The 57,671-nt window shown below is 60.9% G+C and carries 44 protein-coding genes (2 of these 44 cut by a window edge); 17 read left to right on the plus strand and 27 right to left on the minus strand.

All coding sequences use genetic code 11. The features are described 5' to 3' along the window. A protein-coding gene (locus tag ACNYC6_RS01470) for a nitrite/sulfite reductase (protein WP_419710750.1) crosses the window boundary here: on the minus strand, nucleotides 1–784 show its beginning. 890 nt of this gene lie to the left of the window's left edge; only the first 784 of its 1,674 coding nucleotides appear in the window; it begins with the start codon at nucleotides 782–784; its stop codon lies off the left edge, out of view. A 258-nt stretch (nucleotides 785–1,042) separates the two neighbouring features. Here ACNYC6_RS01470 and ccoN point away from each other — a divergent pair, with 258 nt between their 5' ends. Beyond that, nucleotides 1,043–2,470, plus strand: coding sequence for a cytochrome-c oxidase, cbb3-type subunit I (gene ccoN, locus ACNYC6_RS01475; protein WP_419710751.1), 1,428 nt, complete (start codon nucleotides 1,043–1,045; stop codon nucleotides 2,468–2,470). Further along, complete coding sequence (locus ACNYC6_RS01480; RefSeq protein ID WP_419710752.1) at nucleotides 2,470–2,691, plus strand: cbb3-type cytochrome c oxidase subunit 3; 222 nt, start codon at nucleotides 2,470–2,472, stop codon at nucleotides 2,689–2,691. The genes ccoN and ACNYC6_RS01480 overlap by 1 nt, the downstream gene beginning before the upstream one ends. A 20-nt stretch (nucleotides 2,692–2,711) precedes the next feature. Here ACNYC6_RS01480 and ACNYC6_RS01485 read toward each other — a convergent pair whose 3' ends face one another. From ACNYC6_RS01485 to ACNYC6_RS01555, 15 genes are all read right to left on the minus strand, one after another. After that, nucleotides 2,712–3,206 (minus strand): hypothetical protein, encoded by a 495-nt coding sequence (locus ACNYC6_RS01485; RefSeq protein WP_419710753.1) that lies wholly within the window; start codon nucleotides 3,204–3,206, stop codon nucleotides 2,712–2,714. 105 nt (nucleotides 3,207–3,311) lie between these two features. Beyond that, on the minus strand, nucleotides 3,312–3,830 hold the full coding sequence (locus tag ACNYC6_RS01490; protein WP_419710754.1) for a GNAT family N-acetyltransferase: 519 nt from the start codon (nucleotides 3,828–3,830) through the stop codon (nucleotides 3,312–3,314). A 106-nt stretch (nucleotides 3,831–3,936) separates the two neighbouring features. After that, nucleotides 3,937–4,917, minus strand: a complete 981-nt coding sequence (locus tag ACNYC6_RS01495; protein WP_419710755.1) for a LysR family transcriptional regulator — start codon at nucleotides 4,915–4,917, stop codon at nucleotides 3,937–3,939. Nucleotides 4,918–4,979: 62 nt separating this feature from the next. Then, complete coding sequence (locus ACNYC6_RS01500; protein ID WP_419710756.1) at nucleotides 4,980–5,930, minus strand: peptidylprolyl isomerase; 951 nt, start codon at nucleotides 5,928–5,930, stop codon at nucleotides 4,980–4,982. Further along, nucleotides 5,927–6,397, minus strand: coding sequence for a YbjN domain-containing protein (locus tag ACNYC6_RS01505; RefSeq protein ID WP_419710757.1), 471 nt, complete (start codon nucleotides 6,395–6,397; stop codon nucleotides 5,927–5,929). The genes ACNYC6_RS01500 and ACNYC6_RS01505 overlap by 4 nt, the downstream gene beginning before the upstream one ends. A gap of 19 nt (nucleotides 6,398–6,416) precedes the next feature. Next, nucleotides 6,417–7,046: a DNA repair protein gene (locus ACNYC6_RS01510; protein WP_419710758.1), complete on the minus strand. Its 630-nt coding sequence runs from the start codon at nucleotides 7,044–7,046 to the stop codon at nucleotides 6,417–6,419. Nucleotides 7,047–7,063: 17 nt separating this feature from the next. Beyond that, the gene (locus ACNYC6_RS01515; protein ID WP_419710759.1) at nucleotides 7,064–8,767 is read right to left on the minus strand and encodes a putative porin; all 1,704 of its coding nucleotides are present in this window, start codon (nucleotides 8,765–8,767) and stop codon (nucleotides 7,064–7,066) included. A 39-nt stretch (nucleotides 8,768–8,806) separates the two neighbouring features. Next, nucleotides 8,807–9,505: an energy transducer TonB family protein gene (locus ACNYC6_RS01520; protein ID WP_419710760.1), complete on the minus strand. Its 699-nt coding sequence runs from the start codon at nucleotides 9,503–9,505 to the stop codon at nucleotides 8,807–8,809. A gap of 2 nt (nucleotides 9,506–9,507) precedes the next feature. Beyond that, nucleotides 9,508–9,933, minus strand: coding sequence for an ExbD/TolR family protein (locus ACNYC6_RS01525; protein WP_419710761.1), 426 nt, complete (start codon nucleotides 9,931–9,933; stop codon nucleotides 9,508–9,510). Between the two features lie 11 nt (nucleotides 9,934–9,944). After that, nucleotides 9,945–11,744, minus strand: coding sequence for a DUF2341 domain-containing protein (locus ACNYC6_RS01530; protein ID WP_419710762.1), 1,800 nt, complete (start codon nucleotides 11,742–11,744; stop codon nucleotides 9,945–9,947). Nucleotides 11,745–11,762: 18 nt separating this feature from the next. Next, nucleotides 11,763–13,358, minus strand: coding sequence for a ShlB/FhaC/HecB family hemolysin secretion/activation protein (locus ACNYC6_RS01535; protein WP_419710763.1), 1,596 nt, complete (start codon nucleotides 13,356–13,358; stop codon nucleotides 11,763–11,765). 283 nt (nucleotides 13,359–13,641) lie between these two features. Continuing rightward, the gene (locus ACNYC6_RS01540; RefSeq protein WP_419710764.1) at nucleotides 13,642–26,118 is read right to left on the minus strand and encodes a filamentous haemagglutinin family protein; all 12,477 of its coding nucleotides are present in this window, start codon (nucleotides 26,116–26,118) and stop codon (nucleotides 13,642–13,644) included. Between the two features lie 189 nt (nucleotides 26,119–26,307). After that, nucleotides 26,308–27,249 carry a FecR family protein gene (locus ACNYC6_RS01545; protein WP_419710765.1) on the minus strand — a complete coding sequence of 314 codons (942 nt, stop codon included), beginning with the start codon at nucleotides 27,247–27,249 and terminating at the stop codon, nucleotides 26,308–26,310. Between the two features lie 38 nt (nucleotides 27,250–27,287). Continuing rightward, complete coding sequence (locus ACNYC6_RS01550; RefSeq protein ID WP_419710766.1) at nucleotides 27,288–27,833, minus strand: RNA polymerase sigma factor; 546 nt, start codon at nucleotides 27,831–27,833, stop codon at nucleotides 27,288–27,290. After that, the gene (locus ACNYC6_RS01555; RefSeq protein WP_419713055.1) at nucleotides 27,830–28,459 is read right to left on the minus strand and encodes an STN domain-containing protein; all 630 of its coding nucleotides are present in this window, start codon (nucleotides 28,457–28,459) and stop codon (nucleotides 27,830–27,832) included. The genes ACNYC6_RS01550 and ACNYC6_RS01555 overlap by 4 nt, the downstream gene beginning before the upstream one ends. Before the next feature lie 244 nt (nucleotides 28,460–28,703). Here ACNYC6_RS01555 and ACNYC6_RS01560 point away from each other — a divergent pair, with 244 nt between their 5' ends. Further along, a complete protein-coding gene (locus ACNYC6_RS01560) occupies nucleotides 28,704–29,024 on the plus strand; it encodes a hypothetical protein (protein WP_419710767.1) in 321 nt (106 codons plus the stop codon). A gap of 89 nt (nucleotides 29,025–29,113) precedes the next feature. Here ACNYC6_RS01560 and ACNYC6_RS01565 read toward each other — a convergent pair whose 3' ends face one another. Beyond that, complete coding sequence (locus tag ACNYC6_RS01565) at nucleotides 29,114–29,554, minus strand: carboxymuconolactone decarboxylase family protein (RefSeq protein ID WP_419710768.1); 441 nt, start codon at nucleotides 29,552–29,554, stop codon at nucleotides 29,114–29,116. Between the two features lie 204 nt (nucleotides 29,555–29,758). Between ACNYC6_RS01565 and ACNYC6_RS01570 the strand changes: the two genes are divergently transcribed. The 4 genes from ACNYC6_RS01570 to ACNYC6_RS01585 all read left to right on the plus strand — a co-directional run bounded on the left by ACNYC6_RS01570 (nucleotide 29,759) and on the right by ACNYC6_RS01585 (nucleotide 33,166). Next, complete coding sequence (locus ACNYC6_RS01570) at nucleotides 29,759–31,192, plus strand: PLP-dependent aminotransferase family protein (RefSeq protein ID WP_419710769.1); 1,434 nt, start codon at nucleotides 29,759–29,761, stop codon at nucleotides 31,190–31,192. Nucleotides 31,193–31,311: 119 nt separating this feature from the next. Continuing rightward, entirely contained in the window at nucleotides 31,312–31,605 is a 294-nt protein-coding gene (locus tag ACNYC6_RS01575; protein WP_419710770.1) for an antibiotic biosynthesis monooxygenase family protein, read from the plus strand. Between the two features lie 200 nt (nucleotides 31,606–31,805). Beyond that, nucleotides 31,806–32,225, plus strand: a complete 420-nt coding sequence (locus ACNYC6_RS01580) for a cupin domain-containing protein (protein WP_419710771.1) — start codon at nucleotides 31,806–31,808, stop codon at nucleotides 32,223–32,225. 230 nt (nucleotides 32,226–32,455) lie between these two features. Next, nucleotides 32,456–33,166 carry an ATPase gene (locus ACNYC6_RS01585; protein WP_419710772.1) on the plus strand — a complete coding sequence of 237 codons (711 nt, stop codon included), beginning with the start codon at nucleotides 32,456–32,458 and terminating at the stop codon, nucleotides 33,164–33,166. 162 nt (nucleotides 33,167–33,328) lie between these two features. Here the strand turns inward: ACNYC6_RS01585 and ACNYC6_RS01590 are convergent, their stop codons facing one another. Beyond that, nucleotides 33,329–38,215 carry an NAD-glutamate dehydrogenase gene (locus ACNYC6_RS01590; RefSeq protein WP_419710773.1) on the minus strand — a complete coding sequence of 1,629 codons (4,887 nt, stop codon included), beginning with the start codon at nucleotides 38,213–38,215 and terminating at the stop codon, nucleotides 33,329–33,331. A 516-nt stretch (nucleotides 38,216–38,731) separates the two neighbouring features. Here ACNYC6_RS01590 and ACNYC6_RS01595 point away from each other — a divergent pair. From ACNYC6_RS01595 to ACNYC6_RS01640, 10 genes are all read left to right on the plus strand, one after another. After that, entirely contained in the window at nucleotides 38,732–39,085 is a 354-nt protein-coding gene (locus ACNYC6_RS01595; protein ID WP_419710774.1) for a hypothetical protein, read from the plus strand. Nucleotides 39,086–39,377: 292 nt separating this feature from the next. Then, on the plus strand, nucleotides 39,378–40,337 hold the full coding sequence (locus tag ACNYC6_RS01600; RefSeq protein WP_419710775.1) for an AAA family ATPase: 960 nt from the start codon (nucleotides 39,378–39,380) through the stop codon (nucleotides 40,335–40,337). A gap of 5 nt (nucleotides 40,338–40,342) precedes the next feature. Further along, nucleotides 40,343–41,287: a DUF58 domain-containing protein gene (locus tag ACNYC6_RS01605; protein WP_419710776.1), complete on the plus strand. Its 945-nt coding sequence runs from the start codon at nucleotides 40,343–40,345 to the stop codon at nucleotides 41,285–41,287. Further along, nucleotides 41,284–41,778, plus strand: coding sequence for a DUF4381 domain-containing protein (locus ACNYC6_RS01610; protein WP_419710777.1), 495 nt, complete (start codon nucleotides 41,284–41,286; stop codon nucleotides 41,776–41,778). Before ACNYC6_RS01605 ends, ACNYC6_RS01610 begins: the two co-directional genes overlap by 4 nt. Further along, nucleotides 41,771–42,850 carry a vWA domain-containing protein gene (locus ACNYC6_RS01615; protein WP_419710778.1) on the plus strand — a complete coding sequence of 360 codons (1,080 nt, stop codon included), beginning with the start codon at nucleotides 41,771–41,773 and terminating at the stop codon, nucleotides 42,848–42,850. Before ACNYC6_RS01610 ends, ACNYC6_RS01615 begins: the two co-directional genes overlap by 8 nt. Then, nucleotides 42,847–44,586: a tetratricopeptide repeat protein gene (locus tag ACNYC6_RS01620; RefSeq protein WP_419710779.1), complete on the plus strand. Its 1,740-nt coding sequence runs from the start codon at nucleotides 42,847–42,849 to the stop codon at nucleotides 44,584–44,586. Before ACNYC6_RS01615 ends, ACNYC6_RS01620 begins: the two co-directional genes overlap by 4 nt. Continuing rightward, a complete protein-coding gene (locus ACNYC6_RS01625) occupies nucleotides 44,583–46,223 on the plus strand; it encodes a BatD family protein (RefSeq protein WP_419710780.1) in 1,641 nt (546 codons plus the stop codon). The genes ACNYC6_RS01620 and ACNYC6_RS01625 overlap by 4 nt, the downstream gene beginning before the upstream one ends. 151 nt (nucleotides 46,224–46,374) lie before the next feature. Next, nucleotides 46,375–47,619 carry an exonuclease SbcCD subunit D C-terminal domain-containing protein gene (locus ACNYC6_RS01630; protein WP_419710781.1) on the plus strand — a complete coding sequence of 415 codons (1,245 nt, stop codon included), beginning with the start codon at nucleotides 46,375–46,377 and terminating at the stop codon, nucleotides 47,617–47,619. Then, on the plus strand, nucleotides 47,616–51,257 hold the full coding sequence (locus ACNYC6_RS01635; RefSeq protein WP_419710782.1) for an AAA family ATPase: 3,642 nt from the start codon (nucleotides 47,616–47,618) through the stop codon (nucleotides 51,255–51,257). The genes ACNYC6_RS01630 and ACNYC6_RS01635 overlap by 4 nt, the downstream gene beginning before the upstream one ends. Then, nucleotides 51,254–51,850, plus strand: a complete 597-nt coding sequence (locus tag ACNYC6_RS01640; RefSeq protein WP_419710783.1) for a glutathione S-transferase — start codon at nucleotides 51,254–51,256, stop codon at nucleotides 51,848–51,850. The genes ACNYC6_RS01635 and ACNYC6_RS01640 overlap by 4 nt, the downstream gene beginning before the upstream one ends. A gap of 119 nt (nucleotides 51,851–51,969) precedes the next feature. Here the strand turns inward: ACNYC6_RS01640 and ACNYC6_RS01645 are convergent, their stop codons facing one another. From ACNYC6_RS01645 to araD1, 9 genes are all read right to left on the minus strand, one after another. Continuing rightward, on the minus strand, nucleotides 51,970–52,227 hold the full coding sequence (locus ACNYC6_RS01645; RefSeq protein ID WP_419710784.1) for a hypothetical protein: 258 nt from the start codon (nucleotides 52,225–52,227) through the stop codon (nucleotides 51,970–51,972). Beyond that, on the minus strand, nucleotides 52,224–52,436 hold the full coding sequence (locus ACNYC6_RS01650) for a hypothetical protein (RefSeq protein ID WP_419710785.1): 213 nt from the start codon (nucleotides 52,434–52,436) through the stop codon (nucleotides 52,224–52,226). Before ACNYC6_RS01650 ends, ACNYC6_RS01645 begins: the two co-directional genes overlap by 4 nt. Nucleotides 52,437–52,551: 115 nt before the next feature. Beyond that, the gene (locus ACNYC6_RS01655) at nucleotides 52,552–52,677 is read right to left on the minus strand and encodes a hypothetical protein (protein WP_419710786.1); all 126 of its coding nucleotides are present in this window, start codon (nucleotides 52,675–52,677) and stop codon (nucleotides 52,552–52,554) included. 208 nt (nucleotides 52,678–52,885) lie between these two features. Then, nucleotides 52,886–53,065 (minus strand): hypothetical protein, encoded by a 180-nt coding sequence (locus tag ACNYC6_RS01660; RefSeq protein ID WP_007941320.1) that lies wholly within the window; start codon nucleotides 53,063–53,065, stop codon nucleotides 52,886–52,888. A gap of 156 nt (nucleotides 53,066–53,221) precedes the next feature. After that, nucleotides 53,222–54,391, minus strand: coding sequence for a lactonase family protein (locus ACNYC6_RS01665; protein ID WP_419710787.1), 1,170 nt, complete (start codon nucleotides 54,389–54,391; stop codon nucleotides 53,222–53,224). After that, a complete protein-coding gene (locus ACNYC6_RS01670) occupies nucleotides 54,384–54,677 on the minus strand; it encodes a DUF5629 family protein (protein ID WP_419710788.1) in 294 nt (97 codons plus the stop codon). The genes ACNYC6_RS01665 and ACNYC6_RS01670 overlap by 8 nt, the downstream gene beginning before the upstream one ends. Before the next feature lie 90 nt (nucleotides 54,678–54,767). Next, complete coding sequence (locus tag ACNYC6_RS01675; protein ID WP_419708264.1) at nucleotides 54,768–55,715, minus strand: IS110 family transposase; 948 nt, start codon at nucleotides 55,713–55,715, stop codon at nucleotides 54,768–54,770. Between the two features lie 305 nt (nucleotides 55,716–56,020). Continuing rightward, complete coding sequence (locus ACNYC6_RS01680; protein ID WP_419710789.1) at nucleotides 56,021–57,601, minus strand: aldehyde dehydrogenase (NADP(+)); 1,581 nt, start codon at nucleotides 57,599–57,601, stop codon at nucleotides 56,021–56,023. A 10-nt stretch (nucleotides 57,602–57,611) separates the two neighbouring features. Beyond that, nucleotides 57,612–57,671 carry the 3' end of an AraD1 family protein gene (gene araD1, locus ACNYC6_RS01685; protein WP_419710790.1) on the minus strand. Its footprint extends 933 nt past the window's final position, so 60 of the gene's 993 nt are visible here — the last part of the coding sequence; its start codon lies beyond the right edge, outside the window; it ends in the stop codon at nucleotides 57,612–57,614.

Genomic DNA, 57,671 nt, shown 5'->3' on the forward strand with positions numbered 1-57,671 from the left:
CCTCGATGCCCAACGCCTTGACCAGGATTTTGATCCGCGCCTTGTACTTGTTGTCCCGCCGGCCATGACGGTTGTACACCCTCAGCACCGCCTCGACATAAGACAACAGATGCTGCCACGGCAAATCTTCACGGATTTGCAAACCCAGGATCGGCGTGCGCCCCAGACCACCGCCAACGATCACCCGCATCAGCATTTGCCCATCGTCGCCGGGATAAAGATAGAGGCCGATGTCATGCATCATGATCGCCGCGCGATCCTGCTCGGCCGAGCAGATGGCGATCTTGAACTTGCGCGGCAGGTACAGGAATTCCGGGTTGATGGTCGACCACTGCCGCAGAATTTCCGCCAGCGGTCGCGGGTCGATCATTTCATCCGCCGCGACCCCGGCAAAGGCTTCGGTGGTGATGTTGCGCACGCAGTTGCCAGAGGTCTGGATCGCGTGCATTTCCACCTGGGCCAGGCGTTCGAGGATGTCCGGCACCTGAGCCAGTTCGATCCAGTTGAACTGCATGTTCTGCCGGGTGGTGAAGTGGCCGTAGCCGCGATCGTAGTCCCGGGCGATGCTCGCCAGCGTCCGCATCTGCCGGGCACTCAAGGTGCCGTAGGGAATCGCCACCCGCAGCATGTAGGCGTGCTTTTGCATGTACAGGCCATTTTGCAGGCGCAGCGGCAGGAACTCTTCTTCGCTCAGCTCGCCAGCCATGAAGCGCTCGACCTGATCGCGAAACTGCGCAACCCGTTCGAACACCAGCGCCCGGTCGTAATCATCGTATTGATACATGTCGCTACCTCATCAGGGTTGATCGCATTCCCTTCGCGTTGCTCGGCAGCTGCTACGGGTGTGTGGTGCTGACTTTGAACCTGCGGCGCAGCACGTTACAGATTCACCTGAACGTTATAAAACCGTATCAGTACGCAGCCGACAGCAGCGGGCATGAGAAAAATCTGATCTGCATAAATGAAATTTCCCTGAGCCTGTTTTGTTTCCGGTCAGATTTTTACAGTGCAACACGACTTTGCAACCGTGGAAGCATTGACCATGAGCACAACAACGATCGGACAGGCCTACAACTACAAGGTCGTCCGCCAATTCATCGTGGCGACCGTGTTCTGGGGCGTCGTGGGGATGGCGATGGGCGTGTGGATCGCCTCGCAACTGGTGTGGCCGGAGATGAACCTGGACCTGCCGTGGACCACCTTCGGCCGCTTGCGACCGCTGCACACCAGCCTGGTGATTTTCGGGTTCGCCGGCAGTGCGCAGTTCGCCGCCAGTTACTACGCGGTGCAACGTACTTGCCAGGTACGGCTGTTCTCGGACACGCTGGCTGCGTTCACCTTCTGGGGCTGGCAGTCAGTCATCGTGATCATGCTGATCAGCCTGCCGTTGGGTTACACCACCACCAAGGAATACGCCGAGATCGAGTTCACCGGCGCGGTGTGGATGACCGTGGTCTGGGTGGCCTACGCCATCGTGTTCTTCACCACCGTGGTGCAACGCAAGACCAGGCACATCTACGTCGGCAACTGGTTCTTCGGCGCGTTCATCGTGGTGATCGCCATGCTGCATGTGGTCAATCATCTGTCGATCCCGGTGGACTGGTTCAAGTCCTATCCGGTGTATTCCGGGGCCACCGATGCCATGCTGCAGTGGTGGTACGGGCACAACGCCGTGGGCTTTTTTCTCACCACCGGGTTCCTCGGGATGATGTATTACTTCGTGCCGAAACAGGTCGGACGGCCGGTGTATTCCTATCGCCTGTCGATCGTGCATTTCTGGGCGTTGATCACCCTGTACATCTGGGCCGGTCCGCACCATTTGCACTACACCGCGCTGCCGGACTGGGCGCAGTCGCTGGGCATGGCCATGTCGCTGATCCTGCTGGCGCCGAGCTGGGGCGGGATGATTAACGGCATGATGACCCTCTCGGGTGCCTGGCATAAATTGCGCAGCGACCCGATCCTGCGTTTTCTGGTGCTGTCGCTGGCCTTCTACGGCATGTCGACCTTCGAAGGACCGATGATGGCGATCAAGACCGTCAACGCCCTCTCCCACTACACCGACTGGACCATCGGCCACGTGCACGCCGGTGCTTTGGGTTGGGTGGCGATGATCACCTTCGGCGCGACGTACCACATGGTGCCGAAGGTCTTTGGCCGCGAGCAGATGCACAGCACGCCGCTGATCAACGCGCACTTCTGGCTGGCGACCATCGGCACGGTGCTGTACATCGCCTCGATGTGGGTCAACGGCATTACCCAGGGCCTGATGTGGCGCGCAATCAACGACGACGGCACGCTGACTTACTCCTTCGTCGAAGCCTTGCAGGCCAGCCATCCAGGGTTTGTGGTGCGGTTTACCGGTGGCGTGTTTTTCCTCAGCGGCATGTTGCTGATGGCGTACAACGTATGGCGAACGGTGCGGGTTGCGGATGTGTCGATGGCCGAACGTGAGGCACAGATAGCCTGATGACTGAAGTCATATTGAACATTCTGGGCGTGGCATTTTTGTGGTTCGCCATCGAGTACTGCCTGCGCCACCAGAGCGTCGAAAGCCTGGACGACGCCAGTCTGATCCCGTTTGCCGATGACCCGGAAGTAGCAAAGCGGGTGGAGTTGGCGACGGGCAAGACGGTGAAGGTAGTTGCGCCTGAAGAGCCAAACCCGGGGTGGGGCAACCTCGAAATCTGAGGCTCGCTCCTACCGGGGGTTTAGCTGCGATCGCGGGGAATCAGGCTTTGCAGTTGCTGCGCCAGAAAGTTCGCGTCGAACGCAAAAGTATCCGGGTCCTTCAGGCCATTGGTCTTGCGCCACTGCCAGCTCGTGGCCGGCGGCAGGCACACGAGCGACACACTGCCAACGCGTGCGCCGGTAAACCCCGTCACTGCCACGGAAATCAGCCCGCCGACACCCATCACATCCGGCACGAAATCCACCGGTTTGCCGGCGATCAGGATGCTCAGCTTTTCGGTCTTGAAAGTCGATGTCTCGACCGGAGCACTCGGCCCCGACGCGACATACGCTTCACGGCTGACCTCCAGCAGATGCGGTGCCAGTACGGGCGCCAGCCACTGCTGGATCTGATCGAACAATTCGCCAATGCGCGTCGCCCATTCGGCCGACTGCGACTCGAACAGCTGTTTCTTGTGCACTTCGCTTTCTGCGTAGTGACGAAGCATCTCGCCCAGTTGCTGTACGTCGTCCATTGCGCTGTTCCTTTGATTGAAGCCGTGCTGCGAACCTTGAGCATGGCAGAAGCGCGTTGCCGACGTACGACTAAAAGCACGAACGGCGCTGGCATTCGTCCCGTATCAGGCAGCCTTGGGTCGACGCAGTCGCGCCATGCTCAAGCTATCCACCCAGACACCGTCTCGCACGGCGTAGTCGCGCAGCAATCCTTCGGTTTCAAAACCGAACTTGCGATACAACCCGATTGCGGCCTCATTATCGGCGTACACCGACAGCTCGACCCGGTGCAGGTTCATCCAGTTGTCAGCGATGTCCAGGGCTGCCGCCAGCAGTTTGGAACCGACGCCCTTGCCCTGCCACGCTTGCGCGACGCCCATTCCGAAACTGCCGGCATGGCTACGACGAACACGTGAAAACTGTTCCAGCGTGAGGCTGCCGATCACGGTGCCTTGATGCAGCGCCACCAGTTGCATCACCCGCTCGTTGTCCGAGACCAGGCGCTTGCGCCAGATATCGCTGGTGGGAAATGGCAACTGCAGCGTTTGACGGGCAACCACCGGCTCGTTGTAAAGCGCGGTGATGCCTTCGATATGGGACTCGTTGAGGCGTTCGAGGGTAATGACAGCATCAGTGGCAGGCATGGGTGTTTCATCCTTGAGGCAGACATGGCCGTTCACTGTATCTCGCAAACCTCAAAGCTGGCGAGCGCCCTGTGGGAGCGAGCAGGTTCGCACATTTTTATCGGGGTCAGCCCTCAAACCACTCCCGTCGCTCCTCGAACGTGCTGAGGATCAACTCAACAATCATCTGCACCTGCGCCTCATCCCGGGACTCGGCATTCACCGCCAACCACACCTGACGCTGCATCGGCTGACTGAACAACCCCGGCAGTTCGATCAGGCCGCGATCGAAGCGGCCCATGTATTGCGGCAACAGGCCGATGCAAGCGCTGCAACGGATCATCTCCAGCATCAGTTCATAGGAGTGCAACTGCACCACGCCGGCCAGGCGCTGATCCACCAGCGCGTTCCACGGCCGGAAACTCTCGATCTGCCGGTCATGCTGCCATTGCACCAACAGGAAATCGACGAGGTCATCGAGCGTTTCCGGGCGTGATGTCACACGCGAATAGCGCTTGGCGATGTGCGGTTGGTAGTCCAGAAGCGCCAGCGGTTGGGGCTTGCTGGTGGAAAAACTCGGGCCGGGCACTGGCGATTCGGTCCCGGCCAGCCAGAGCACCACATCGGCGCTGATGGCTTGCAGGGACAAATCGCTGTCGATCGAGATGATGTCCAGGCGCACGCTGGCGTTGCGGCGCAACAACGAAACCAGATCGCGCCCGAGGATGTCGTGCAGAATGGTTTCCGCCACGGCCAGTCGAATCAGCGGTTGTTCGACTACCGGCAACGTGCGCTCATGAGTCAAGGCAATCAAGCGGGCATGTAACTGCTGGCCATCACGACTGAGGGTCAGTGAGCTGTCTTTGAACATGAACAGCGTCCTTTGCAGTTGTTCCTCCAGTTGGGCGAGGAGTTTGCGCAGGATGGTCGGCCGGACATTGAGGCTGCGGGCAGCCTGCATGAAACAGCCACAGCGTGCGCTGACCAGAAAATACTGCACCACCTCGACATCGATCCCCGCAGCCTGCGCCAGCCACGACTCGGATTTGGCATCCGGGGATCGGTAGTCGGCGACACTCCGAGGTCCTGCTGATTCGGTCAATGACATCGATGACTCCCTGTCGATCTTTGTTGGTATACGGCGATGCCTCAACGTGCCCGGCCCTACAGTTACTGGTCTTTTGCATCAAGGATTTTGTTGAGTTCGGCACCGTCGATGCTCAGCGTAGCCGTGTTGAGCATGCCTTCCAGGTAGGCCTTGGCGATCTGTTCCTGACGTTGGGCACGCAAGGCCTGGGTCAGACGCTCGCGCAGTTCGTCCAGCGTGGCTACCCGCGCCGGCTGCAACTCGGTGAGCTTGATCACATGGAAGCCTGCCGAACTCTGCACCGGCTCGGACACGGCACCAACCTTGAGTCGCGAAACCGCACCGCGTACTTCCGGCACCAGTTGCGCCAGCGGTTGCAACCCGGTGTCACCACCGCGCTCGGCGCTGGCGCGATCCTGCGAGTACTGCCCCGCCAACGCCGCAAAATCTGCCGGGGTGGCCTGGGCTTTGCGGCTCAGTTCCTGGGCTTGATTGCGCACGTTTTCGAGGTTCTGCGTATCGCTCACCCCGAGGAAGATCTGACTGACCCGGTACAACGCTGGCGTCACCCACTCTGACTTGCCTGCATCATAGGCTTGCTGCAATTCAGCGGCGCTCGGGTAATCCGCCGGCACCTGGCTGACTGACTGCAAGTAGTTGCGGAAGACGATCTGCTCGGTGGCAGCACGGGTTTGCTGCTCGACATCAGGGCGCTGGCGCCAGCCTTGGGCATCAGCCTGTTCGAGTACCGCTTTCTCGGCCAGGCGCGAGCGAATCCAGCTTTCCAGTGTCGCGCGATTGCCACGCAGTTGATCCCGGCTCTCCGCTGGCAAGGACGCCAGCAATGCCTTGAGTTCTTCGCTGGCGACCTGCTGATTGCCGAGTCGCGCCACTGCTGGTTCATTCGTTACCGCCAGCGATTTTACCGGTTGCGGTGCCGCCACCGGATCGTTCCCCGGTCGCAAACCCGCAACCACCGCAACTACCACTACGGCCAGCGCCCCTGCGCTGGCCACTACCGTGCGCTTCTTCACAGGGCTGCAACCTCTTGCTCTGTAGTTTCAGCCTGGGCCTGCAACTGCGCCGCGTTCTGGCTGTAGTCGCGCAGGTAAACGATGAACTCCTGCAACAGGCGATCCCACAGTTCCAGATTGCCGCGCAGGTAATCGGCGCTGACACCGGCGGCCACCACCACGTCCATTTCCATCACCAGGAATTCACCTTGCACCGATAACCGGGCAAACCGACGCGAGGCATTCCACAGTTCCGCCAGCCCGGCCGGCAAGTCACCTTGCACGCGCAAGGCGCAGCTGAAGGTGAAGTCGACATAAGTGCCCTGCTCCGTCGCCAGATTGCCGAAACGCACGGCATAGCCGATGCCCTGACTCGCGCTGAGCAATTGCACGATGCCATTCTGATCGGTTTGATTAACGCGATAGCCGGCGGCTTGCAGCACTTCGGTCAGCGATTGTGGCGATACGTGAGCGATCAATTGAGTCATGTGAAGTTCTTCCCTGTTTTCAGTGAGTGACCGCCGCCTGAGGCGCGTCGAATTGAGTCTTGTAGAGCTCGTCGCCAAAGCCCTGGGCCAGTTCTTCGAACTTGACCCGGGCAGTGCCGGCGAACGGTTGGCGAATCTTCATCACCTCGGCGACGTCGATTTTTTCATACGCCGCGAGGATCTCTTTGGCCACGCCATACATCTGTTGATTCTTGACCGAACATTGCTGCATTTGTGTGTCACGTTCAGTCAATTGCGCTTCGAGTCGGGCGCGTTCGGTTTCTTTACCGCGAGCCATCACCAACAGTTCGTCGTAAGCCTTTTTGAACTTGCCGATCTGCTCGTTGCTGGCCGCCACTTGTGCCTGGGCCTGGCTGTGCAAACTGTCTTGCTGGCTCGCCAGTTGCTCAGCCGCGCCCTTGTATTTGGCCAGCTCAGCGGTCAATTGCTTGATCTGCGCCTGAGCGGCCTTGGCTTCGGCTTGCGCCGCGACCTGTGCGGCACTGGCCTGGGCCTGCTGGCTTTGCAAGGCTTGCAACTGTTGGGTGGTGCTGCGCAATTGCGTGCGCAAGCGTTCCTCCATGCCTTCGGCGCTCGCCCCTTGAGCCACCAGCGCTCCCAGGGCAAACAACAGGATTTTTCTGTTCATCAAGCTCTCCCTGCGCCTTAGAAGCGCGTGTTGATCTCAAGCTGCAAGACGTCGATATCAAACGGCGCGCCGTACACCGCTTCTGAGCTCAGCCAGCGACCGGAGGCATAGACGTTCTTGGCCAGACCGTAGTTGCCGCCCAGGAAGTAACCCTTGGCATTGGTGCCGCCCAGGTGGAACGAGGAATCGTTGAAACCGTCCGGCAAGGCATCCGGCTGGATGTACTTGTAGCCGGCGAACAGGTTCCAGTCGCCCTGCTTCCTCATGTCCAGGGCGCTGCCGAGGGTGAATTGCACCATCCACGCATTCGCGCCGCTTTCGATGTCGCCATCGCTGTCGAGGTTGTTGACGATCTGTCCCGCCGCGCGCTTGCGCATGTCGCCTTCGTCGTAGCCCAGGTTGTGCACGTAATTGGCCTGGCTGCGCAGTTTGAAGTCTTCCGGCAAGTCGCTGTCCCAGACAAAGTTCAGGTCCAGCAGGTTGAACTCCGAGGCCAGGCCGACGTATTGCGGTTGTGGCGTGGTCGCCGGGCTGAGCGGGTTCGGCGTGATGTCGCGCAGCAAGAACACGGTGTTGCCCTTCTGCATAAAGGCCGAACGACTGCCGTCGGAGTCGCAGCCCGGCGCGCCGGCCCACGGTTCGCAAGGGCTGGAGCGCTGGCCTTCGATGTCGTCGAAGCGGTAGTAGGCCAACGCTCCTTTGAGGCGGTTGCTGGAGTTGATGGCCCAGTTGGTGCCGATCTGCGCACCGAACAGCCATTTGTTGTCGCTCTCTTCCTTGTCGAAGCCGTTGCTGGAGCTGGTGTCGTTGGTGTACTCGATCGGGAATGCACCGACGGTGCCGAACATGCCCCAATCGCGGTTGAGCTTGTGGTCGAACATCGCCGCGATACCGTCGAAGTTCAGCTCGTTGGAATACAGCACGTCCGTGGAGAAGAACGGGTTGGTGAAGCGGCCACCGGTCAGGGTCAACTCGTTGGTGGCTTTCCAGGTCAGGTAGCCCTGATCGAGCCAGATGTCTTTCTTGCCAAAGCCACCACCGAGGGTCTGGGTGGTCGACACCGGACTGTTGTCGGAACCGGTGCCAATGCGAATACCGGCGGTCCAGTCCGGCGCGATCACCGCTTTCATACCGAGGCGCGCACGCAAGCGCAGCAGGTTTTCGCGGTCTTCGCGGGTGTTGAGCAACGGCGGCAGGCTGGTGCTGCTGTTGGGGTTCACGTCGTACGGGCCGTTGTTGTTGAGCTTGGCGAAGTCGACGATTTCGTTACTGTTGGTGCCCGAGTAGTAGCGCGATTCGTCCCGCAGGCGAATATCGCCGTCGAAGCTGACCCGCGACACCCAGTCCGGGAACGTGTTGGGCTGTGCCCAGTTTTCCTGCTTGGCGGTGGCCATGACCTCAGCCTTGACCTGATCGCGGATCTGGTCGCGCACGACGGCCGGCACGTACTGCACACGCACATCGCCCGGTGCGGCGGCCGGGCCGCTGGCGGCAACGGCGGTCGGTGCGGAAGCGGTTCTACGGGCCTGATCCGCCTCGCTCTGGGCCTGGGCGATCAACTTGTCGGCCTTGTCCTGTTTCAACACGCCTTGCTCCACCAGCAAGCGGATCAGATTGATCGTGGCGTTTTCCGAGGGCGCAGGCGCTGCCACGGCCTGACCGACCAGGGTCGCAATGACCATGCCGACCGCCAGGGACAATCGATTCACATTGGAAATCATCTGCACACAACTCCTTATGGCAAAGCTTTGATAATGGGGTTAACCCGGACGCCGCCCTTGCAGGGACACACGCAGAGGTACAGTGAAAGAAGCTGGAGGCCGCTGGTTCATGCGCGGCGCACTACGAAGGGCTGCGAGTATTTGCGCGTCGACTTCGGCGTTGCCGCTGGACTGGGCCAGCTCGACCCGCGAGATGTCGCCTGAACTGCTCATCCATACGTCGACCTGCGCCTTGTAGGCCTGATTGCGCAGGTACGGGTTTTCCCGCAGCAAGCGCTGAAAGCTGACGGCCATGAACTGGTTATACGTGCCGTTGCCCAGTCGCCCGCCACCGGAACCGGCCATGCCGCCTCCCTTGCCGACGGGAATGCCGCCTTGCGCGGTCTGCGCATTGGCGTCCATCTCCATCGGCTTGGCCAGGTCGTCTGCCGGCGATGGCGGGGCCTCTTCCTCCGGCTGAATTTCTTCGGGTTCGGGCGTCGGTTCCGGCTCGACGACTTTCTCTTCCACGGGAGGCTCCGGCTCCGGCGGTTTTTCCGGTGGCGGAGGCGGTGGTGGCGGCAGCGCAATGATGGTCGGCACCTTCGGCGCTTCGCGGCGAATGCCGCTCATGTCGTTGGCCCACTGCCAGAGAAACCAGGCGGCCAGACCGGCCACAATCAACCCGGCGCCCCATTTCACGACGCGCACGGGTGACTTCTTGACGGGTGACGGGCTGATGGGAAGTTGAGCAGTCATGGTCAGCCCTGTGTCGGTTTGCCGGTCACCAGACCGACTTGGGACAGTTCCAGACGGCGCAGCAGGTCCAGTACCTCGATGACTTTCTGGTACTGCACCGTGGCGTCGCCGCGCACGATCACCGGGAAGTCCGGGCTCTGGGCTTTCTCGATACGCAGTCGGTCTTCAAGTTCGGCCAACGTCACCGGATAGGCATCGAGGAACACCTGGCCACCGTCGTTGACCGAAATCGCCTTGGTCTTGGCTTCGGACAGCGACGCCGAGGCGCTGGCCTTGGGCAGGTTGATCTGGATACCGGAAACCTGCGCGGTGGCGGTGAGGATGAACATCACCAGCACCACCATCAGCACGTCCACCAGGGGCGTAATGTTGATGCTGTCCACTGCAGCGTCATCGTCATCGTCGTGGGAGGCATTTACGGAAGCCATGTCTGTGCTCCTCAGGCCGGTGCTTGGGCGTTGGTGTAGTTGCCGCGGCGATGGGCCGACTCACTGAACTGGCTTTCGCCGTGCATCTCCGCCAGGCGCGTGATGAACTCGTCGACGAACACACGCATGTCAGCGCTGACTTCTTTGTTGCGGGTGATCAGGCGGTTGTAGCCAAACAGTGCCGGGATCGCGACGAACAGGCCCATGGCGGTGGCCAGCAATGCGGCGGCCATGCCCGGTGCGATGGCGTTGATGTTGACGTCGCCGGCCATGGCCGTGCCGAGGAACACCACCATGATCCCCAGCACCGTACCGAGCAGGCCGATGTAAGGGCCGCCAGCGATGGCGTTGGACAGGGTCGAGAGTTTCGAGCTGAGCGCCTGGTTTTCCCGGGTGCGCACACCGTCCATGGAGCAGCGGATCGCTTCGATGGTGGCCGCCGAGACGGAAGACGTATCAGCGCCCTGCTCACGCCGGGTGCGGATTTCTTTCACCGCCACCTGGTACAGGCGCCACAGCGAAGAGTCGCGCAAACGCAGGGCGAGGTCCTGGTCATCGGCGAACATTTCCAGGCGCGTGCCGACGTTGGCGAACTGCTCGCGGAAGGCTTCGTTGGCCGCCGTCACACGGCTGACCATACGATTCTTGCGAATCATGATGAACCACGACTGGAACATCATCAGCACCAGCACCGCGATGATCACCCAGGCGTCCATCGGCACGGCGTTGAGCAAGAAGCCGAGACTGCCGAAGCCATAACCCGACTGCTCTTCATCGACGCCGTAAACCACCAGCTTCGACTCGGCGCCCTGGGACGTCGCATCGGCCAGCAACTGCGCAGCGGGACGAACGACCTTGGACAGGCGCAGCTCATCAATCGCACCGGCAAACGGCAAGTAATCGCTGGCAGACAGATCGGCGCCAATCGCCATGACCGAATTGAACGCCGGCATCGCCAACGCCAGGCTCGCCGTTTCGCGGCCGTTGACGTACAGCGAGACCTTGCTGCCTTCAGCGGTCAGCGCCAGGTGCTGCCATTGACCGGGGTTCAATGGCAGGGTCGACATCGCGCGCTGACCGTCGATTTCCACGAACGGCATGCCTTGGCTCAAACCGACCAACAGGCTTTGTTCGCCCTCACGACGGGCCAGAATCAATTGCTCGCCATTGGCCTGATCCAGTTTCAACCAGGCGCTGAAGGAGAACGCACTGCCTGCGTTGTGCTGCAACGATGGACTGGCAGGTAGCAATAATGGCTGGCCACTGAACTGCAAGGCACGACCGATGACCCCGTCGATGCTCGCACCGGTGGCGCTTTGCGCCGTGTTGCCGTAAGCAGTAGTGTCCTTGGCCGGCGTGCCGGTGGCGCCCTCAAAATGGTAGAGCGCGGTGTAGTTCGGATCGAACGTCAGTTGACCGTTGCCGGTGGCCGCCGACTTCTGATTGCCGTAGTACATCCAGATGTCCTGGCGCTGGGCGCCCTCCACTTTCGGCACATCGACCCAAACCAGCGCCATGCCCATCAGCGCATCGAAGCTTTCGATCTGATGGTTGAGCACGGTCTTGTCATCGGCGGCGACGAAACGCAGGTCCGAGCCGTCTTCCTTGACGCCGTCGAAGGTGAAGTTGCCGGTGTGCAGGCGCACCAGCAACGCGGTGCGGCCCAGTGCCTCGTTGATCGCCGCGCCTTGCGGTGTGGTGTCGACCGAGACCTGTTTGCGGTAATGCCAATCGTCCTGCCACCACGCCTGGGCGGTGGCCGGGAGCACGAAGCTCAGGCACATCAGGAAAGCCAGAAATATGCGCTGCATGAAAATGTCTCCGTAGGTTCAGAATGTCGCTTGCAGGTTGAAATGCAGGCGCGATTCCTGTTTCGAGGTATTCGGCCCTTCGAGCAGCGGGTAGCCCCAGTCGAGGCTGCCGGACAGCCATTTGCTCAAGCTCGCGCGGGTGCCCAGGCCAACACTGGCCAGGGCGTAATCGGCGTCTTGATCGGGAAGTTCGTCGCGCAGGTACAACTGGGCGCCTTCGGCGAAGGCATAGAAGCGCCATTCCTGCACGTAAGTGCCCAGGTACTTGGCGAGCGATGGCGTGCGCAGCTCCTGGCTCAACAGGTAGCCGTCGTCACCGGTGCGCTCGGCGGCGAGATAACCGCGTACCGACGTGGCGCCACCGGCAGAAAACTGCTCGTTGGAGACCAGCGGCCCCGAGGCGAGCTGGAACGACGCCTTGCTTGCGGTCTGCCAGTCGCTACCGAAGGTGTAGGTGTAATTGGTATCGCCCTTTAGCACCGCGAAACTGGGGCTGGCGCGATAGCGTTTGTAGTCGAAGTCTTCGTCGGAACTGCCGTAGCCCAGGAAGCTGCGGGTGCCCGCCACCAGGCTCAGGCCAAGGCCCAACTGTGAGCTTTCGGTGTAGCGAAAGCCGTTGTAGGCGAAGGTGAACGGCGCGTACTTGAGCGGCACCTTGTCGCTGTCACCGGCGAAATCAAGTTGCTCGTCGAAGTCCTTGAAGTCGATACCGGCCGACAGCGAGTTGGACCAGTTGCCGCTGTACGGCAACGTGTAGATCGCCGACACGCCGTAGGAATGGCCCTTGCCCAACACGTTGCTGCCGCCGATGGTCGCGACGTTGCTGTCAGACTGGTAACCGGCAAACTGCACACTCCAGCGCTCGCTGAGTGGCGCGGTGTAGGCGCCCGACCAGACCTTGGCGTTGGACGTCTCTTCAGGGGCGGTAAAGAACGTCAGCGACAGGCTGTGCCCTAACTGCCACAGGTTGTTGTAGCCAAGGCTGGCAACGCTGCGCAGCTTTTCGGTGTCGGCGCTGTAGTCGTTGTTCAGGCCGAGACTGGCCTGCCATGGGTCCTGATCCTCAACCTCCAGGTCGACGTCCATGGTGCCGGGGCGCTGGCCCTCGCGGACCAGCGGCATCACCTGGCGGCCAGGGTTCTTGTTGAGTTGTGCCAGTTCGGTTTGTACTTGGGCGAAGTCCGGCACCTGGCCTTCTTTCAGCGCCGGTACGTCGTCGCGAATTTCCACCGGCGAATAGTGCTTGGCGCCAACGACGCGAACCCGGCCGATTTTGGTCTCACTGACTTGCAGATAGACGATACCGTCCTCGACTTTCTGCTCAGGCAACTCAACGAACACCGATTGATAACCCTGGGCCTGATAAGCCTTCTGCAACGCATCGCGGGCGCCTTCGATATCGGCCAGCTGTTTCTGCGGACCGAGGAATGGATACACCGCTTCTTCGATCGTCCGGGCATCGAGCACGGTGTTGCCACGCACGAAGTATTCGTTGACGTCCACCGGCTTGGGCTCCAACAGCTCAGCGCTTTGTTCCGCCCACGCCGGCTGCGCGCCCGCCGTCACCAGCAGCCAGCCGCACAGCGCCAGCCGTGACTTGAAAAAATGATCCACATCACCCCCTGAATTCGAAAAACCGGTCGCCGTCTGCACTGCGGCAGACTGGCTTGATTGCCCCGCTCCCGGCGTCCCGCCATCGCCTGGAAAAGTGGCCTCTCGGCCGCCTCAAGCGCGTCACATAGGCATGACCGGACCGGCGAAGTGATACCGAACTTTTGTCATGAAAGCTTCATTCAAAGATTTGGCGGCACACCAAAAAAACCCTATAGGAGCGAGTGATATTCGCGGCATGAAAAAGGCGACCCGAAGGTCGCCTCTGGTCTTGCAGGATGGAGCCTTACAACATCAGATTGCCCCGCTCCTCTTCGGTCAATTGACCCTGCGCCCGCTCGTCCAGCACGCCGGCACCCAGCACCTGCACCGGACTGTTGGGGTTGTACCCCGGCGTCGGCGCACGGCTGGCGCCGTCACTGCTTGGTGTCATCGGTTCGGTGCCCTGGCTCAGCACCTGCACGGTCACAATCGACGGCAGGTTTTTGCGTGCCGCTGCCTGTTGCTGACGCGACATGTCCTCGGCCGCTTGCGTGGCGGAGGTTGCCGCGGAGCTGGCCGACGTGATCGCGCCGGTGTTCACCGATGCCGTCACCGGAATGCCCGACGACTTGCCCTGCACCTGGATGTTCGCCGCGTTGACCACCCGCAAGGCGATGATGTTGATGTTGCCCGACACCCGGATCCCCGCCTCGCCCGCATCGATGGTGCCCAGCGGTGCGATCAGGTCGATGTCGCCCGGTGGCACTTCGGCAATCGGGTTGAGCGTGGCGATACCAGCACCAGTGCTCGGCACGGTTGGCGACAGCGTCACGTTGCCCCAGGTGTCATAGACCCGCTTGGGCGGAGTGAACACCACCGTGGTTTTCGAACCCCGACCGGCGTTGATGTCGCCTTCGGCCGACCAGCCGAGAATGCTGCCGCCGAAGGTGGTCATGACCCGGCTCTGTCCGAGCAGAATGCTGCCTTGGGAGTACAGCTGGATATTGCCCTCGCCCTGGGTGACGATCCCCGCCGTGGATGGAGGTGCCGCACCTTCGACGCCGAACACCTGGCCACCGCCGGGGGTGAGCATCTGGATGTCACCGCCGAACAGCGTCTTCACGCCCGCGCCGCCATACAAAGTGATGTCGCCGTCGTAGCGGATCGGATTGCCCGCCACATCGATGGTTGGGAACAACGCAGCAATCGCGTTGCGACCACGCAGGTAACTGCCCTGGCGCGGACCGTTTGCATCGGCGTATTCCAGGCCACCGGCACGCAACTCGGCGAAGTACACCTGACGTGCGAATATCGCCTGCTCGGTGCTCGGCAACGCGGCGTAGAACGCCCGTGCCTGTTCGGCGTCGCCGTTGAAGCCGTAACCCAGGGTCAGCCAGGACAGCAGTTCTTCATCGTAGGTCTTGACCACTTTGCCCGGTTGCGCAGCCAGTGACGTGCCATTGACGGCGAGGTTTTTCGGGTCCAGGTAACGGGCGATGAAGCGTGTGTAATCCAGGCCTTCGGCCCCTACGCCCGCCTGCAATACCAGGCTTGCACCCGGACGGTTATCCCCCGCTCGAATCGGTCCGATACTGGTGATGCTGCCACGGTCTTCCATCAGGATATTGCGCCCGGCATTGATCTCCAGCGTACCAGGGCCGGCGATATCAAAGCTGCTGTAGATAATGTCGCGACCGGCGGACACACGCGAGACGTCGTTTGCGTTGTTGTGGATGAACAGGTTGCCGGTGGCGGTGATGGTGTCATTGTTGTTGCCCATACCCTCGCGGGTCACGACCAGTGGCTGCCCGACGGTCGTACCCGAGGCGACGATATCGCGACCGGCCAACATCCAGACCGGCCCGGCCGCTTCGTACCAGGTGCGTTTGGAGTTGCTGAAACTCAAGGTTTCGCCACTGCGCACGCCTACCAGATCGCCCGTCAACGCATAGATTCGCGCCGGAGACTGAATACCGCTCAAACCTGAATAGGTATCGGCGCCAAAGGCAAACAATGGATACCTGTTGTTGGGGTCGGTCGAGACACCATCGACACCGCTGTTGGACATCAGCGTGATTACCCTGTCAAAGTCACCTTTGGCATAGCCATTGAACGACGGAGCAAACGGCGTAGCGACGGACAGCGGGCTTGCACCCGATTGATTGATGGCGTAGCCACCGGCGTAGATGGAGTCCCCTGCCAACAATTCGAGCTGCCCTGATTGTGATGGTGCCAACAATAAGGAGTACGAAATGCCCGGGAAATTACTCCCCCCGCCATAGTAGCCAGCAGACGAACCGGCATAGATTGAACCTTGCCCGGCGACTGCACGCAGGATCGAGGGGATAACGAAGCGATTGTCGGTAGGTGAAGTATTGCTACCGCGAGCGATCGTTGAATTGTTGATCGCTTCTGCCATCAACGTACTCGGCGTGAGATTGCCTCCCGCCGAGAAAAGATCGATGGCGGTGTGATCGGTCCACAACGAGAAGCCTGTCAAACCACCGCCTGCATGCACCACCCCATCAGGCGTAGTGAACGGTGTGGAGTTCTGCAGTATCACCCGACCTGGGTCGGCCGCACCTCCCAACACCAGATCACCACGGGTATTTAGGCGCATGCCCGAGTCTCCCGGAATCAACACCAGGCCGCCGGTAGCACTGCTGGTGGTGGCCGTAAACGGATCGAAGCCGCGTGCTTCGCGCTGGTCCTGGCTCCCGGAGAATGAGCCGTACTGCAATCGGATTCCACCCGCCGCCGAAGCGCTCAATTGTGCGGCACCCCGCAGGTTTATCAGCGCACCCTGTAAATCATGAGTGGGTGTACCCACCCCGGTCGCTCCCGCCCTGGCTTGCAATGACGGGTTGAGCGTGCCGCCGATACGGATGTCCATGTCACCGCCACCGGTGAGCTGCAGGTTGCCGTCGCTGCCCACCCGTCCGGTGCTGCCTACAGCCACAATCAGTCCTTGGCTGCGTGCGGCCTGATTCGAACCCAAAGACGCCCCCAATGGGCGAAGCATCCCGCTATCAGCACCCGCCCGCAGACTGATGTTGCCACCGCCGAGCGTGCCGAAACCAGTGAACCCCACCAGATAGGGTGCAGGCTCTGCATCCGATGCAAGCAGCGGCTGGGTCGCATAGCTACCGAAATTGATCCACCAGGCAGTAGGCACATCGTTGCTGCCGGAACCTTGACGCCACAGCCAATTACCCACGGCAACGCTTGGGTTTTGAACCCGCGTAGGCGCAGCTAGCCTGCGTCCAACAACATCACCGGACACAGAACCGCCCGCATTGATGGTCAGGTTTCCGCCCATCTGTGGAAACCAGGCCTGGTACAGGCTATCGCTGCCGCCATTGACCCATTTTTCATAGTCACTGCCAGCGCTGCCCAGCACCGAGCCATCGTCAGACAACCGACCGCGAGGCAGGTTGTAACGTGGGTCGACATTGTCGGATTGGGTGCCGGCGGTGTACACGCCGAACGGTGAATCCATGCTCAGATTGCCGCCGGCGATCAAGTCAAGATCACCGGTGCCTGTGCGCAACACGCTGAACATTTGTGTATGGGCCTTGACTGATTGCCCCACGGCGGTCTCGACACAAACTTCCGGATACGCCTCACAAAGTACCAGTTCATCGTCTGTTACGGGTGCGTAATCGGGCATACCCACCCAGTTGCCGGGAGCCCAGGTCCATCGCGCCATCGGTGCACACGCGCCAGGGTCCCACTCGGCACAAATCAACAGGTACTCATCAGAGACTGGTTCAAACGCAGGCATGCCCCACGCATTACCTTCAACCCACACCAGTCTTGCTGCGCCACTTGTCACTTTCAAACCATAGTGAGTATCTGCCAGCCTTAAGTTGCCTTCGACAGTCAGGGGGTTCACCGCTCGACTGTCCGTCGCGTCCAGATCCGCTCCCGCCACCGTGCGTATCGACCAGGACGCGCTACCTGACGGCAGCATGCTCGCCACCGCCCAATTACGCCCTTGTTGAGTTCCACTCAACGGGCGCAAGTCGATAAATGCCGTGCCATCAGCCAGTTTCACATCCGTCATCGACGGAATCAGCGAGCCACGCAACAGCGCCAGCGAACCACTCAATGTCACGCCAACGGTCTGGTTATCGAAAAAAGTACCCGGCAGCGGCACGCCTTGAGGCCAGAGCATGCCTTGCATCGCGGTGGCTTTGTTCAGCCGTGTACCCGCGCCGAGACGACTGCCCGCCGGCAGGGTGACGTCGGCCCCAAGCAATGTGCCGGCGGCGTACAACAGATTGCCCGCCGCGTCATGCACTGCACCCGCCAACACCGTGCCGGCGCTGAACGTGTACGTCTCGGCCAGTACGCCTTGAGTTGGCAACAGCGTTCCACTGACCATCGTCGCGGCCTGGATAGGCAAGTCATAGTTCAAGGTTGCACCGACCGTGTATTGGGTGCCGTCCGCGAGTGTCACGCCCGCACCCGGCACGATCAGATCGCCACCGAATGGCTGCACACCCGCCAGCAGTTTCCAGCCAGCGTCGTCCACGGTTTCCGGCGGCGGCGCAAAACCGTCGTTGATACTGCCGTAGATATCCAGGTTGCCACCGGCACGAATCACCAGGCTGCCGGACTCGCCGGAATCGTAGACCGAAGTCTTCTGCGTATGCGGGTTGAGGCTGGCGTAGCGGTAGCCGGACAAGTCCAGATCACCTTGCACCACAAGATCGCCGTCAGCGGTTTTGCTGGCGATTTCCACACCGGGGCGCAGGTGGAACGCATCGGCGTAGGTGGCGTTGTTCAGACCCGCCAGTTTGCGTTGCAGCAAATCGGTATTGGCCAGGGCTGCGGTGATGAACGCCGTGCTGTCAACGTGAATTCGATCCAGATAAGCCTGATCGATCACTTGATACGGACGACCGCTGGCCGCCGGGTCGGTGCCGTCGGCGGCATCGATGTAGCGGCGCGTGGCGTTGAGCCCGATGGAACGTGCGCCCTGAATGTTCAGCGCACCACTGGCATCGATGGCGATATCGCCGGCACCCAGGCGCGGAGCATTGAGTTCCAGTGTGCCGCGCAAGCGACCGTCATGTTGGCCCGGCAAATTGCCGATGGCGATGTCGGTGCCGTGACGCAAATCGATCCGCGCACCAGAGGCCAGCGTCAACCGGCCATCGCCGGAGTTCAGCTCGACCATGGCCCGGTTCGGTGCGTCGATGATCTTGCCGTAGCTATCGACCCGCAACATCTGGCCATGGGCATCGAGCACTGCGCTGCCAGCCACGGTCAGGCCATTTTTGCCCGACAGGCGAATGCTGCCGACGCGTTCGCCACTAGCGTCGATCAAGCCCACGACGGTAAGGCTGCCGCTGTCCACCGAGACATTGACTTCGCCGGCTTTGAGCCCGTCACCAATCACCAGATTGCCCTGCTTGAGCTGGAAGCTGCGACTGCCGAACACTTGCCCGGCATTCAGCCGCTGGTTGAGCGCGGTGAATTCGCCGTTGAGGTCACCGCTGCTGCCCAACTGCTGCGCGCGAATATCCACATCGCCCGCCTTGTACGGCACCCAGGTGCCGCCCGCATCGTAATAGCCGCTGCTGCTACCGAGGATTTCTCCCTGCAGATCGACCATGCCCGCACCGGTGGCCAATGCCACGGCACTCAGGTTACCGGCTTGGTTGTTGACTGCCGACAGATCAATGCGCGACCCGGCAGTCTGGCGAATATTGCCGTTGCTGCTGTACAGCGCCACGTCGCCGCCCCAGCTGTATTTCTTCACGTCGTTGAACGGCAGCGTGCGTCCTGCCACGTCCAGTTCAGCGTTACGGGTCAGCGTCACATCGCCCTCGGACTTGACCACCAGTTTGCCGCTGGCCAACACGATGCGGCTGTCCAGCAACACGTTGCGTGCTTCAAGATTCAGCTCCGCGCCCAAGGCATCGGCGACGGCAGTGCGATCGCCAGTTGGCGACGTCAGGGTGAGACTGTTGCCCGCCTTTAGCAGGTTGACCGAGCCGGCTTCACCGGTGAGCAGCGGCGTGCGCAGGTTGAGGTTGCCGCCGCTGTAGGCATAGCCCTTCACCGGGTCGTAAGCGCCCTGCTGTTCGTAAACCGCCAGGCTGCCCTTGTGATTGGCGGTGATGCGTTCGCTGGCATTGAGGTTGACGTTGGCAAAACCCAGCGCCAGGCGATCGTTCTGGTCCAGGCCATTGGGCTGCGGATTCGGGCCATAGCCGAACTCGATGCGTTGTGCCTGGATGTCCAGCGTGCCATGGCCGGTGCCGGCGCCGCCGTTGACCACGGTACCGGGGGGCTGGGTCGCACCGTTCCAGATCAGGTTTGCGGTACGAATGGTCGCTACATCACTGGCTTCGCCCAGGCCGTAAATGGCCGGTGTTACCAGTATCAGGTTTTCCAGGCGGCTCTTGCCCGTCTGTGGGTCCAGGGTGTCGAGGGTGACGCTGCCAATAAAGTTGAATGAATCGCGGGTGGTCAGGCTCAGGGTTTCCAGGGCTGGCGCACCGAATTGCGTGTCGCCGCGCAACAGTCGATCGAGGACGTTCTGGTTCAGGGTCAGGCCGGCCGGCAAACGACCGCTCGCCGCCGCAAGTGCCTCGGCGCTGCCCGTGTTCACGCCCCCAACGGCCAAAGCCAGGTGACGAGTACCGAAACGCACCGCTTCACCCAGCTCAAACTGATTGTCGGTGGCCGCGGTGATACTGCCGTTGGAATAGAGCAACGAAGGATTGGTGCATCCCTGTGCCGGACAGGTGCCGATCCGGATACTGCCGGCGCCCCCTCCATTGGTGCCAGCCTCCGGCACCAGCACATTGGTCCAACCGTTGGACACCATCAACAGGCTGGCTTGCCCAGGTTGATAGATGAAACCCGCCGTGGAGTCATAAGGTACATTGCCGCGACCCAGCGTATTGATGCCCGCCCCCGCTTCAAGGGTAATGCCGCCAGTGAGGCCCGTCGTCCACAGGACGACTTCGGGTGCCGAGAGCATCGCGCCTTCGCGCAGGGCAATGCTCCTGGTATCACCTCTGAATTGAATGAAATTGCCCGCAGTGTCGTATTGCACAAACGGCGTTGCACCGATGGCCAAACGCCCGGCCCCAAGATTGTTCAGAGCGTCGGCATACAACGAAACACCGTCGAAGTCCTGAGTGCTGACGGCACCAGTGCCAAGAATTTCAAAAGCCCATGATCCCCTTACCGCTGCGGTGCCGAGCACACCGCCCTCGGCGGCATCGAACAATGCCTTGCCGTTGAAATCCAGGGCTGTGTCACGATCACTTGGCTTGAACAAAAACGTCAGTGATTTGCCGTCCAGGGTCGTCTGCCCGCGCGGCACGCCACGACGTGCAGCGTCGCTGTTAACGAATTGGTTGTAGCTGGTTTCGTTGTATTGGGAATAGCGGCGCAGTACATCCGCCGATGTCAGGATGACCTGGCTGGAAAGGCTGTCACGTTGCCCGGTGTTGGCAATCGACATCTGCCCGGAGCTGGTCCACGAACCATTGCGCATTTTCAGCGCGCCGTTGGTTGTGCCCGGCGCAGCCTGACCGTTGACTTCGACCCGGAAGGCGCCGGGGAGTAAGGCAAAGGTCGATGGCAGCAGGGTGTAAGTACCCGCCGCCAGGCCTGGAACACCGGCACCGATGCTGATCTGCTGACCAATGCGTGGATCACTGGCGCCCGCCTCACCGAGCATCGGTGCATAGGCGTTCTGATTGCCCGGCACAATGGCATACACCGGGTTGCTGCTCAGGCCCGGCAGGCTGAATGTGCCATCAGCCGCGTTGCGAACCAAGGGGCTGAAACGCGCATCGATAGAACCGCCACGCCCGGAGACAAACCCGGCACCGCGCAAATCCCCGCCCCCGGACAGGTCGATCAGCGAGCCGGTTTGCGCGTCGACATACTGGGCACTCAGCACCACCCCGGTATTTTCGTTGGCAATCCCTTGCAGCACCACGGACTGGCCGTTGTAGCGGTAGTCGGTGCCATCCGTTGTGCCGCCATACGGCATGACCAACCCGGCACCGCTGACCGAGGTCACGCTGCCCGGTAACAGGTAAATAGCGCGAGTGTCGCCAAAGGCATCATTACCTAAAGTGATCAAACCCAGAGGGGCGCGAATGACCCCGCCTTGCTCGATAGTCCCCCCGTACAGTTTCAGCCTGCCGAACACCGAATAAGGTGGCACGGCCGGTGCCGCACCATTGCCGCTGATGCTCAGCGTACGGTCGGGATCTATCCTGCTCTCGCTCTGATACCCGGCGCGTATATCGGACCAGACCCGGGTGCCCGGATAGATCTGTGCCGCGCGCAAGTGCATATCGCCGGCCGTCCACACCCTGGAGCCCGTCTGGAAATCCGGTTTTGCGAGCAAACGTATGTCGCCACTGCTGTCGAGGGTGACCAGGTCAAAGCTGCGGCGACTGACCGCCATGGTCGCCCCGTTGAGCAACTTGATCAGCCCGTCGCTACCGAACGAGAAGGCATTGCCCAGATCAAGAAGATTCGCGCTGGCGTTGAACTGCGCGGCCGATACCCGGTTGGTTGGCGTGTTCAGTATTCGGGGGCGGGTCAACGCGCTGGGAGGCGTGTAATACTCACCCAGCCCTGACAGACGCACATAAGGTGCTGCCAGATTAATGCGCGCCGTATCTTTGGAGCTTTCGGCCAGGGACAGTGATCCGGCGTACAGGCTCAGACTCTGGTTCATGCGCAGATCAACATCACCGTCGAACGTGAGCAGGCCGTTGCTCAACAGGCTCAGGCTATCGAAGCCGCCGGTCATCAATTGATCGGCGCTCAGTCGAGCAAAGCCATAACGCAACGGTGCAGCGACCTCTCCCGGCCGCAAATCGGCAGGTAGCCGGACGTCGTCCGGCCCTTGGCCAATGATCAGCTCCCTGGCGACCCGAACAGCGTTGTTTCCCTGGGTATCACGATACAACGGCGAATCGAGGGCGATCTCCAGACGCCCCCCGGCTGCACTGGCCCCGCCAGCAGCGGCACGCAGGGTGCCGTCGATGAACAGACCGTTGTAGGAACTCAGGGCAATGCGTCCGCCGTCCGTGGCGACGCGAGTCGGGCCAGTGCCGGCCATATCCAGCACGGCCTCGGCACCGGTCGCCTCCAGACGAGCGCCCGGACGCACGATCACATAGGCATCCGCCGACGTCGCAGTGGCTTTTTTAGCGTCGATCTCGCCACCAATGATGATGCTGCCGCCCTTGCCCACCTGACCGTAGACCCGGCCGAGCGCATCGACCGCCGTGGTTGCGCGCCCCGCCACGTCCAGCACCGCATGGTCACCGATCCAGATCGAACGAGTATGGGCTGTCGGATCCGCCTCCTGCTGCGAACTCTCAACATCGATCGAACCGAACTGCTGCTGACGAATGTCGAGAGTGCCGCCCCAGGCGTTGAGTTCACCGTCAACGGTGAGCTGCCCGGCACTGCGCAAGTTGATGCGCTGACCTGGGTCGACGCTGATGCGCGCGCCTTGGCCGATGGTCAAAATACTGCTCACCGGGTCCATCTGACTGATGTCGCTGCTACCCGCTTGCAATGACAGACTCGCGCCACCGCGTTGGGTCAGCACGCCTTTGGCCGGGTTCTCCTGGAACAGGGTCGGTGTCCACAGCTCCAACGCCATCAGCGGCTCGATGCCGCCAGGTTGGTTCGGTGCCGAATCGGAAAAACGGTAGGCCGGCATGGACACGTCGACCACCGCGTCGTCCGCCACTTGCAGGGTCGTCAGGCCAATGATGTTGTAGGCTGAGAAGCCCCTGTTGAACGTATCCGCTGCCAGTCGCAAGGTGTGATCGGCCAGTGGACCGTCAGGCTCACCGATCAACACCTTGTTGGCCTGGATCTTCAGCGTGCCGCCGCCCGTGACGCCGTAACCGCGCACGTCACCGTCCATGACCAATTGCGATTGGCCCGGCAGGGTCTCCGCACTGGACTCAAAAGTAACGTCGCCGCCATTGCCGCCACGAGTTTTGCCATTGCTTGACACCGCGCCGCCGGACGAAACGTCGATGACGCTGCCGCTGGCCACGGTGATATCGCCGGTGCTGCGGATCGACACCAGGCCACCATTCAAATAGGCCAGGTTGTTGGCATCGGTCGGGTTGATACGCGAGTTCACCCACAGACCCCGGGTGTCCAGGTTCACACCTTCGGCCACCGTCACCGTCGTGCGTTTGCTGGTTTGCGTTAGGCCGGTCCCCAGACGCAGGCTACCGGCGCGGGCGGTCAGATCCGCGCTGACCCCCACATCTTGCCCGTAAAGAGTGATGTCACCGCCAGTGTCCACAGTTACGGATTCATTGACTTCAACCTTGTCCTTTGCCGCAACTTTCAACGCACCCAGACGAAAACCATTGAGCATGTCGGTATCAAGAAACAACTTGCCTTCGCGGTCAGCAGACACCGCACCGGTCAACCCAAGGTCGCTGCCATCGGCGGGACGCTCGCCACCGATCTGTACCTGATCAAGCATGGCGAGATGCTGATACACCAGGCCGTTGGTGGTGGCCGACCAGCTTGGATCATAAGTACCGACGATCAACTGCGCCCGCCGCGCCCTGGCAGTCTGCGCCTGGTCATAGCCGTCGAGCCCGGCACGCGGCGCCTGGTTCTGACGTTCGCCCGGGAACACGTCGCTCACCAACTGGCCATCGAGCACCGCGTTGTTGGTGGCGATCACCAATTGCCCGGCGTCGCGACCTACCGAGTAACCGGACTCGAAACGTTGTCTCGGGGCGATCAGCGGGTTGAAGAAGTAACTGGTCTGGCCCCAGCGCTCGCTGTGGTCTTCATAACCTTTGTAGAGCCCGGTGTAGAGGATGTCGCCCGGTGCCCGCGAGACTTCGTACAAACGGCCATCAGCGTCGCGCAACCAGCTCTGACGAATGAAACCGCTCTGCACGTCGAGGGTGCCGCCCGACAGATTGATCACCGAGCCCTTCTCGGTCACCACATCATTGCCGGTGAAACTCACCGTACCGCCCTGGGCCATCCACTCGCCGATACTGTGCCCCTGCGTGCCGAGGTAACCGCCCACTTCCAGCAGGCCACCGGCGGTGTACCAGCGGTCAGTGGCATAGCCGTTGGTGCCGGCCGGCACGAAGATCAGCTCGCGCACATCGACCCACATGTCATTGCTGTTGAGTGCGCCACTTTCCCGATTGATCGATGAATCGCGCTGCTCGTTGCCTTGCACGTTGATCTTGATGTTGTTGGCTTCCATCGCCACTTTGACGCCCAATGCCCCGGACACATCGATCAGCGCGCCATTGCGCACAACGCTACGCTGCCCCGCCGCCACCGCGACCTGGCCACCCGTGGCCAGGGTCACCGAACCGCTCTGAAACTCGACGGTGCCGCCGCTGCCGATATCGATGCGCGACTGGTCGCTTCGGATACGGTTGTTGAGTGTCACCCCGGTCAATGCGGCATCGTGCTGACTGTCGAGGGCGGTGAGGTCACTGCTGTCGAGCATGATCGCGCTGACACTGCCTTGGCCAAGGGTCACGCTGCCGCTGGTGTCGGTCGCCGGGTTGAGCAAATGAATCGTGCCACGGGTATTCACCGAGGTACTCGCCAGCAACACGCCGTTTTGCAAGACCTCATGACCGGTCATCGTGATGTCGCCGGTCGAGGCCTGGATCAGGCCGGTGTTGCTGACCTTGCCCGAACCACCGGCCTTGAAGCCCGGAATGACTTCGTTGCCGAACGTGGTGGAGAAACCATTGCCTTCGGTGCCCGAGCCTTTGCGAATGTAGAAGCGGTCACCGGCACCGAGTACGGTCTGGCCCTTGGTGGTGCTGATGGTGCCGGCGTTCTCGACTTCGTTGCCCAGCAACAGGACGTAACCACCGGAATCGGTGGAAAGCGTCGGCTTGTGGGTTTCAATCTGTGCGCCACGCTCCACCAACACTTTGCCGGCAGCATCGGTAAAGGTCGGCTGGCTGCCGGTGCTGTCGTAGTACAGTCCACGGTCGCGGAACTGGGTGTCGGTGATGTTTGCAGCCGCCGCCACCAGGTTGCGCACGTTGACCTGGCTGGTGCCGCTGAACACGATGCCGTTACGGTTGATCAGCATCACCGTGCCGTCGCCCTTGATCTGGCCCTGGATCTGGCTCGCCCGTGCGCTTGGGTCGTTGACGCGATTGAGCACCGCCCAATTCGATTGCTGGGCGAATTCCACCGTCGTGTCGCGGCCAACGTTGAAGGTTTCCCAATTCAGGATGGCCTTGTCGGCGGTCTGCTCGATCTTCACCGTGGTCTTGCCATCGGCCTGGGTCTGCTGTGGTCCCTTGGCGTTCTGCCAACCCTGGGTCAGGCCGGTGTCGACTTTCAAGCCGTCCTCGCCCAGGCCGTCCGGCACGATTTTCACCGTGGCGAACGCTGCTGCCCGCCCGGCGGCCTGCGCGGCTTGTTGCGCGGCGATGGCCGCCACGGTGTTGTTGAGCGTCTGCACCGAACGCTCCAGTTGTTGCCTGGCGCGCTGCTGTTGCGCCAACGGCGGCGTCATGCCCGGCAAACCACCGCCCGGCCGCGATGCCGCAGCCTGTTGCGCCGCGCCCTTGGCGGCAAACCAACTGGAACCGAATGCGGTCGCCGCCTCGGCACTGCCGGCCACCAGGCACAGTGCAATCGCGTGCGCCAGCGGCTTGAGCAACCACAGCACCGGGTCCACCGAACGCGCAGCGCCACGGCGTACAGACAAGGAATGGGTATTGCGACGGGCTTGGCGAACGAGCATCACTACTAGGTCCTTTTCAATTGGCGCAAGAGGCCGCAGGCCGAGTAGAACCTGCTGTTACGACATAGGCGGTTGGCGAAGCGCAGGACCGAACGGATGTCACACAAACTTCATGATCGGGGAGTAGCCGCAAAAAAAATGGCAGCCTCAAAGGGCTGCCATTCAATGTCACCGCGTCATCGTTCAACGCTAGCTAAGTACCACCACCCCACCCGGCAGCTCCGTGCACTTGACCCCATACGCATCACGGATCAACAACGCTACACCCGCCAGTTGATCGAGGCTGAACCGCGCCTGCACCTTGCGCTTGCCCAGTTCACTGTTGAGCAACAGCAGCACGCCCGGACGGTAGCGATTGATCTCATCGATCACCGACGCCAGCGTGGCGTCGTTGAACACCAGCACTTGCTGACGCCACGCAATCACCGCCGTCGTGTCGACCGATTGCAGCGTACCGACCTGCCGTGTGTCGTAGGTCACCTGCTGACCGGACACCAGGCGAATGCTGCGGCCCAGCGCGTCCACTTGCAGCGCTCCTTCCAGGCAGGTAACACATACACTCTGGTTGAGATTGCGCAAATTGAACCGGGCTTGACTGGCGCTCAGCCAACCGCCCCCAGCCTGTACTTTGAGCGGCGTATTGGCGTGTGTCAGGACTTCGACTTCACCGCTGAGCAATTCGAGGGCCTGGCTGCCATCGGCGCTTTGCTGGCGATTGATACGTGTCTGGGTGTTGAGCTCAAGACTCACGCCATCGGCCAGATCAAACCGGCGTTGCTCGCCGACTTCAGTGATGTAGTCCGCACCCAATCCGGAGACCCCACCCGGCACGGTGGCGCGAATCAGCAAGAACGCCGCCGACGCCGCTATGGCGCCGCCGAGAAACGCCCGCCGCCCCAGATGTCGCGGCGCCTGCAATTGTTCGGCCGCAGGGCGCAACTGCTGCCACAGCAGCTTGGCCTGTTCAAATGCCTGGGCATGATCGGGGCTTTGCGCACACCACTCACGCAAGGCTTGGGCATCGGCAGCAGTCGCCCGGCCGGAGGTCAACAGGATCAACCAACCCTGGGCTTCGCGGGTGAGCCGGCCCTGAGGTTCGGCCTCAGGCGGCGAAATTCGAAAGATATTCAAAGCGCGGGGGTACTCACGGATTATTCGGGACTCTACTCTCAAGACGGTTTTCCCGCGCCGGGACCGAACCTCTGAATGGCATTTCTTTCCAGCCGTCCTGCGCAATGGCCCAAGGCGGCTTTGATTTCCTTCTCGACCATCCGTGTCGAAATGCCGAAACGTCGGGAAATTTCCAGGTGTGGCGCCTCTTCCAGGCGTGCGGCAATAAAGATTTTGCGGCGACGCGCGGGTAATTCGTACAGCGCACTGAGCAACAACTGGATTTCTTTCTGCCCGCCCACTACCCGGGCTGGGTCGAGTGCCTCGTCGGACACCTGCAACAGCTCCTCCACTTCACTCCCTGTCAACAAGCGGGCGTCCGAAAGGCGACGGTCCGCGGCGATGTTCAGTGCCATGCGATACAAATAGGCATTGGGCTGCGCGATGTCCGGCACATTCTCCATGCGGTCGACCCGCAGGTAGGTTTCATGCAACACATCATTGGCCAGATCCTCGGATCCCAGACGACGACGCAAGCGCACCTTGAAGTCGTCATAGGACGTCAGGAACAGCCTTACCATCGATTTTTTCCCGGTGTCTTTCATCCCCCGGAAACTCCTTTCCACTGTGGGCATTCCATGCGTTTCCCTGATGACTCCGGTAGCAAAAGCAGCGTGACCGGCTGGCTCAGAGAGCTGGGTGCCGGCCGTTCGATATCCAGGTTACGTAAACTTTCCACCAGCGCGGCGTCGCGCTGAACATCTCCCGTGGAACTGATCAGTCGGCTGTGCTGAACCACACCGTCACGGCCGATCCACAACTGGAGCAAGGCGCGAAAACTGCCCGGGCGGACCAATGGCGAGCGGCACAAGCTGTGTTCGATCGCTGTTTGAATCGATGTCGCATAACTACTGCCGGCAAGCGTTGAAACTTGTGCTGTCGACCCCGAAACGGCTGGCACCGGAGCAACCGTTGCTTTCTGCAAGGTAAAGGCATCCGCCGTGGCATATCGGGCCATCAGCCCACTGCCGTTGAGCATCAGGCTCAGGGCATCGCTCGCGCTCATGTTGCCCTTGATGGCGAGTGAACGTCTGCCACGGGTCAGCTGACGATCCACCAATACGGCCATGCCGGTCGAACGACTGAACTGCTCAAGTGCGCCGGCCAGTTCCTGAGCGGGAATATCCAGCGTTTGAGGCGCTGCCGCCTCAAGCGGCCCGGCAGTGACCATCAACGTAATCAGCCAAAGCAGCAACGCCAGGCCACCCTGACGAACAGGAGTCGACGAAATCTGGCGCGCGTCCCTGACTCTGCCTCGCTGCACGGCTGACCTATCCTTGAAAACCGTCATCGTGATGGCTGTATATGAATCTGGTGTGACGGCTGATGCAAAAAAACCATCACGAGATATCAAATCGCTATGGATTAGACTCAAGCCCATCCATGGCCCGTTCGGGCTGGACAGGAGGTCTTGAATGAACACGTTATCGACGATCGCATCGGGCGTATTAGTGGCGAGTGCGCTGTCACTGGCGCAGGCAGCGGAGCCGTTGGGATGCGTAGAGGTTTCGGTCGCAGGCTACAAGGCGCCCGACTACGATTGCCTGAGCCAGCAAATGGGCAACAACCCCGAAGGTGCTGTTGCTGCGCAGAAAAATCTGGAAGCGATGAACGTTCCGATCAACAAACGTCCGCCAAACCAGATGGGTTTGGCGACTCCGGCGGCCACCAGCACGCGCATGGGCAATGCCTTCGGCAACTCGATGAAACCGCAGCGCCCCGCTCCCGCGCCTTGAGGGTTGCTGTAGGAGCTGTCGCGTGCAACGAGGCTGCGATCTTTTGATGGTATACAAAGCAGGATCAAAAGATCGCAGCCTGCGGGACTTCAGGTACTGGGTGCTTGCCGAAAACTCACCGCCAGCCGGTTCCAGCTGTTGATGGTGGTGACCGCAATGGTCAGGTCCACCAGTTCGGCTTCTTTGAATTGCGCCCGGGCCTGCTCATAAACGTCGTCCGGCACATCGTTCTGCGAAAGCAGTGTCACCGCCTCGGTCCAGGCCAGGGCCGCGCGCTCGCGGGGGTTGAAGAAGTTGCTGTCGCGCCAGACCACGATGGAATACAGGCGGCGGTCGGTCTCGCCGAGTCGCCGGGCATCCACGGAATGCATATCGGTGCAGAACGCACAGCCGTTGAGCTGCGATGCGCGGATCTTGATCAGATGCAGCAACGCCGGCTCGATGCTCAGGCTGCTGGTCAGGGCCTCCATGGCGATCATCGCTTTCATCGCTTTGGGTGAGGCGCTGTAGTAATCCAGCCGGGGGTTCATGGCGCGACCTCATGCAGCGGTATGTGTGGTTCAAGGTAACCATTGATACCCCCGTGATACAGATCCAATTCTGCGAAAAAACCCTGTACCACCCGACAGCAGACCAATTGGCGGTTTTTATGCCACTCAACTTCTGACAACCACTGCTTGAGGGTAATCTGGCGCGACGCACACGCGCCCCCATTGCATCGGAGCTACGCCGGTATGGAACTACATGTTGTCATTAACGGCCGCAAGGATCTGGCGGGCCAGTTGTACAACCAACTGCGCAGCGCCATCGAATCGGGTCGTCTGGCAGCAGGGACGCAGCTTCCACCGAGCCGCTTGCTCGCCGAGCAGTTGGGCATCTCACGCAAGACCATCTCCGATACCTACGCGCAGCTGACCTACGAAAATTACCTTACCGGGGTGATCGGCAAGGGCACTTACGTCAATGCCCGCGCCTCGAAAATAGAGCGCAAGCAAAGCCATTCGGAGTTGGCAGGTTTCGAGGTGATCGAATCCTGGCGCAACCTGCCGGTGTTTTTGCGCCATCCGACGCTGGAAGGTTCGCTGCGTTATGACTTCATCGGCGGCGCCACCAGCAAGGGCCAGTTTCCCCAGGACGACTGGCGGCGCTGTACGTCCCATGCCTTGCGCCAGATCGCTGCATCCAAAGGCTTCTACAGCTTGCCCGAAGGCCTGCCGGCGCTGCGCAACGCCATCGCGCGGCATATCGCGTTTTCCCGTGGGGTCAATTGCCAGGACGAAGACGTGGTGGTGTGCAACGGCGCCCAGCAGGCACTGGACCTGATCTCCCGCGTGCTCACGCGACCCGGCAGTATAGTCGCCATGGAAGACCCCGGATATCCGCCCGCGCGCCTGTTGTTCGGCACTCATGGCGCCACGGTGATTGGCGTTCCGGTGGATGCCGAAGGCATCCAGGTGGACAAGATTCCCATTGGCACACGGCTGATCTACGTCACCCCTTCGCACCAGTTCCCTTTGGGCATGCCGATGAGCCAGGCACGACGAGTGGCGCTGCTGGCAAAGGCCCATGAACTGGGCGCGATCATCATCGAGGACGACTACGACAGCGAATTCCGCTACGAAGGGCGCCCGACGGACTCACTACAAAGCATGGATGAGCGTGGCATCGTCGCCTACGTCGGGACTTTCTCGAAAACCCTGCTGCCGGAGTTGCGCCTGGGTTACGCGATCCTGCCACCGGCAATCCTCGAAGCGGTGGTGCGCGCCAAGCAGCTCACCGACCTGCACACCTCTACCCTGCCCCAGTGGGCGCTGGCCAAATTCATCGCTGAAGGTTGCCTGCTCAAGCACATTCGCCGCTGCCATACGATCTATGCGGGCCGGCGCGACCGCATCCTCGCGCGCATGGCTGGCGATCTCTCGCCATGGCTCGAGGCGGTGCCGACCACTGCCGGCTTCCACATGGTGGCGCTGTGCAAGGTACCGATCGACGTTGCGCTGGTGATCGAACTGGCGAAAAAGGTGGAAGTCGGGCTCTACGCGATCAACAGCTTTTTCTATCAGCAACCGCCGAAAGCCGGGTTTTTCCTGGGGTTTGGCGCCATCGAAACCCTGGACATCGATACTGCACTGGACCGTTTGAGAGATATTTTGCAACAGCTTGCGTGATTGGACTGCGTCTTTATCCGGCGATTGGCTATTGGTGGTCCGGGGGGGCAGGCCTATCCTGCAAAGGCGTTATCCCTCAATGAGCAGGATTCGTCCGGCCTGATTCAGGAGTGTTAGCAATGTCCTATGAAGTGATCAATACCGTAAAGGTGCAGGCCGTCGCCGGCCGCTCGGAAGAACTGGGTAAGCAACTGCAAAAGATTGTCGACACCCTGCGCGAACTACCGGGCTGTGACTCCTATATGGTCGACCGCTGCCCTGAGGACAGTAATCGCTGGACCGTCAGCGCCCACTGGCAATCGGAATCGGCGATGCAGTCGCACTTCAACAGTCCCCAGGTGCAAGGCTTCATCGACCTGATCGACTGCCAACTGGCGAATGCCGTCGACTTCAACAGCTTTCCGATCCGATAGAAACCCGTTAAAGATCGCAGCCTTTTGGCCATTTCCGCAGGGTATGGGTACCTCTGTGGAAATGACCGGAGGCTGCGATCTTTTTCGTTTCCGCGCCTGTCACATTGGTCACCCGATCTTCCCGAATATTGGCTGTTTGATTGCCATTCGCGGCGCACTAGATTGGTTCTACACCACTAACCCAACGCAGGTGATGAACCATGAACGTTTTGCGCTTCTGTGCCGCTCCCCTTGTTGCCCTGGCATTGATCCTTTCCGCCTCGGCATTCGCCCATGAAGCCGGTGAACCTTCGGAGAAAATCACGGTATTGCAGGACCAAATGCTGAAAAACGTACCGGGGAAAAAGGCCCTGATGATCGAGGTCGACTACAAGCCTGGCCAATCATCCATTGCCCATAAACACGACGGCACGGCCATGGCATACGTCCTCTCGGGATCTATTACTTCCCAGGTCAAAGGCGAAAAAGAAGTGACCTACAAGGCGGGCGAATACTGGTACGAAGCGGCGGGCTCCGAGCATCTGGTGTCGAAAAACGCCAGCGCCACCGAGCCTGCCAAGTTGCTGGTGTTCATGGTGTTGTCACCGGACGAGAAAGTGTTGCTCCCTCTGAAAAACTGATCGCTGAACCAGTAGCCATAAATAAAAACGCCCGAATCGTTGTTTCGGGCGTTTTTATTTCTCCGGGCAATTACCCGGACGTCTTTAAACCAAACAAAACTATGGGTCACCCGATAACAACGGATATTGGCTATTTCATTTCGTTCTTCACGGTTTAGTCTGAAACTCACTGCCGGCCACTGCCGGCAACTTCAACTTCCCTACTGATGTTGTTTCACTGGAGAAACACAATGAAACTTGCACTTGTCAGTACGTTATCGTTGGCTGCTCTGATGGCTGGCTGCTCGGTACCCACGGCGCCTTCGGCGGTTTCCTCGCTGGACGGAATCTTCACCGAACCGGTAGGCCGCAGCAACGCGACCCGCATCTCCAACGGCAGCCATGTTTCCCTGGGCGTGGTGTACAGCCAGAACACCCAGGCCAACCGCGCTTATCTGCAGGACTACCAGGCCAATGCCGGCACCGGCTTCGGCCAGAGCCTGCTGGTGCAGGACATTCATGACGCCTACGTCGCCACCTCCAAACCCGACCTTGCGGTGGACTGGGTCAAGGCCTCGCTGCAACGGCAATTCGGTTCGGTCACGGTGTACCCGGACATGCAAAGCCTGAAAGCCGCGAAACCGGATGTCGTCGCCATTATCGACAGCCGCAGCCAGTTGATCACCTCACGCAGTTCAGACGTCGAGTCCAAAGTCAGCGCGGATTTTTATGACAGCAACTTGAACTACATCGCCACGGCACAAGGTTATGACGCCAAAGCACTCAGCCCGGTATGGGCGGACTTCAAACGTAGCGAAGAGATCGTTGCCGACATTAACGAACAACAGAATGTGCAAGTAAGGGCACTGCAGAAGTTTGACCAGTCGCTCAGTAATTTACTGACGAGTCCGACAAGTAATGTGTCGATGATTGAGAATACAACTGGCCAGAAGTTGTATTGAGATCAATGACCCCATCGCGAGCAGGCTCGCTCCTACAGTTGAAATGCGGTCCACTGTAGGAGCGAGCCTGCTCGCGATGCGGCCAGACCAGCCACCACAAAACCTACAGACCAAAAAAAACCCCGCATCTCTCAATGCGGGGCTTTTTCATTCAACGCCTGATCAGGCCGCCGGTTCCAGCTCGGCGGCGACAGCGGCAGGCACTACCGCTTGACCGCTCAACGCCAGGTCCAGCAACTCACGGTTGGCCACTGCATACATGGCGTAGTCAGTGCCGCTGGCGGCACGGATTTCCACCAGCATGGCACGCCAGCGCTCGATCATGCTGCCGTGCTGCCCCATCCACAGCGCCAAACGTGCTTCCACGTCCTGGGTGCCGTCGCCCTGTTGCAGGACCGAGATGGTGATCGCTCGTTGCTGCCAGTCCACATCATCACGGAACGCTTCACGGGCCAGGGCCTGCCAGTTGTTTTCAACCGGCAGAGCGCTGATCTGCTGCATGTACCAGGTGATGTCCAGCGCGCTGCCCACGGCGAAGTAGGCCTTGGCCACTTCGGCCGGATCCTGGCCAGTCACGTCGGAAGCCTCGATGATCGGCAGCAGGGTGTACAGGTGCGAAGTACCCGCCACCATGCGCGCCAGCAACTCCGGCACACCGGCTTCGACATACGCCTGATAACGAGTCTGCCAGGTGTCGCGGATCTCGCCACTGAGCAACTCGTCGAGCTTGAGACCCAACTCTTTCAGGTGCGGACCGAAGTGCGCGACGTCACGGGCAGCGTTCTGCTCGTTGCGACGGGCACGCAGGAACCAGCGTGTGGCGCGACGGCCCAGACGCATCAGCTCGTCCATCAGCTCTAGCTGCACGTCGGCGGAAACCTGGTAGTCCAGGTTCTCGATCTGACGGAACCAATGCGGGAGGTGGAAAATGTCGCGCACGATCACGTAAGCACCGGCCACGTTCGCCGGGCTCATGCCGGTCGACTCTTTGAGTCGTTGAACGAAGGTGATGCCCATGTGGTTGACCAGGTCGTTGGCGATCTGGGTGCTGACGATTTCGCGCTTCAGGCGGTGACGGCGCATGGCGGCGGAGAACTTGCTCACCAGGGTCGGCGGGAAAGCGGTTTCCATGTCGCGGGTCAGGTAGTCGTCATCCGGCACCAGGGAGCCCAGCAGCTGCTCCTTGAGGTCGATCTTGCTGTAGGAGATCAGCACCGACAGCTCGGCACGGGTCAGGCCATGACCTTCGGCGACGCGCTCGTTGAGTGCGTCTTCGGCAGGCAGGAACTCGATGGCGCGATCCAGCTTGCCGCGACCTTCCAGATCGTTCATCAGGCGCTTGTATTCGGCAATCCGCGGCAAAGCGCGACGGGCTGCCAGGGACAGGGCCTGAGTCTGCTTGTAGTTGTTGCCCAGCACCAGGTTGCCGACTTCGTCGGTCATGCTCGCCAGCAACTGGTTACGTTGCTTGTCGGTCATGTCACCGGCCTGAACCACTTCGTTCAGCAGGATCTTGATGTTCACTTCGTGGTCGGAGCAGTCCACACCACCGGCGTTGTCGATGAAGTCGGTGTTGGAACCGCCGCCATTGAGGCCGAATTCCACACGACCCAGTTGGGTCATGCCGAGGTTACCGCCCTCGCCCACGACTTTGCAGCGCAGTTCGTTGCCGTTCACACGCAGTGCATCGTTGGCCTTGTCGCCGACATCGGCGTGGCTTTCGCTGCTGGCTTTCACGTAAGTACCGATACCGCCGTTCCACAACAGGTCCACCGGCGCCTTGAGCAAGGCGTTGAGCAGTTCGGTCGGGGTCAGTTTGTCGGCCTTGATGTCGAAGCGTTCCTGCATCTGCGGGGAAATCGCGATGCTCTTCGCGCTGCGCGAGAAGATGCCGCCGCCTTCGGACATGATGCTGGTGTCGTAATCCGACCATGCCGAACGTGGCAGGTCGAACATGCGTTGACGCTCGACGAAGCTGGTCGCCGGGTTCGGGTTCGGGTCGATGAAGATGTGCAGGTGGTTGAACGCAGCGACCAGTTGCAGCTTGTCGGACATCAGCAAGCCGTTACCGAACACGTCACCGGCCATGTCGCCGACGCCTACTACGGTGATGCTGTCTTCCTGGACATTGATGCCGCGCTCGCGGAAGTGGCGCTGTACGCCGACCCACGCGCCCTTGGCGGTGATGCCCATTTTCTTGTGGTCGTAACCGGCCGAACCACCGGACGCGAACGCGTCACCCAGCCAGAAACCGTAGTCGATGGCAATGCCGTTGGCGATGTCGGAGAAGGTTGCAGTGCCCTTGTCCGCCGCCACCACCAGGTACGGGTCATCGTCGTCATGACGCACGACGTTGGCCGGCGGCACCAGGGCGCCGTCTTTCAGGTTGTCGGTGATGTCCAGCAGGCCCGAAATGAAGATGCGGTAGCAGGCGATGCCCTCGGCCGCGATCTCGTCACGGCTGCCGCCCAGTGGCAGGCGACGCGGCAGGAAGCCGCCCTTCGCACCCACCGGCACGATGACCGAGTTCTTCACTTGCTGGGCTTTTACCAGGCCCAACACTTCAGTACGGAAGTCTTCTTCACGGTCGGACCAGCGCAGACCACCACGCGCCACGTTACCGAAGCGCAGGTGCACGCCTTCGACGCGCGGCGAGTACACGAAGATTTCGAACTTCGGCACCGGCTTCGGCAGTTCAGGGATCAAGTGCGGGTTGAACTTGAAGCTGAAGTACGACTTGTTCTGGCCGTTGGCGTCGGTCTGGTAGAAGTTGGTCCGCAGGGTCGCTTTGATCAGATCAAGGTAGCGACGCAGGATGCGGTCTTCGTTGAGCACCTGAACGTCGTCCAGCGCGGTCAGGATCGCGTGTTCCAGACGCTGCTCGAGATCGTCGCTGCTCAGCTTGCGCGCCAGGTAGAAGCGGGTCTTGAACAACCGGGTCAGCTCGCGAGCGATGTCGGTGTGGTTGTTCAGGGTGCTGGCGATGTAACCCAGGTCGAAGCCCAGACGGATCTGCTTCAGGTAACGGGCGTAAGCACGCAGCAGCGCAACGTCACGCCATGGCAGGCCGGCGGTCAGTACCAGGCGGTTGAACGCATCGTTCTCGGCATCGCCACGGACGATGTGGACGAACGCGTCCTGCAGGGTGTCGTTGAGTTGCTGGATGTCCAGGTCCAGGCCTTCGGCAGCCGTGAACGCGAAGTCGTGAATCCAGAACTCGCGGCCATTGTTGTGACGCAGGCGATACGGGAATTCACCCAGCACGCGCAGACCGAGGTTTTCCAGGATCGGCAGTACGTCGGACAGTGCCAGCGGGGTATCGGCGTGGTACAGCTTGCAATGCAGCTCACGCTGACCGGACACCTGGCCCAACGGCTGGTAGAAGCTCATCACCAGTGGATTTTTTTCGTTGAGGCTCAGCAGGTGCTGCATGTCGACCACGGCCGAATGCGCTGCGAAACGCTCGCGATAACCGGCCGGGAAGCCTTTCGGGAAGTCCGCCAGTACGTTGGTGCCGTTGGCTTCGCCGAAGCTTTCGACAGTCAGGGCCGAGTAGTCGTCCTGCCAGCTGCGGCAGGCCTGCACCACTTCTTTTTCCAGCTGCTGCGGGTCGATGTCGATGCGGTTTTTCGGGTCTACGCGCAGGATCAACTGCACGCGCGCCAGCACGGACTCGGAGAAGAAGGTCCAGAACTCGCAGTCCGAGGCTTTCAGGCGATCCATCAGCACTTGCTGGATCTTCTGGCGCACTTCGGTGGAGTAGATGTCACGCGGCACGTAAGCCAGGCAGTAGCAGAAACGGCCGTACGGGTCTTTGCGCAGGAACACGCGGATCTTGTTGCGCTCCTGGATCTGCACGATCGACATCACGGTGCTGAACAGCTCGTCCACCGGGGTCTGGAACAGATCGTCGCGCGGCAGCACTTCAAGTACCTGGGCCAGTTCCTTGCCCAGGTGAGCCTTGGCCTGGAAGCCGGAGCGGCGCTCGATTTCCGCGACCTTGCGGCGGATGTACGGGATGACCCGCACGCTCTCGCCATACACCGACGAGGTGTACAGGCCCATGAAACGGCATTCCTTGATGACCTTGCCGTCGGCATCGATTTCACGGATCGACACGTAATCCGGGTAAGCCGGACGATGTACACGGCTTGGGTGCGCGGCCTTGGCGAACGACAGCAGCGTCGGTTCGCGCAGGTAGTTCACGGCGTAGTCTTCGATGCGCAGGTCATCGTAGGTCAGGCCGGCGCGCAGCAGTTTGGTCAGGCCAAGGAAGGAATCCTTGTCATAGGCGATGTGCCCGCCATCGGCTTCATCGCTGACCACGAACTCTTCGTAGCCGAGGAAGGTGAAGTGGTTGCCCACCAGCCATTCCAGGAAGCTCTTGATTTCGTTCTTCTCGTCGGCATCGACGGCGAAACGGCTGTTGTCCAGGTTGGTCAGGATTTCCTGGACCTTGGCTTTCATCGGTTCGAAATCGCCCACCGCGACGCGTACTTCGGCGAGCACTTGCTCCAGCTCTTTGGTCAGTACGTTCAGTTCAGCGGTGTTGGCGCAACGGTCGATTTCCAGGTACATCAACGACTCTTGCAGCACGTCGTCGCCCTGGGTGCCTTTGGGCAGGATTTCCAGCAACTCGCCCTTGCTGCCGCGACGCACGCTCAGCACGGTGGTTTGCAGGGTGTGGATGCTGTAGCCGCGACGGTTCAGTTCGGTGCGCACCGAGTCCACCAGGAATGGCAGATCGTGGTGCAGCACTTCGACCGCGGTGTGGGTCGACTGCCAGCCGTGGCGTTCGTAATCGGGGTTGTAGACGCGCACTTGCGGTTGCGCGTGATCGAAGCGCTCAAGCAGGCGCCACGCAGAAAGGGTACAGCCAGCGAGGTCGGACAACCGACGTTGGGTCAGTTCATCCAGGGAAATGATGCCGAAGAATTGTTCAGCGAACAGCGCCACTTGTGGCAGTGCCTGTTCACTGATGTGCTGCGCCAGTGCCGCTTGCAGTTGGTGCTGGAAGTCGGCTTTGCTGGCTGCGGTGAAGAACGCCATCTGTGGTACTCCGCTTGGGCTTGTTATTGATGGAAGCGTCGCGCGAAACCCCTTTCGGGGCTACGTTTCAAAGCTAGCCGTCACCCTGTTCCTGATTCTCGGGCAGAGGAAACAGGGTGACAGGTGGGTGAAGCTAGACGAGACACTCGGGTCACATTCACCTTCCGTGAATGGGCATCTGCAAAAACGACTGGGCTGCGTGCAGCGCAATGTCTTTACAGGTACTCATCCGTTGCGCAGCTTAACGAGTGCGGCAAGGCCCGTGCTTGCGGTGCTGCGACATATTCGGTCAACGGTACGCAGCGCGGCAGCGGCGCATCGGATAACACTAGCAGCCGTATGGTGTTTTGGCCGTTTTATGCCCGAATTTCCGGCACATCCGTACCAGAAATGACCAGCAACACTAACGCCGTTTACAACACGTCCACTGATACTCGGACGAGCATAAATATGCGAGGGCTGGCAGAATCGCCCATTGTTCGCCTTTTACAACGCTCGTCGAGCCAGGAATCCCCCATGCAAATGACCACCGCCCTCTTGATCGTCAACCCGTGCGACGACGAGGAAGACAACATGGCCATGCTCTGCTGCCACAGCGACAAGGGCGAGATGTTCCTGATGAGCCGCTATCCGGACGAAGACGAGCTGGAAATCACCCTGGATGGCGAGCCTTCGACCCTCGACGGTGTGAAGGTCACGCTGAGCGCCACCCTGCTGAAGATCGAAATCGCGGCGGCGGATGCCGATGCATTGAATGGGGATGATGTGCTGGAGATCACCTTCAACCCGGACATGGTGGATATGGATGAGGTTGCAGAGACCCTGAAGAACATTCTCGATGGGACTGGCACCTTCATTAGCGAAGTTTAATGGCGTCTGGATGGGCCTCATCGCTGGCAAGCCAGCTCCCACAGTCACCGATGTGTCGCACAGATATCATGTACACCGCCAATACCTGTGGGAGCTGGTCTGCCAGCGATGAGGCCCTGGCGGTCACTTCAAGACTGTTGCTCAACAAAAAATCCAACCAATCTCCCGACCCTTTCCCCCACTTTGCACAAAATGCCGTTAGTCGCCGCCCCCTGCGATGGATTAAAGTAACGCCCCCAGCCCTGGCGTATTACGCACGCCCTTGGCCACCCTTTTGCAGGAACAGTCATCGATGGAACATCGTGAAGCGCTGCTAGCGCTGCGAACCTTTCTTTCAACGCAGATTCTCGGCCAGGAAAAACTCATCGAGCGTTTGCTCATCGCCCTGCTTGCCGACGGCCACATGCTGGTCGAGGGCGCTCCTGGTCTGGCCAAGACCAAGGCCATCAAAGAACTCGCCGAAGGCATCGAAGCCCAGTTCCATCGCATTCAGTTCACCCCCGACCTGCTGCCCGCCGACATCACCGGCACGGAAATCTATCGTCCGGAAACCGGCAGTTTCGTGTTCCAGCAAGGGCCGATCTTCCACAATTTGGTGCTGGCGGACGAAATCAACCGCGCCCCGGCGAAGGTTCAGTCAGCGCTGCTCGAAGCCATGGCCGAGCGCCAGGTCAGCGTCGGGCGTAGCACCTACGAGTTGTCGCCGCTGTTTCTGGTGATGGCGACGCAAAACCCTATCGAGCAGGAAGGCACCTATCCGCTGCCCGAAGCCCAACTCGACCGATTCCTGATGCATGTGAAAATCGGTTTCCCCGACTCGGCCGTCGAACGCCGCATCCTTCAACAGGCTCGCGGCGAAGCACTCAACGGCGAGACCAAGCCCGAGCGCCGGGTCAGCCAGCAGGCGATTTTTGCCGCACGCAAGGAAATCCTCGGTTTGTACATGGCCGACGCCGTGGAGGAATACCTGGTGCAGTTGGTCATGGCCACGCGCACCCCGGCCAAGTTCGACCCGGAAATGGCCGAGTGGATCGCCTACGGCGCCAGTCCTCGCGGTTCCATCGCCCTCGACCGTTGCGCCCGTGCCCACGCCTGGCTCGCCGGGCGCGACTTCGTCAGCCCGGAAGACATTCAAGCGGTGCTGTTCGACGTGTTGCGCCATCGCATCATTCTTTCCTTTGAAGCCGAAGCCGCCGGCATCGACCAGGACCGGGTGGTCCAGCGGATTCTCGACGTCGTAGCCGTCGCTTGAGTCCGATGAACGCCAATCTGCCGCCCGAACCGGGCATCCGCATCACGCTCGCCGAGCTGATCGAGATGCGCCACCGCGTGCGTGAAGTGCAGCTGTTTTCCACGCCAAGCCAGCGCAGCCCGCTGATTGGCCTGCACCACTCCAAGCTGCGTGGCCGTGGCGTGGATTTCGATCAGGTGCGGGTCTATCAGGCCGGCGACGACGTGCGCACCATTGACTGGCGCGTCACCGCGCGGACCCAGGAGCCGCACACCAAGCTGTTCCATGAAGAACGTGAACGACCGATTTTCATCATGGTCGAGCAAAGCCGTCGGCTGTTTTTCGGCTCAGGACTGATGTTCAAGTCGGTACTGGCCGCCCAGGCCGCGAGCCTGATCGGCTGGGCCGCGCTCGGGCATAACGATCGGGTCGGCGGACTGGTGTTCGGCGACAACGAGCACTACGAAATCAAACCCCGGCGCAGCAAACAAAGCCTGCTGCAACTGCTCAACCGTCTGGTGCGGGTCAATCAGTCGCTGCACAGCGAAAGCGAGCCTGACCGCGACGCCTTCGGTATTGCCCTGCGTCGCGCCCGGGAGGTATCGCGTCCGGGCAGCCTGGTGTTTGTGATCTGCGACGAACGCGCCCTCACGGAAAGTGCCGAGCAGCAGTTGAGCCTGCTGTCACGGCATTGCGACCTTTTGCTGTTGCCGCTGTCCGACCCGCTCGATCACGCCTTGCCCGCCGCCGGCCTGCTGCGTTTCGCCGAGCGCGGAGCGCAACTGGAACTCGACACGCTCAATTACGACCTGCGCCAGACTTATCGCGCCCAGGCTGAAGCTCGGGTTGCCCGATGGGAATTGCTCGCACAGAAGCTGCGGGTGCTGCTGATTCCCCTGAGCACCCAGAGCGAGATGGTCGAGCAATTGCGCGACTACCTGAACCCGCAGAAACCGGGGAAAGCTCGATGAACGGCCTCGAGCAATTACAACCGCTGATTTCCCCGCCTCCAATCGCCTTCTGGCCGCCAGCACCAGGCTGGTGGTTGCTGCTGTTACTGCTCCCTGTCATCGGCTTCGGCCTGTGGAAACTGCGGCGCTTCATCCCGCAGAAACGCCGCATCGTGCGAGCCGAACAGCCACTGGACCCGGCGCGCCTTGCCGCGCTGGCAGAACTCGCACTGATGCCCAAGCCCTACGACGGCGCCCCCGCCGGCGCCTGGCTGCAGCAACTCAACGGCCTGCTCAAGCGCCTGTGCCGCAACCATTACCCGTACAGCCAGAGCCACACCCTCAACGGACGCAAATGGCTGGCCTTCCTCGACAACCGCTGCCCGGCAGCCGGCCTGACGCGCTGGATGGTGCTGGTCGAAGGCGCCTACAAACCCGAATGCAAACTCGACGACAAGGCGATTGCCGGCCTGACCCAAGCGGTCGAAACCTGGATTCGCAAACATGTTTGAGTTCGCCTGGCCGTGGATCTTCGTCCTGTTGCCGTTGCCGTGGCTGATGCGCCTCGTGCTGCCGGTGGCCGACAGTGGCGAACCGGCGCTCAAAGTCAGCTTCCTCAGCGACCTCGAAGGCCTGGCCCGGCGCCGCGCCCGGGCCAACCTGCCGGCCTGGCGCCAACAGGCACCGTTCCTGCTGTTGTGGCTGATGCTGCTGAGCGCCGCCGCGCGTCCGCAATGGCTCGGCGAACCGTTGCCGATCGCTGCCAGTGGTCGCGATCTGCTGGTGGCGGTGGACGTGTCCGGCTCGATGGATTTCCCCGATATGCAGTGGCAAGGCGAAGACGTCAGCCGCCTGGCGCTGGTGCAGAATCTGCTCGGTGATTTCCTCGAAAGCCGCGAAGGTGATCGGGTCGGTTTGATCCTGTTCGGCAGCCAGGCTTACCTGCAAGCGCCGCTGACTTTCGACCGACGCACCGTGCGCATCTGGCTCGATGAAGCGCGCATCGGCATCGCGGGCAAGAACACCGCCATTGGCGATGCGATTGGCCTGGGCCTCAAACGCCTGCGACAGCGCCCGGCGCAAAGTCGGGTGCTGATTCTGGTGACTGACGGTGCCAACAACGCTGGCGAAATCGACCCGCTGACCGCCGCGCGCCTGGCGGCCAAAGAAGGCGTGAAAATCTACCCGATCGGCATTGGTGCCGATCCGGATCAAACCGGCTCCCTGGGTTTCCTTGGCATCAATCCGAGCCTGGACCTCGACGAACCGGCCTTGCAGGCGATCGCCGACGCCACTGGCGGCCAGTATTTCCGCGCTCGCGACGGCAAGGAACTGCAAACGATCAAGGACACCCTCGACCGACTGGAACCCGTGACCCAGCAACCAACCCAGGCCCGTCCGGCCCAGGCGTTGTATCACTGGCCACTGGCAACGGCGTTACTGCTCAGCATGTTGCTGGTTGCCCGCGTGCTTTGGCCGGACAACCCGTTGCAGCGTCTGTTTACCAAGGATCTGTTTTTGCAATCGCAAATGCCTGACTGGCGCCAGCGCCTCAAGCGCCTGCGTCTGCGGAGACGCCGATGAGCGAGCTCTGGCCCTTCTGGTTCCGCCCTTTTTGGCTGCTGTTGTTGCCGCTGCTGGGCTGGTTGCTGTGGCAACTCTGGCATCGACAGAAACGCGCCGGACGCTGGCAGATGATTCTGCCGCCGGCCTTTCATGCGACGCTGCTGCGCGGTGGCAGCGGCCGCGACAGCAAACTGCCTTGGGTGGCGCTGGGTGTGGCGTGGCTGCTGACGATTCTCGCGTTGCTGGGGCCGAGCTGGGAGCGTGTCGAGCAAATCAGCCAGAAGCCCGCCGACCCCTTGGTGGTCATTCTGGAACTGACCCCGGAAATGCTCGCCACCGACGTTCAGCCCAATCGGCTGGAACAGGCCCGGCGCAAACTCTTCGACGTGCTGCAGATTCGCAGCGATGCGCAAACCGCCATCGTGGTCTATGCCGGCAGCGCCCACACGCTGGTGCCGCTGTCGGACGACCTGGCCACCAGCCGAAATCTGCTGGATGCACTCAAGCCTTCGCTGATGCCTGAAGCCGGCCATCGCGCCGATCTGGCAGTGATCAAGGCCTTGTCCCTGCTGGAGCAAGCGGCATTGGGCGACGGCCGGATCCTGCTGATCGGTTCGTCGCTGACGGATCAGGAACGCCAGGGCATTCGTCGCGCACTGAGCGGCAAATCCACCCAGTTCCTGATGCTTGGCATCGGCACCGCCGAAGGCTCGCCGATCACTCAGGAGGACGGTAGCTTCCTCAAGGATGAACAGGGCGCAATTCTGGTGCCGCATCTGGACGAGCCCGGCCTCAAAGCCTTCGTCAATGATCTGGATGGACGCTATCGCCACGCGCGCCTGACGGACAGCGATCTGCGTGGCCTCGGCCTGCTCGACGGCCCGCGCCATCTGCGCAACGACGGTCAGACCCTGCGCCTCGACACCTGGGCCGACCAGGGTTACTGGCTGCTATTGCCGCTATTGCTGCTGGCGGCATGCGCCGGTCGTCGCGGCTGGTTGCTGTGCCTGCCGCTGCTGTTGGCGCTGCCACAACCGAGCTATGCCTTCGAATTCCAGGACCTGTGGTTGCGTCCCGACCAACAAGGCCTGCACCTGCTCAAGCAGGATCGCCCGGCCGAGGCCGCGCAGCACTTCGAAGATCATCAGTGGCAAGGCGTGGCCCTGTACGAGGCTGGCGATTACAGCGCTGCCGCCCAGCGGTTCGCCGAAGGCAACGATGCCCACGCCCACTACAATCGTGGCAACGCCCTGGCCAAGAGCGGTGAGCTGGAGGCTGCGTTGGATGCGTACGAACAGGCACTTGAACGACAACCGGACTTGCGCCCGGCATTGACCAACAAGGCACTGGTGGAAAATCTGCTCAAGCAGAAAACTGCGCCACCGGCTACCGAACCGGACAAGACCGCCGACGAAACCACCAAGCCCTCTGAACAGGAACCACCACCGGGCGATGCGGCGCAACCGTCGACTGCCGGCGAACCGAAAACCGCCGACCAACAGGCCGGCCACGAAACCGGCGAACCGTCGACAACACCGCCACGCCCTGGCGCCAATGAAGTCCCGGGCAGCGAACTGGGTGACGAACAACACACCACGCCCCCCATGCGCCCGGTCGGCGACAGCATCGAAGGCGAACAGCAGCAGGCGCTGGAGCAATGGCTGCGGCAGATTCCGGATGATCCGGGGGAATTGCTCCGACGCAAATTCTGGTACGAACAGCAACAACATCAGGATCAGGGAAAAACTCGATGACCCGCTTCACCGCCTTCATGTTCGCCACATTGTTGTGCACCTTCCAGGTCCACGCTGCGGAGCTGGTCGCCAGTGTCGACCGCACGCGTCTGAACTCCGGCGAGACGATCGAACTGACCCTGGAATCCAACGACGTGACGCAGTTCGGCAAGCCTGACCTGACGCCGCTGGAGCCACTGTTCGAAGTCCGCGGCACCCGTCAGGTCAACCAGCTGAATACGCTGAATGGCGACAACCGCGCCACCACCCGCTGGATCGTCACTCTGCTGCCGCTGCACAACGGCAGCGTGGTGATCCCGTCGCTGAAACTGGGTGACAACCAGAGCCAGTCGATCACCGTGCAAGTGATCGAGAGCGAGACCCAGGAAAACACCCACAAGCAGGCACCGGTGTTCATCGAGGCGAGCCTCGATCAAAACAGCGTGTACGTGCAGGCCCAGGCGCTCCTCACCCTGCGCATCTACCATTCAGTGTCGCTGTACGACGACAGCAGCCTGCCACCGCTGCAAATCCCCGACGCACGCATCGAACAACTGGGCGACTCGCGCACCTACGAGAAAGACATCAATGGCGTGCGGCACGGCGTAATCGAAATGCGCTACGCCATCTACCCGCAGCACAGCGGCGAGCTGATCATTCCCGGGCAGATCTTCAATGCCGCGTTGGTGGACGCACAGCCCGCGCCGAGCAGCGCATCGCAGGCGCCGAAGTCCGGCAAGCTGATGCGTGTCAGCTCTGGCGAACTGCTGCTGACGGTCAAGCCCAAACCCATCACTTACCCCGCTGACCTGCCTTGGCTACCGGCGCGCAGCCTGACGCTCAGCGAGACCTGGAATCCGGAGCCGGAACACGTTCAGGTCGGTGATTCCCTGACCCGCAGCCTGACGGTGCAGGCCGAGGGCCTCGCCAGTACGCAACTACCGCCGATGCCCGGCACCGAAGCCAGTGGCTTGCGCCGCTATCCGGATCAACCGGTGCTGGATAATCAGAACAGCGAGCGTGGCCTGGTCGGCAGTCGCGAAGACCGCGAGGCGCTGGTGCCTTCCCGTAGCGGCTCGATCGAACTGCCGTCAGTTGAAGTGGTCTGGTGGAACACGTTCGAAGACCATCTGGAACACAGCAGCCTGCCCGCCAGAACCCTGCAAGTGGCGGCCAACCCTAGCCTGATGGTCGACACGCCGGCCGGCACCTCACAACTCAACGCCGCCGCCGACAGCGAAACGCTTTGGCGCTGGAAGCTCAGCACGCTGATCCTGGCGTGCACCACCCTGCTCGGCTTCGGCCTGTGGTGGCGAGCGCGCTGGCAACCGGCAATCCTGCGCGCTGCGCAAACCGGCCCGAGCCCGCGCACCGTGCTCGACGAACTCAAGCGCGCCTGCCAGGCCAACGACTCCCACGCCACGCGCCAGGCCCTCGACGCCTGGGCCCGGCAACAACCGGAAACCCTGGCCGACATGGCCGCCCGCTTCGTCCCGCTGTCCGACGCCCTCGACGGCTTGAACGGCGCGCTGTACAGCGAAACCGGCCAGCACTGGCAAGGTGAAGAGCTGTGGCGGGCAATCCGCACGATCCCGATAGCCGAACGCGTCCAGGACCCGGTCGGCGACAGTGGCTTGCCGCCGCTGTACCCTAAATAACCACATTCCTTGTAGCAGCTAGCGAAGCCTGCGTTCGGCTGCTACATAGTGCACGTGGCCACATCCGGGCTGTTTGCCAGTAAACTCTCCCCCCTTTCGCCGCTGTCATTTTTTCTCGCGGCCATCACCTTTTTATGTAGCGGAGTTCGCCTTGCGTCTGTTTCACACCTCCGACTGGCACCTCGGGCAGAACCTGCACGGGCAGGATCGCGATTTCGAGCACGGCTGTTTTCTCGACTGGCTGCTGCGTCAGCTCAAGCTGGATCAGCCCGATGTGCTGCTGATCGCCGGCGATATCTTCGACACGGTCAACCCGCCGGTCAAAGCCCAGGAACGCCTGTACGACTTCATCGTCAGCGCCCACGAACAGCAACCGTTGCTGACCATCGTGATGATAGCCGGCAACCATGATTCCGGCTCGCGCATTGAACTGCCCGCGCCGTTGATGCGCCGTTTGCGGACCCATGCGTTGGGCCGGGTGCTATGGCTGGACGACGGGCAACTCGACGCCGAACGCCTGCTGATACCGCTGCCGAACGCAAAAGGTAAAACCGTCGCCTGGTGTCTGGCGTTACCGTTCCTGCGCCCGGCCGAAGTCACGGGTGCGCATTTGGGCGACAATTATTTGCGCGGGATCGGTCAGGTGCACGAGTGGCTGATCGAGGCGGCCAACGCCAAGCGCAAGAAGGGTCAGGCGCTGATCGCCATCAGCCATGCGCACATGGCCGGCGGCTCGGTGTCGGAAGATTCCGAGCGTAGCCTGATCATCGGTAACGCTGAAGCCCTGCCCGCCAGCCTGTTCGGGCCAAGCATCAGCTACGTCGCCCTCGGCCACTTGCACAAACCGCAGAAGGTCAACGGCGAAGAGCGCATTCGCTACTGCGGCTCGCCGATTCCCTTGTCGTTCTCCGAGATCGGCTATCAGCATCAGATTCTCGACATCAAGCTCGATGGCGAAACCCTGGTCAGCGTCGAACCGAAACTGATTCCTCGCGCAGTCAACCTACAACGCGTCGGCCCGGCACCTTTGGCAGAGATCCTGCTGCAACTGGCGGATCTGCCGAACATCGACCTGCTGGCCGACTACCAGCGCCAACCGTGGCTGGAAGTGCGGGTGCGCCTTGATGAACCGCAACCCGACCTGCGCAATCAAGTGGAAACTGCCCTGCAAGGCAAGGCCGTGCGCCTGGTGCGCATCGCCGCCGAATACGCCGGCAACGGCAGTCGCGAAAGCGCCGAGGACGGTGTCGCGTTGATCGAGCTGGACCAGCTCACGCCTCAGGAACTGTTCAGCCGTGCCTGGCAGGACAACTACGGCAGCGAGGTCGATGAGCAAACCCTCAAGGACTTTGCCGAGCTGCTGCAAGACGTACAGCTGGAGAGCGAACAACCATGAAGATTCTCGCGATCCGCCTGAAAAACCTTGCCTCGCTGGCCGGGCCTTTTGAAATCGACTTCACGGCCGAACCGTTGTCCAGCGCCGGACTGTTTGCCATCACCGGCCCCACCGGTGCCGGTAAAAGCACCCTGCTCGACGCCTTGTGCCTGGCGTTGTTCGGCGCCGTGCCGCGCCTGAACAACACCGGGCGCGACGCCAAGGTGCCGGACGCCGACGGCGAGATCGGCACCGGCGACCCGCGCACCCTGCTGCGTCGCGGCACCGGCGAAGGCTATGCCGAAGTGGATTTCGTCGGCGTCGACGGGCGCCGTTACCGCGCGCGCTGGGAAGCCAATCGCGCCCGGGATAAGGCCGCAGGCAAGCTGCAAGCCAGTCGCCAGAGCCTGCGCGATATCGATCAGGATCAACTGCTGGCCAGCCAGAAAGGCGAATACAAGGCGCAGCTCGAGGCTGCGCTGGGGCTGAACTTCGAGCAGTTCACCCGTGCCGTGCTGCTGGCGCAAAGCGAGTTCAGCGCCTTCCTCAAGGCCGATGACAACGACCGCAGCGAACTGCTGGAAAAGCTCACCGACACGGCGCTCTACACCCGTCTCGGCCGTCGCGCCTTCGACAAGACCAAGGAAGCCCGCGAAGCCCACAAACTGCTGCAGGATCAGGCCAGCGGTGTCACGCCGCTCGCACCTGAAGCCCGGGCGGAACTGGATGAGCGTTTCAATGCGGCGCAACAGCAGCTGAAACGCCAGCAGGCGCAACTCAAGCAGCTGGAATTGCAGCACACCTGGCTCAAGGAGTTGAGTCAGCTACACGACGCGCAACACAGCGCCACCGAGCAATTGCAATCGGCACAGACCCATTGGCAAAGCCTGGACGGCGAGCGCCTGAAGCTGACCCGCCTGGAACAACTGGCGCCGCAACGACATCAGTTCGCCCGCAAGGCCGAGGTGGATGCGTTGCTGTCACCGTTGGCGGCGTTGATTGCCGGGCAAACCCGGCAACAGGGCGAACTTGGCAAACGTCAGACTGAACTGGAACAACAGATCGGCGCTGCGCGCATCGCCTTGAATGAAGCGCAACAGCGGCAGACCGACAGTGCGCCACTTTTGCGTCAGGCCTTCGAAGCACAGAGCACCCTCGCCCGCCTGGCCAAAGACACGGCCGTCAGTGCCGAAGCAATGCAAAGTGCCGAACAGGCCTGCGCCCAGGGCCAGAGCACGATTCAAAACCTGCTCGATCAGCAAACCCAGGTCACCGGGCACTTGCAGCGCATCGCCACCGAGTTGGAGCAAAGCGTCCATCTGGCGCCATTGAGCGATGCCTGGAATGCCTACCGCGATCGCCTGCAACAGTTGATGTTGATCGGCAATCGACTGAATAAAGGCCAGGCCGAACTGGCCAGCCTCGAACAAAACGCCACGCGCACGTCGCAAGCACTCACGACGCAGAAACAGCAACTGGAAGTGCTGTTCAAGGAAGCCGGCGCCGAACCAGATGCGGTCGCCGAGCAGATCGGCATTCTCGGCAGCCTGTTGCAGGACAATCGCAAGCAACTGCGCGCCATCGAAGACCTGACGCGGTTGTGGGCCAGCCAGCAGGAACTGGACAAGCGCGGCGCCGAGCTGCAACAACGCCAACTCAGAGCGCAACAGGAACGCGAGCGGCTGACTCAGGACGGGGTAAAAACCAAGGCTGAACTGAGTGTTGCCGAGCAGACCCTCAGCGTCACCCGCGAACTGCTGGAACGCCAGCGACTGGCGCGCAGTGCCAGTGTCGAAGAGTTGCGTGCGCAGTTGCAGGATGATCAGCCATGTCCAGTCTGCGGCAGCAACGAGCATCCGTATCATCAGCCCGAAGCGCTGTTGCAAAGCCTTGGCCGCCATGATGAAAGCGAACAGGCCAATGCGCAGAAAGCCGTCGACCTGCTCAAGGAAAAACTCACGGACCTGCGTGCTGAAGTCGGCGGCTTGATCGCCCAGCAAAAGGAGTTGCTGCAACAGCAGGAACAACTGGCGACCCAGCAACAAGCCCTGGCGCCAAGCCTTGAAGCGCACCCGTTGTCCGCAGCACTGCTGAACCAAGACGCCGACACACGCGACAATTGGCTCGCCCAGCAAAACAGCCAGTTGAACCAAAGCCTCACTCAGGATGAGCAGCGTCAAACCGCCCTGCTCACCCTGCAACAGGACGCAGCGCGCCTGACTCAGCAACTGCGCCACGCCGAAACCGCGCACCAGCAAGCGGCCCAGCACCTGGACAATCAGCAACGCGAACTCGGCAGCGACCGTGCGCGTCTGGACGAAGAACTCAACGCATTCGCCAGCCTGCTGCCCGCCGAGACGCTGGAGGCATTGCGTAGCGAGCCGGCGGCGACCTTCATGCAGCTCGACCGCCAGATCGCCGAGCGCCTGTCACAACTCGATCAACAGAAGGAAGAACTGGCCGAACAGCAACAGCGCCAGCAAACCCTCGAGAAGGAACAAGACCGGCAGCAAACCCGCGTGCAACAACTGCAAGTCGCCGGGCAACAGTTCAACGCGCTGGCTGAACAACAGCAGGCGAGTCAGCAAACACTCGCGCAGTTGCTCGGTTCACACAGCAGCGCCGAGCATTGGCAGCAGCAACTGGAACAAGCCGTGGAAACCGCGCGCGGTGCTGAAACCACGACCGCCCAGACGCTGCAAAGCGTACTCACGCAACAGGTGCAAATCGCCGCCGAACTCAAGGCACAGCAAGAACGGTGGGAAGCACTGCAAAACGAGGAACGTGATCTGGTCGGCAAAATCGCTGACTGGCGTGCCCGCCATCCGGAACTGGATGACGGCGGCCTCGAAGACCTGCTGCGGATCGACGACGCTCACGTCAGCGAGTTGCGCCAACGCTTGCAGCACGCCGAAAAAGCCGTCCAGCAGGCCAGCGTTCTGGTGCAGGAGCGCGACAAGGTTTTGCTCGATCATCAAGCGCAGCAAAACGGCAATCTCGAGGCCGAACAACTCGACAGCGCCCTCGCCGAATTGCAAAACCTGTATGCCGTCAGTGAGCATCTCTGCGCCGAACTGCGCGCCGAACAGACCGAAGACCAGCGCCGGCAGAATGCCAATCAGGCCCTGGCGCAACAAATTGCCGACGCCTACGCCGAGTTCCAGCGCTGGGCGCGCTTGAACGCGCTGATCGGTTCCGCCACCGGCGACACCTTCCGCAAGATCGCCCAGGCCTACAACCTCGACCTGTTGGTGCACCACGCCAACGTCCAGTTGCGGCAACTGGTGCGACGCTATCGCCTCAAGCGTGGCGGCAGCATGCTCGGCTTGCTGGTGATGGACACCGAAATGGGCGACGAACTGCGTTCGGTGCATTCGCTGTCCGGTGGCGAAACCTTCCTGGTGTCGCTGGCGCTGGCGCTGGGCCTGGCATCGATGGCGTCGAGCACGCTGAAAATCGAATCGCTGTTCATCGACGAAGGCTTCGGCAGCCTCGACCCGGAATCCCTGCAACTGGCGATGGACGCCCTCGACGGCTTGCAGGCGCAGGGGCGCAAGGTCGCGGTGATTTCCCACGTACAGGAAATGCATGAGCGGATTCCGGTGCAAATTCAGGTTCGTCGCCAGGGCAACGGCCTGAGCACCCTGGAGGTGAAATGAATACGCTGTACTCGTTCCGCCGCTGCCCGTACGCCATGCGGGCGCGCATGGCCTTGCGGTACGCGGAGGTTGCCGTGGACATTGTCGAAGTCAGCCTGAAGGCCAAACCCGCCGAGATGCTCGCATTGTCGAGCAAGGGCACGGTGCCGGTGCTGAGCGTCGAAGGCCGGGTCATCGATGAAAGCCTGGAAATCATGCGCTGGGCCGTGGCGCAGAACGACCCACAGGACTGGTTGTTCAAGGATGATCCGCAAGGACAAGCGCAAATCACCGCGCTGATCGAAGAGAACGATCACGCCTTCAAGGTGCATTTGAATCGTTACAAGTACGCCGAACGCTATCCGGAGCAACCGATGGAGGCTTATCGCGCCGAAGGCGAAGTGTTCTTGCGCAAGCTCGATGAGTTACTGCAAGGACGTGACTACTTGCTGGCCGACCACCCAAGCCTGGCCGATGTCGCGCTGATGCCATTCATACGGCAATTCGCCCATGTCGATCGCGAGTGGTTCGCGCAGACGCCCCATCGGCGTCTACAGGCCTGGCTCCAGCGGTTTCTGGAGTCAGAGTTGTTTACCGCCATCATGAAAAAATGACAGCACTGGCATTGTGGCGAGGGAGCTTGCTCCCGCTGGGCTGCGGAGCTGCCCCATTTACGACTGCTTCACAGCCGGACGGGAGCAAGCTCCCTCGCCACAATTAACTTCGCTGGTTCTTACGCCAACACTTCACACATACCGATCACCGAGCAGTCCACTTCGAACGGCCCGAAAAACCCGCTTTCAGGTTCGACCGGCGGGTTTCCGGCCAGCATGCCCATGGCCTTGGCGGTCTCGATGCTGCGCGCGATGTTGTGGTTAGCCTCCATAGCCCGTGCCACGCCGCCTATCGAACCTTGCCCGATCCCCAGCAAGGAAAATCCATTGGTGATGAAGGCCAGGAAGGCGATGATCAACAGCTTGCATCTGTTCATGCGCCGCCGACGCCTGCGAGATCAGCCTGATCGACCAACGCCTGTTGGGTGCGGTGTTCAAACTGGATGCCAGGATGGGCGACTTGAATCGGCGCTTTGAAGGTTTGTTGTGACTGCGGTGAAAGACTGATTATCAGCACCATGACCAGGTAAAGACTGATAGCCACATAGGCGCCGCGTTTAGCAGAAGTGATGATTGAATGGGCCATGATGAACTCCGTGGACATGTTTCAGAGTCCACAGAATCAATCAAAAAAGACCCGAGAACCAACGAGCCTCATCTATAGCGAATATCATCTTCGTTGATCATTAAACGAGACTATTTCAGTCTTCAATAAAGCTAATCATGCGCTCGCGGGCAGCGTCAGGTTCGCCGGAAATGGGCTCAGCAGCCGACAGAATCGGCGTGGAATAGAGGAACAGCAGCACCACGGCCAGACGCATAGTCATATTGTCGATCCTTTTCTTGAGAAGGAGTCAATAAATTCGCGTCAAATTTAAACCGATGGCCATGTGATATCAAGCAATACATTGATGGCAACTTGACACTGTCGCAAACGCGTTATGCAGGAGCGACATCACTTCAGCGCTTTACGAGGCGTCAAGACTCGATCGGCAAGTGACTTCGCTCCTGCATAAAGGGTGCAGGGAGGGACTTTCAGTGTTGGGCTTTGTGATCGAGCGCGGCGTAGAAGTTGGCGCTTTGTTGCAGGTATTTCTGGGTGTAGCTCTGGGTGTGGGATTTTTTGTCACTGATTTCAACGTTGGCACTGGCTGGCAATGCAACAGTGGCAGAAATGGCGGAAGCGGCGATTACGGAGAAAAGATTGAAGTTCATGTCGGTATTCCTCGGAGTCAGTTGGCTTGCTTGCCCGGTGGGGCCGTGAAGCAAACTTAACCCTCGAAGAACGAGGCCTTGAAATGCTTTGTAGCATTACCACATATCAGCCTCATTGATAGAAAGGCGCAGGCCCCGAAAACCGGGGCCTGCGGCCTATTGTCGCAGTAGAAACCTGAGATCGCTCGGCGCATCCATCGGCAGTTTTTGCACGGTTTTGCCCAGCAGACCGGTCTTGGCATCGCGCTCGACGACGACAATCTGGTTGCTTTTCTGGTTGGCAATCAACACGAACTTGCCACTCGGATCGAGGCTGAACTCACGCGGATGATCGCCCTCCACCGCTCTGCGTTGCAGTTCCTTGAGATGCCCGGTCGCCGGATCGATGGCGAACACCAGCAACTGATTGGCGGTGCCACGGTTGCTCACGTACAGAAATTTGCCGTCAGTTGATGTGTGCAACGCGGCAGCCGCTTTGTCGGACACGGGCTGACCGGCGGCCAGTTCGACCATTTGCGTCTGCTCAAGCTGGCCGTCCCGATAATCGAAAACGGCCACCTGGGCGCTCATTTCCATGGTCAGCCAGGCGTGTTTGCCATCGGCGCTGAACAGCAGATGGCGCGGACCGCTGCCGGCTGGCAACGGGACAAATGCCGGCGTGGCGGGAGTCAGCGGAAGGTCGGGATTGGCCTTGGGGTCGAAACGGTAGACAAACACTTTGTCCGCCCCCAGGTCATTGGAAAACACGAACTTGCCATCGGGCGAAGGGACCGTCGAATGCACATGGGCCGACATCTGCCGTTCGGGATTGACCCGGCTGGCCGGGTGGCTGTTCATCTGCACCACCGGTTTGAGCGTGCCATCGGCGCCGACCGGCAGCACCGCCAGGGTGCCGCCCGGATCTTCGGCCACCGAGTAATTGCTGACGAACAAATGGCTGGCATCCGCGCTGAGGCTCGAATGGGTCGGCTCGTTGCCCAGGCTCTGCACTTGATTGATCAGGGTCAGCTCATGGGTCTTGGGGTCGATGGCGTAGCTGCTGACGCGTCCTACCGGATCGGTTTGTCCCGGGCCATTTTCGTTGACCACGAACAGCTGTCGCTGATCTTTGGAAAGGGTCAGCCAGGACGGATTTTCGCTTTTGATCACTTGCAGCGGCTTGGCGTTGATCTGCCCGGTGGCACTGTCGAAATTAAGCCGATAGAGGCCCTGGCTTTGCCCGGCGGTGTACGAACCTACGAGCAATTGATAGTCATCGGCGAATGAGGTCTGAACGCCCATTGCGCCGATGCTGCCGGCCATCAACAAGGGCCAGAGCTTATTCATCCTCAGGTTCGTCGTCGTTGTCGCCGCTAATCACGTCGCCCAGGCACACCAGTCGGTGCTCGCCTGAATCACCGGTGATCAACCAGCTTTGTAAAGTGGTGTCGAAGGTAGCGGCCTGGACCTGCGCCGGGGTGAATTCCCAGTGTTTGGCCGCACGGCCATCCATGCATTCAATGTGCAGGTTGTCGAACTCATCGAGGGCGAATTCGAAGGCATGCAGCCCGTCGATTTCCACCATACCGCAATGTTCGAGGGCGTTGAGCAAGGTGTCGGTTGCAGCAGTCATGGCAGTCAATCTTTGAATGGGAAAGACGCAATGATAGCTCAATGTTCCCCACAATCCCCTGTGGGAGATTCTATGGTTGAGGGGAAGCCTTCAACCTGCTTTCGGTTGGTATTCACCTTGCCCTTTCAGCAGTGCAAATACGATCCGGGCAAGTTTACGGGCCAAGATCACCAGTGCCTGCGTAGTACTGAACCCTTTAGCTCTTTGTTCTTGGTAAAAACCTTTCCAGGCGGCTGTGCGGCTGGCCGACATGGCAGCGTTGTGCAAAAGCCGACGCGCCTCCGGATCGCCGCGCTTGGTCAGGCTGCGGCGACCGTCTTTTTGTCCTGACTGCGATACCCGCAAATCCATCCCCAAAAACGCGATGAAGGCATCTGCATTTCTGAAATCGCCTCGCTGAAAAGCCGCGATCAAGCGGGCACCAGTCAGAAAGCCGATACCTTCGACTTTCATGCAACGCTTCAACTGGGCAAGCAAGCCGGCTTCTTTCAGGCGGTCGTTGATCATTTTCTCGACCAGCCCTTCAAGCCTCTGCATGGAGGCCACTTGCTCGGCAAAAGCGGCTTTGAGCAGCGGTTCATTTGTCCAGCTCTGCACCAAGCCAACCCGCGCCTGAACCAGCGCCGCGCGCCGGCGGAAAAGGCTCAAGAGGCAGCGGTACAACGGCGATGGCGGAATCCATGGATGAAGCTCTTCATACTCGTTCTTCAGATAGCGAGCGAGTAACTTTGCATCCAGCGCGTCAGTTTTGGCGCGAACTTTCACACCTTTGCGGTAATGGCTCAGTTCATAGCCACCGACCATGTAAATGGTGCAACCGGCCTCATGGGCCAGGTCGGCGAACTCCAGGTGATAGATATTGGTCGACTCAATAGCGATATCGACCGGTGCCAGCAAGGCTTTCAGCCATTTCTTGATGGCTGGCTTGTTATTGGGAAGCGTCTCAAGCAGATCCAGTTCGGCCTGATAGATCATCAACTCACTCTTGGCGACATCCACGCCCACGATTGGCTTGATAGCAGAAACCGGCATTGCCATTAAACATCCCCCGAGATATGGTTTTGAGCACTTGAAGGGCTCACCCAGAGGCGCAGGCTTGTTCCTATCGTCGGTCTAGCCAGATGCATTCTTTATCGGTGCTTGGGTGAAAGGAGGAGGGGCGAAATCTCCCACGGATCTGTACTGCGCTAACAGTCAGAATCGAGCCTTGTCCCTCCTCCTCCCTTCAAGTCCTAGCATACAAGCGAGCCTGCTCGCGATGACTGACGAACAATCGACACTTTTATCGACTGGACGGACGCCATCGCGAGCAGGCTCGCTCCTACAGGGATTGTGGTTAGACGTTAGAGAGCGTCGCGCGACGGCTTGCCATCCACCAGCCGTTGAATGCGCAACGGATTACCGTTCTTCAACGCATCCGGCAGCAGGCTGTCCGGGTAGTTCTGGAAGCACACCGGACGCAGGAAGCGGTCAATGGCCAAGGTGCCCACCGACGTGCCGCGCGCATCCGACGTTGCCGGGTACGGCCCGCCATGCACCATCGAATCACACACTTCGACACCGGTCGGATAACCATTGAGCAGGATTCGCCCGACCTTCTGTTCCAGCAATGCCGTCAGTTCGCTGAACTGTTGGAAGTCTGCCTGCTCGCCGATGATCGTCGCCGTCAATTGACCGTGCAGACCGTTCAACGCAGCGCTCAGCTGCGCCTGATCCGCCACTTCGACGACGACGGTGGTCGGCCCGAACACTTCCTCTTGCAGCACTTCATCGCCATTGAGCAACAGGCTGACATCAGCCTTGAACAATTGCGGCTGCGCCTGATGCCCTTGCTGCGCATTGCCCGCCAGATGCTCGATGCCCGGATGATCGAGGAGCTTTTGCAGGCCTTTGCCGTAGCTGCTCAAGGTCCCGGCATTGAGCATCGTTTGCGCCGATTGATCGGCCATCATGTCGGCCAGCAACGTCAGGAACGTGCTGAACTGCGGCGAACGGATACCAATCACCAGGCCCGGGTTGGTGCAGAACTGACCACAGCCTTGCACCACCGAAGCCGACAGGCCACGGGCAATGGTTTCCGTGCGGTCTTGCAACGCCTGCGGCAGCACGATCACCGGGTTGATGCTCGACATCTCGGCGAATACCGGAATCGGTTGCGGACGCGCGGCCGCCATGTCGCAAAGCGCCCGGCCACCTTTGAGCGAACCGGTGAACCCGACCGCCTGAATCGCCGGGTGCTTGACCAGCGCTTCACCGACGCCAGCGCCATAGATCATGTTGAACACACCGGCCGGCATCGAGGTTTTTTCCGCAGCGCGGATGATCGCATCAGCCACTTGTTCGGCTGTCGCCATGTGGCCGCTGTGGGCCTTGAACACCACCGGGCAACCGGCGGCCAGGGCCGCAGCGGTGTCGCCACCCGCCGTGGAAAACGCCAGGGGAAAGTTGCTGGCACCGAACACGGCTACCGGCCCGAGGCCGATGCGGTATTGGCGCAGGTCTGGACGCGGCAGAGGTTGGCGGTCGGGCAATGCCTGATCGATGCGCGCACCGTAGAAATCGCCGCGACGCAGTACGCTGGCGAACAAACGCATCTGGCCACTGGTGCGCCCGCGCTCACCCATGATCCGCGCCGCCGGCAGCGCGGTTTCGCGGCAGACCACCGAGACGAAATCATCACCCAACGCATCCAGCTCATCGGCAATCGCGTCGAGAAACTGCGCGCGACGTTCAGCACTCAGGCTGCGATAGGCCGGGAACGCGGCAGCGGCAGCCTTCGCGGCGGCGTCCACCTCCTCCGCGGTGGCCTGGATAAAGTCGTGAGGCAACGCCTCGCCGGTTTCAGCATCGACGCTTTGTAGTTTGACGCTGCCCAACGCACTGCGCTGGCCGCCGATGTAGTTGTGGCCAAGAATCAGGGTCATGCATTTCTCCTCAAAGTGTTCCGACGGTGCCGGGTTCGAACGCAGCTTGAACCGGTTCGATGCCATTGAT

Origin of the sequence: Pseudomonas sp. NFX224, from assembly GCF_048565165.1 — a bacterium.
GTDB lineage: Bacteria > Pseudomonadota > Gammaproteobacteria > Pseudomonadales > Pseudomonadaceae > Aquipseudomonas.

Coding starts and splice junctions, on each gene's coding strand:
- ccoN (WP_419710751.1), top strand. CDS start 1,043: ATGAGCACAACAACGATCGGACAGGCCTACAACTACAAGGTCGTCCGC.
- ACNYC6_RS01480 (WP_419710752.1), top strand. CDS start 2,470: ATGACTGAAGTCATATTGAACATTCTGGGCGTGGCATTTTTGTGGTTC.
- ACNYC6_RS01485 (WP_419710753.1), bottom strand. CDS start 3,206: ATGGACGACGTACAGCAACTGGGCGAGATGCTTCGTCACTACGCAGAA.
- ACNYC6_RS01490 (WP_419710754.1), bottom strand. CDS start 3,830: ATGCCTGCCACTGATGCTGTCATTACCCTCGAACGCCTCAACGAGTCC.
- ACNYC6_RS01495 (WP_419710755.1), bottom strand. CDS start 4,917: ATGTCATTGACCGAATCAGCAGGACCTCGGAGTGTCGCCGACTACCGA.
- ACNYC6_RS01505 (WP_419710757.1), bottom strand. CDS start 6,397: ATGACTCAATTGATCGCTCACGTATCGCCACAATCGCTGACCGAAGTG.
- ACNYC6_RS01510 (WP_419710758.1), bottom strand. CDS start 7,046: ATGAACAGAAAAATCCTGTTGTTTGCCCTGGGAGCGCTGGTGGCTCAA.
- ACNYC6_RS01515 (WP_419710759.1), bottom strand. CDS start 8,767: ATGATTTCCAATGTGAATCGATTGTCCCTGGCGGTCGGCATGGTCATT.
- ACNYC6_RS01520 (WP_419710760.1), bottom strand. CDS start 9,505: ATGACTGCTCAACTTCCCATCAGCCCGTCACCCGTCAAGAAGTCACCC.
- ACNYC6_RS01525 (WP_419710761.1), bottom strand. CDS start 9,933: ATGGCTTCCGTAAATGCCTCCCACGACGATGACGATGACGCTGCAGTG.
- ACNYC6_RS01530 (WP_419710762.1), bottom strand. CDS start 11,744: ATGCAGCGCATATTTCTGGCTTTCCTGATGTGCCTGAGCTTCGTGCTC.
- ACNYC6_RS01540 (WP_419710764.1), bottom strand. CDS start 26,118: ATGCTCGTTCGCCAAGCCCGTCGCAATACCCATTCCTTGTCTGTACGC.
- ACNYC6_RS01550 (WP_419710766.1), bottom strand. CDS start 27,833: ATGAAAGACACCGGGAAAAAATCGATGGTAAGGCTGTTCCTGACGTCC.
- ACNYC6_RS01555 (WP_419713055.1), bottom strand. CDS start 28,459: ATGGTCACTGCCGGGCCGCTTGAGGCGGCAGCGCCTCAAACGCTGGAT.
- ACNYC6_RS01560 (WP_419710767.1), top strand. CDS start 28,704: ATGAACACGTTATCGACGATCGCATCGGGCGTATTAGTGGCGAGTGCG.
- ACNYC6_RS01565 (WP_419710768.1), bottom strand. CDS start 29,554: ATGAACCCCCGGCTGGATTACTACAGCGCCTCACCCAAAGCGATGAAA.
- ACNYC6_RS01570 (WP_419710769.1), top strand. CDS start 29,759: ATGGAACTACATGTTGTCATTAACGGCCGCAAGGATCTGGCGGGCCAG.
- ACNYC6_RS01575 (WP_419710770.1), top strand. CDS start 31,312: ATGTCCTATGAAGTGATCAATACCGTAAAGGTGCAGGCCGTCGCCGGC.
- ACNYC6_RS01580 (WP_419710771.1), top strand. CDS start 31,806: ATGAACGTTTTGCGCTTCTGTGCCGCTCCCCTTGTTGCCCTGGCATTG.
- ACNYC6_RS01585 (WP_419710772.1), top strand. CDS start 32,456: ATGAAACTTGCACTTGTCAGTACGTTATCGTTGGCTGCTCTGATGGCT.
- ACNYC6_RS01590 (WP_419710773.1), bottom strand. CDS start 38,215: ATGGCGTTCTTCACCGCAGCCAGCAAAGCCGACTTCCAGCACCAACTG.
- ACNYC6_RS01595 (WP_419710774.1), top strand. CDS start 38,732: ATGCAAATGACCACCGCCCTCTTGATCGTCAACCCGTGCGACGACGAG.
- ACNYC6_RS01600 (WP_419710775.1), top strand. CDS start 39,378: ATGGAACATCGTGAAGCGCTGCTAGCGCTGCGAACCTTTCTTTCAACG.
- ACNYC6_RS01605 (WP_419710776.1), top strand. CDS start 40,343: ATGAACGCCAATCTGCCGCCCGAACCGGGCATCCGCATCACGCTCGCC.
- ACNYC6_RS01610 (WP_419710777.1), top strand. CDS start 41,284: ATGAACGGCCTCGAGCAATTACAACCGCTGATTTCCCCGCCTCCAATC.
- ACNYC6_RS01615 (WP_419710778.1), top strand. CDS start 41,771: ATGTTTGAGTTCGCCTGGCCGTGGATCTTCGTCCTGTTGCCGTTGCCG.
- ACNYC6_RS01620 (WP_419710779.1), top strand. CDS start 42,847: ATGAGCGAGCTCTGGCCCTTCTGGTTCCGCCCTTTTTGGCTGCTGTTG.
- ACNYC6_RS01625 (WP_419710780.1), top strand. CDS start 44,583: ATGACCCGCTTCACCGCCTTCATGTTCGCCACATTGTTGTGCACCTTC.
- ACNYC6_RS01635 (WP_419710782.1), top strand. CDS start 47,616: ATGAAGATTCTCGCGATCCGCCTGAAAAACCTTGCCTCGCTGGCCGGG.
- ACNYC6_RS01640 (WP_419710783.1), top strand. CDS start 51,254: ATGAATACGCTGTACTCGTTCCGCCGCTGCCCGTACGCCATGCGGGCG.
- ACNYC6_RS01645 (WP_419710784.1), bottom strand. CDS start 52,227: ATGAACAGATGCAAGCTGTTGATCATCGCCTTCCTGGCCTTCATCACC.
- ACNYC6_RS01650 (WP_419710785.1), bottom strand. CDS start 52,436: ATGGCCCATTCAATCATCACTTCTGCTAAACGCGGCGCCTATGTGGCT.
- ACNYC6_RS01655 (WP_419710786.1), bottom strand. CDS start 52,677: ATGACTATGCGTCTGGCCGTGGTGCTGCTGTTCCTCTATTCCACGCCG.
- ACNYC6_RS01660 (WP_007941320.1), bottom strand. CDS start 53,065: ATGAACTTCAATCTTTTCTCCGTAATCGCCGCTTCCGCCATTTCTGCC.
- ACNYC6_RS01665 (WP_419710787.1), bottom strand. CDS start 54,391: ATGAATAAGCTCTGGCCCTTGTTGATGGCCGGCAGCATCGGCGCAATG.
- ACNYC6_RS01670 (WP_419710788.1), bottom strand. CDS start 54,677: ATGACTGCTGCAACCGACACCTTGCTCAACGCCCTCGAACATTGCGGT.
- ACNYC6_RS01675 (WP_419708264.1), bottom strand. CDS start 55,715: ATGGCAATGCCGGTTTCTGCTATCAAGCCAATCGTGGGCGTGGATGTC.
- ACNYC6_RS01680 (WP_419710789.1), bottom strand. CDS start 57,601: ATGACCCTGATTCTTGGCCACAACTACATCGGCGGCCAGCGCAGTGCG.